We start from the raw sequence: 56,600 nt of genomic DNA, 5'->3' as shown, positions 1-56,600 counted from the left end.
TCCGAGCAGCGCGATGCCCGCAGGGCGGAAGGAGAGCAGGCTGTCCACGGCCCTGCGCTCGCGGCTGGGGCTGCGCCCGCCGGTGTTGAGGATCAGGTCGAAGCCCTCGGCGCTGGCGGCTGCCTCCAGCCCCTCCACGACCTCCGCGAAGAAGGCGTTGTGCAGGTCGGAGACCATCGCGCCGAGCACCGTGGACGTGGCGCTGGCCAGTGACCTCGCCATCGCGTGCGGGGAGTAGCCCAGTTCCTCGGCGGCGAGCAGCACGGCCTGCCGGCGCTGCTCGCTGACCTTGGGTGAACCGCGCATCACCAGTGAGACCAGTGCGCGGGAGACGCCGGCGCGTGCGGCCACGTCCTCCATGGTCGGGCGGCCCATGGAGCCTCCTACTGGATCGGTCCGGGGGAAACCTGGCGGACATCCGGTCTTGACATCCGTGTGACGCACCATACAGGGTTAGAGCGCTCCAACCAATAGAGCGCTCTAACGCAGGACAGTCTCAACCAGGACGGAGACCCGTGCCCATGCGCATCGGAGTTGCCGGTGTCGGACGGATCGGCACCATGCACGCGACGAACCTCGCCTCGCTGCCGCAGGTGGACGAGGTCGTGCTCTTCGACCCGGTGCCGGGCCGCGCCGCCGAGGCCGCCGCGGGCATCGGCGCGGGCACCAGGGCCGTTGACGACCTGGACGCGCTGCTGGCCGCCAGCGAGGGCGTGCTGATCGCGACCCCGACCGACACGCACCCGGCGATGCTGCGGCGCAGCCTGTCGGCGAAGGTCCCGGTGCTGTGCGAGAAGCCCATCGCGGGCGACCTGGAGACGATGACCGCGCTGGTCAGCGAGGTGGAGGCGTCCGGGGTGGAGGTGCTGGTGGGCTTCCAGCGCCGCTTCGACCCGGCCGTGGTCGAGTTGCACCGGCGCATCCGTGCTGGTGAGGTCGGAACCGTGTACCTGGTGCGGGCCCTGGGCAACGACGCCCAGCCGCCGGACTTCGGCTACCTGCCAGCGTCCGGGGGCATCTTCCGCGACCTGTTCGTGCATGACCTGGACGCCGTTCCCTGGCTGGTCGGCGAACCGGTGGTAGAGGTGTACGCCTCGGGCTCCGTGCTGGTGCACGAGGCCTTCGCGGCGGCTGACGACGTGGACAACGCGGTGATCACTTTGCGCTTCGCCGGCGGCTCGCACGCGCTGATCGCCGGTGGACGGCACGACCCGCTCGGCTATGACCACCGCATCGAGGTGTTGGGCAGCAAGGACTCGCTGACCGTCGGCCTCGACCCGCGCACCCCGCTGACCTCGCTGGAGGCCGACGGCCCGAAGGTCGCCGCCGACGCCTACCCCGGGTTCCCGGAGCGGTTCCACAAGGCCTACCTCAACGAGATGGCCGTGTTCGTGGACGTGGTCGCGGGCCGCGCGGCCAACCCCTCGCCGGTGCGCGACAGCCTGGTGAGCCTGCGGCTGGCCGAGGCCTGCGAGTCCTCGCGCCGCTCCGGCAACCCGGTCCGGCTGGCGCAGGAGGTGTCGGCATGACCGTGAAGATCGCCGGAGCACCGATCTCGTGGGGCGTCTGCGAGGTTCCCGGCTGGGGGCGGGTGCTTGACCCGGACACCGTGCTGGGCCAGATGGCCGAACTGGGCCTGCGCGCAACGGAGCTGGGCCCGCCCGGCTACCTGCCCGAGCAGCCCGAGGTGCTGAAGGAAACCCTGGGGCGCAAGGGGCTCACGCTCGTGGGCGGCTTCCTCGCCGTGGTGCTGCACGACTCCGCACGCACGGAGCAGACGCTGTCCGAGGCGGAGCACTCGGCGCGGGTGCTGGCGGCGGGCGGGGCCGAGGTGCTGGTGCTGGCCGCTGCCACCGGGTTGGCGGGCTACGACGAGCGGCCCGCCCTCACCGAGGAGCAGTGGCAGACGCTGATCAGCAACTGCGCGGCGATCCGCGAGATCGCGGCGCGGCACGGGCTGGACACTGTGCTGCACCCGCACGTGGGCACGCACGTGGAGCAGGGCGCCGAGGTCGAGCGCTTCCTCGCCGACTCGGACCTGCCGCTGTGCCTGGACACCGGGCACCTGCTCATCGGCGGCACCGACCCGGTGGAGCTGGCCAAGCGGCACGCCGCACGGATCAGCCACGTGCACCTCAAGGATGTCCGCGCCGACCTGGCCGACCAGGTCCGTGCGGGGCAGCTCGGCTACGCGAACGCCGTGGCCCAGGGCATGTACGTACCCCTGGGCGACGGGGACGTGGAGATCGGCGCCATCGTCCGGTTCCTGCACGAGGCGGGCTACCAGGGGTGGTACGTCCTGGAGCAGGACGCCGCACTGGCCGAGGACAGCACCGACGGGGACGGACAACCCCGCCGGGACTCAGCTCGCAGCATCGAGTATCTCGAATCGGTCGTCGGGACCCTGTGACCCGGCGACCACACTCCAGGCCAGGAGCGTCAACCCAGGAGAGACAATGTTGTCTAGGAAAGCCAAGAGAGTCCTGCGCGGCCTGAGCGCCGCGGCCGGAGTCCTGGTGCTTGCCGCGTGCACGGGCCCGACCGCCGCGGACCCCGCCGGTGGCACGGCGAACGCCACCGGCTCGGCCACCGCCGGCGGGCCGATGCACATCGCGGTGGTCACGCACGGCACCGCGGGCGACGCGTTCTGGAACGTGGTGAAGAACGGCGCCACGGACGCGGGCAAGCAACTCGCCGTGAACGTCGACTACAACTCCGACGGCGATCCTGGGGCGCAGTCGAAGCTGATCGACAACGCGGTGGCGCAGAAGGTGGACGGGCTGGTCGTGTCCATGGCCAACCCCGACGCGCTGAAGAGTTCCGTGCAGCGGGCGGTCAAGGCGGGCATTCCGGTCGTGACGATCAACTCCGGTCAGGCGCAGAGCGCCTCGTACGGCGCGATCGCGCACGTGGGCCAGGACGAGGCGATCGCGGGCCGCCAGGCGGGTGCGCGGCTCAGGTCGGAGGGCCGGACCAAGCTGCTCTGCGTGATCCACGAGGCGGGCAACGTCGGACTCAACCAACGCTGCGACGGGGCCAAGCAGGGTTTCGGCGGCCAGGCGAGCACCCTGCAGGTGGACATCAGCAACCCGACCGACGTGGAGGCGCGGATCAAGGGCGCGCTGCAGACCGACAGCTCCATCGACGCCGTGCTCACGCTCAACCCGCAGGTGGCGCTGAGCGCGGCGAACGCGGTGCGCGACAGCAACGCCAAGGCGGTGGTCAGCACCTTCGACCTCAACGCCGACGTGGTCAACGCGATCAAGGCCGGTCAGGTCGACTTCGCCGTCGACCAGCAGCAGTACGAGCAGGGCTACCTGCCGATCGTGATGCTCAAGCTGTACCACGACAACGCCAACACCGTCGGCGGCGGCCAGCCCGTGCTGACCGGCCCCGGCTTCGTCGACAAGTCCAATGTGGACAAGGTCGCGCAGTACGCGTCCCGAGGTACCCGATGAGTGAGGTGGCCACCGTGTCCGTGGACGAACGGATCGCGAGACCGGGCCTGTTCGGCAGGCTGGCGGTCCGCCCGGAGATCGGCGCGCTGCTCGGCGCGGTCGCGGTCTTCGTCTTCTTCTCACTGGTAGCGCGGCAGTTCGTCAGCCCGGCGGGCATCGCCACCTGGCTGGACGACGCCGCCACGCTGGGCATCGTCGCGGTGGCGGTGGCCCTGCTGATGATCGGCGGCGAGTTCGACCTGTCGGCCGGTGTCATGACGGCCTCCAGCTCGCTGGTCACCGCGATCCTGGCCACCCAGCTCGGGCTCAACGTGTGGCTGGCCGTGCTGTGCTCGCTGGTGTTCGCCCTGGCCGTCGGCGCCTTCAACGGCTGGCTGGTCATGCGCACCAGGCTGCCCAGCTTCATCGTCACCCTGGGCACGTTCTTCGCGTTGCAGGGCCTGAACCTGGGCATCACCCGGCTGGTCACCGGGACCGTGCAGGTCTCCGGCATCCGCTCGGTGCCCGGCTACGCCGAGGTGGGCTACTTCTTCGCCTCCACCTTCTCGCTGGGCGGCACCACCTTCCAGGTCTCCGTGCTGTGGTGGATCGGGGTCGCCGCGGTGGCCTCCTGGCTGCTGGTGCGCACCCGGTTCGGCAACTGGATCTTCGCCGTGGGCGGGTCCGCCCCCAGCTCGCTCGCGGTGGGCGTGCCGGTGGTGCGCACCAAGATCGCGCTGTTCATGACGACCGCGGGCGCGGCCTGGCTGGTCGGTACGATCAACATCCTGCGCTTCACCACGGTGCAGGCCAACCAGGGCATCGGCCTGGAGTTCCAGTACATCATCGCCGCGGTCATCGGCGGTTGCCTGCTCACCGGCGGCTTCGGTTCGGCCGTGGGCGCCGCGATCGGTGCGCTGATCTTCGGCATGGCCAGGCAGGGCATCGTCTACGCGAACTGGAACAGCGACTGGTTCCAGCTCTTCCTCGGCATCATGCTGCTGGCGGCGGTGCTGGTGAACAACAGCTTCCGGCGCCGCGCGGAAAGGGTACGGCGATGACAACGCCACTGCTCGAGGTCACCGAGGTCGGCAAGACCTACGGCAGCGTGATCGCGCTGCGCGAAGTGTCCACTGTGGTCAACGCGGGTGAGGTCACCTGCGTGCTCGGGGACAACGGCGCGGGCAAGTCCACGCTGATCAAGATCCTGGCCGGGCTGCACCAGCACGACGAGGGCGAGTTCCGCATCGAGGGCGAGCCGGTGCGCCTGGGCTCACCCCGCGAGGCCCTGGACCGCGGCATCGCCACGGTGTACCAGGACCTGGCCGTGGTGCCGCTGATGAGCGTGTGGCGCAACTTCTTCCTGGGGTCCGAGCCCACCAAGGGGTTCGGCCCGCTGCGCATGCTGGACCGCAAGCAGGGCAGGGAGGTCACCCGCAAGGCCCTGGCCGAGATGGGCATCGACCTGCGCGACGTGGAGCAGCCCGTGGGCACCCTGTCCGGCGGCGAGCGGCAGTGCGTGGCCATCGCGCGCGCGGTGCACTTCGGCGCCAAGGTGCTGATCCTGGACGAGCCGACCGCCGCACTGGGCGTGAAGCAGGCCGGGGTCGTGCTCAAGTACGTCGCTCAGGCAAGGGATCGCGGGCTCGGCGTCGTGCTGATCACGCACAACCCGCACCACGCCTACCCGGTGGGCAACCGGTTCCTGTTGCTCAAGCGGGGGCGCAGCCTGGGCTGCTTCGAGAAGGCCGACATCTCGCTGGCGGAGCTGACCCGCCAGATGGCCGGTGGGGCCGAACTGGAAGCCCTGGAGCACGAACTGCGCGGTGCCGTGTCGTGACCATTCTGGAAGCGCTCACGATCGGCCGCGTCGGGGTGGACCTGTACCCGGAGCAGAGCGGCGTGCCGCTGGCCGAGGTGCGGACCTTCGCCAAGTCGCTGGGCGGCACCGCGACCAACGTCGCGGTGGCCGCTGCCCGGCTTGGCCGCCGCACCGGCGTGCTGACCAAGGTCGGCCCGGATGGGTTCGGCGACTACGTGCGACAGGCGCTGGCCGGATTCGGCGTGTCCCCGGATCACGTTGGCACTGCTGAGGACCTGCTCACCCCGGTGGTGTTCTGCGAGCTGAACCCGCCCGCTGATCCGCCGCTGCTGTTCTACCGGCTGCCCACCGCGCCGGACCTGACGCTCACCGAGGATGACGTGCCCTGGCAGGTGGTCCGGGACGTGCCGCTGCTGTGGGTGACCGGCACCGGGGTGTGCGTGGAGCCCGCACGTGCCACGCAGCGCAGGATCCTGGAGCACCGGGCGAAGAGCGGGCACACCGTGCTGGACCTGGACTACCGGCCGATGTTCTGGCCGGACGTCGAGACGGCCCGCGCGGAGATCGGCTGGATGCTCGACCACGTCACGGTGGCCGTGGGCAACCGTGCCGAGGCCGAGGTGGCCGTGGGCAGTTCGGACCCGAACGAGGCCGCCGACCGGCTGCTGGCACGCGGTGTGCGGCTGGCGATGGTGAAGATGGGCGCCGACGGCGTGCTTGTCGCCACGCCCGAAGGACGGGAAACCGTGACTCCGCAACGCGTTGAGGTCGTGTGCGGGCTCGGGGCAGGTGACGCCTTCGGTGGTTCGGTGGTGCACGGCCTGCTGTCCGGCTGGGACCCCGTGCGCATCGCGCGGCGGGCCAACGCGGCGGGCGCGATCGTGGCGTCCAGGCTGGCCTGCGCGGACGCGATGCCCGAGCAGAGCGAGATCGAGGAGTTGCTGGACCTTGCTGACCGATGACCAGTGGAGCGGGCTGCTGCACACCAGAGCCACCGATCCCGGTGCTGTGGCCCGTGCCTACGCCGCCCGCAAGCGCCGCGCAAAGCTGTTGTCCGACAAGGGAACGCTCTTCCTCGTCGCCGCCGACCACCCGGCTCGCGGCGCGCTGGCGGTCGGCTCCGATCCGCTGGCCATGGTGGACCGCCGCGACCTGCTGGACCGCCTGTTGATCGCACTGGCCAACCCGGCCGTGGACGGCCTGCTCGGCACCCCGGACATCGTCGAGGAACTGCTGCTGCTGGGGGCACTGGACGACAAGGTGGTCATCGGCTCGATGAACCGCGGCGGCCTGGCCGGTGCCGACTGGGAGATCGACGACCGGTTCACCGGGTACACCGCACAGTCCATCGTGGACAGTGGCCTGGACGGCGGCAAGATGCTGCTGCGCATCGTCAACGCCGACGCCGGGACCATTCCCACCTTGCAGGGCTGTGCCGATGCGGTGTCCGAGCTGGCTGGTCACGGGCTGATGGCGATGGTCGAGCCGCTGCCGTACCACCGGGACAACTCCGGTCGGCTCGTGCTCGAACGGGACACGGCGGCACTGGCGCGGGCGATCACCGTGGCCTCGGCGCTGGGCGTCACCAGCTCGCACACCTGGCTCAAGCTGCCCGCGCCCGCCGACCTGAAGGTGCTGGACGCCACCACCTTGCCCGTGGTCGTGCTGGGTGGTGTGCCCTCCGGCAACCCGGACGAGGACCTCGCCGCGTGGGGCAAGGCGCTCGGCCACGCGGCGGTGCGCGGACTGGTCGTGGGACGTGCCCTGCTCTACCCGCCGCACGGTGACGTGGCCGGTGCGGTCGATGCGGCAGCGAAGGTACTGGAGGTAGGGTCGTGAGTTCTCTCCACCGTCCACTCGGGACGCTCGCTGACGGTGAGGACCCGGTCCTGCTGACCCCGGAGGGAGCCGGGTGGACCTATACGGGCCTGCGCGTCCTCCTGCTGCACCCGGGAACCTCACGGGTGGTCGAGACCGGTGAGTTCGAGGCGTTCGTGCTGCCACTGTCCGGCGGCTGCACCGTGGAGGTCGACGGCCAGCGCTTCTCGCTGACCGGCCGCGACTCCGTGTTCACCCGCGTCACCGACTTCGCCTACGTGCCAAGGGACGCCCAAGTCACTTTGTCGACAAAGGACGGTGTCGAGCTCGCGCTGCCGATGGCCCGCTGCACCAGGAGGCTGGAACCGCGCTACGGCCCGGCCGAGGAGGTGCCGGTCGAGGTGCGCGGCGGCGGCAACGCCACCAGGCAGGTCACCAACTTCGGCGTGCCCGGGGTCTGGGAGCACGCCGACAAGCTCAACGCCTGCGAGCTGATCACCCCGGACGGCAACTGGTCCTCCTACCCGCCGCACAAGCACGACGAGGCGAGCGAGTGCGAGGTCGTCAACGAGGAGATCTACTACTTCCGGATCGCGGGCCGGGACGGGATCACCCCGTCGCAGAACGGTTTCGGCCTGCACCGCACGTACACCGCCGACGGCGAGCTGGACGAGGACGTGGCAGTCCGGGACGGGGACGTGTTCCTGATCCCGCGCGGCTACCACGGTCCCTGCGTTGCCGCACCCGGCTACCCCATGTACTACCTCAACGTGCTCGCCGGTCCCGCCGAGGAGCGCTCCATGGCGTTCTGTGACGACCCCGTGCACAGCTGGGTACGCGGCACCTGGGCGGGACAGCCCACCGATTCCCGTTGCCCGGTCACCAGTTCCGAAGGGCGAGTGCGATGAAAACGGTCCGGTTGACCACTGCGCAGGCGCTCGTCCGCTGGATGATCGCCCAGCGCACCGAGCTGCTCGACGGCTCCGAGGCCCCGTTGTTCCCCGGGGTGTTCGCGATCTTCGGCCACGGCAACGTGCTCGGCATCGGCACCGCGCTGGAGGAGCACCGCGAGCAGATCCCGGTGTGGCGCGGGCACAACGAGCAGGGCATGGCCCTGGCCGCGGTCGGTTTCGCCAAGGCCACCCACCGCAGGCAGGTCGGCGTGGCGACCACCTCGATCGGCCCCGGTGCGCTCAACCTGGTCACCGCGGCCGGTGTGGCGCACGCGAACCGGTTGCCGCTGCTGCTGTTGCCCGGGGACACCTTCGCCAGCCGGGCGCCCGACCCGGTGCTGCAACAGGTCGAGCACTTCGGTGACGCCACCGCGACCGTCAACGACGCGTTCCGCGCGGTCAGCCGCTACTTCGACCGGATCACCGCCCCCGAGCAGCTGCTCGCCACGCTGCCCCAGGTGGCCCGCGTGCTCACCGACCCGGCCGACTGCGGGCCCGTCACGATCGCCCTGCCCCAGGACGTGCAGGCGCAGGCGTTCGACTTCCCCACCGCCCTGTTCGAGCCGGTCCTGCACCGCGTGCAGCGCCCGCGCCCGGACCGGCGCGCGGTCGCCGAGGCCGTGGACCTGCTCCGGTCCGCGCGGCGCCCGCTGCTCGTGCTCGGCGGGGGCGTGCGCTATTCCGGAGCCGGACAGGACGTGATCGCGTTCGCTGAGCGGCACGGCATCCCGATCACCGAGACCACCGCCGGGCGCACGCTCGTGCACCACGAGCACCGGCTGCATGCCGGTCCGCTGGGCATCACCGGCTCCGCCTCCGGCAACGAGCTGGCCGCCGAGGCCGATGTCGTGCTCGCCGTGGGCACGCGCCTACAGGACTTCACCACCGGCTCGTGGACCGTGTTCTCCCCCGAGGTACGGCTGATCACCGTCAACGCCGCCCGGTTCGACGCCGTCAAGCACGGCGCCCACGCCGTTGTCGCCGACGCGCTCGAAGGCGTGCGCGAACTGGGGCATTTGCTGGCGGACTGGGCCGCCGACCCCGCGTGGACCGCCCGTGCCGAGGCCGCCCGGCACACCTGGGACGCGCACATCGACAAGCTCCGGCAACCCACTGCCGGGTTGCCCACCTACGCGCAGGTCGTCGGTGCCGTCAACGAGCAGTCCGGCCCCGAGGACTACGTGCTCACCGCCTCCGGTGGGCTGCCCGGCGAACTCATCGGCGGTTGGCGGGCCACCAGTCCGTCCACAATGGACGTCGAGTACGGGTTCTCCTGCATGGGCTACGAGATCGCCGGTGCCTGGGGTGCCGCCATGGCCCGCCCGCGTGGCGTGGTCACCACCCTGCTCGGCGACGGCTCGTACCTGATGCTCAACTCCGAGCTATTCTCCGCCGCCTTCGCGGGCCACGGGTTCGTCGCCGTCGTGTGCGACAACGACGGGTACGCCGTGATCCACCGCTTGCAGCGCAACCAGGGCGGCGCCGGGTACAACAACATGTACGCCGACTGCCGCACCTCGCACGCCGTCCCGCCCCGCGTGGACTTCGCGGCTCACGCCGCCTCACTCGGCTGCCTCGTGTTCCGCGCCGACGGGCTCGACTCCTTCACCGAGCAGTACGCCCTCGCCCGGCAGGCCGCCGCCACCGGCCGCCCCGCCGTCGTCACCATCTCCACCCACCCCTCCTCCTGGACCGAGGCCGGTGCCTGGTGGGAGGTCGGCGTCCCCGAGACCGCACACCGCGCTGAGGTCACCGCGGCCCGTTCCGCGCTGCTGGAGGGCAAAGCAGGACAGGTCCGGTACACAGGCCGGTGACCCAGGCCGTTGTGCCGTGAAGGTGGCTTTCACTGCGTTCAACGCAGCGAAAGCCACCTTCACGGCGTCGGGACGTGTTCATGACGGTGGCAGGTTTTCGATGCGTCGGCGTTTTCCGCAGGTCGAGTGCGTTTTGGACTTGGGAATGTAATCTCGGCAATCCGGCACGTCGAGGCTGCGATTCACGTGGTAATCAAGGATTCGGCTGGTGAGCCCAGCGGCCCGTTCACAGTTTCACCATCGGCAACGCTGGGAACAACGTGAGTCCGGGCGGCCTTGCACCTGTCATGAGCGAGCTGTTCAGTCCGTTGACACTGCGAGCGGTCACCTTGCGCAACAGGATCGCGGTGAGCCCGATGTGCCAGTACAGCGCCATGGACGGCGTGCCGACCGACTGGCACCTGGTGCACCTGGGGTCACGTGCCGTGGGCGGGGCGGGCCTGGTCATCGCCGAGGCCTCCGCGGTGCAGGCGCACGGCCGGATCTCGCCGAACGACGCGGGCATCTGGTCGGACGAGCACGAGCGGGCGTGGCGGCCCATCACGAGGTTCATCGAGGAGCAGGGCGCCGTGCCGGGCATCCAGCTGGCACACGCCGGGTTCAAGGCCTCCTCGCACCGGCCCTTCGACGGCCGGCATGGCGGCGTGCCGGACGAGCAGGGCGGCTGGACCCCGGTCGGGGTCGGCGACACGCCCTTCACCCCGGAGTTCCGCGTCCCGCGGGCGCTGGACCAGGAGGGCATCCGCGAGGTCGTGGACGCCTTCGCCGAGGCGGCGGCACGGGCCGTGCGCGCGGGCTTCCGACTGGTCGAGGTGCACGCGGCCCACGGCTACCTGCTGCACGAGTTCCTGTCTCCGCTGACCAACCACCGGACCGACGAGTACGGCGGCAGCCTGGAGAACAGGATGCGGTTCGCGGTCGAGGTCACCGAGGCCGTGCGGGCCGCGGTGGGTGAGGACGTCCCGGTCCTGGTCCGCATCTCGGGCACCGACTGGCTGGACGGCGGCTGGACGGTCGAGGACAGCGTCGAGCTGGCCACGCGCCTGAGTGCTGCGGGGGCCGATCTGATCGACGTGTCCTCGGGTGGCGTCACCGCCAGGGCACCGATCCCGGTCGGCCCCGGCTACCAGGTGCCGCTGGCCGACACCGTGCGGCGCAAGGCCGAGGTGCCCACCGGCGCCGTTGGCATGATCACCGAACCGGAGCAGGCCGAGCAGGTGCTCGCCAGTGGCTCAGCGGACCTGGTGCTGCTCGCGAGGGAGCTGCTGCGGGACCCGTACTGGCCGCTGCACGCGGCCGGCAGGCTCGGTGCCGAGGCACCGGTTCCCGACCAGTACCGCAGGGCGTACTGACGCCGTGCGGACGCGTTCAGGGGTGGGACCGCGGTCATCCGCGTCCCCACCCCTGGGCGTTTCGGTTGTCAACGACGGTAGTCGTCGTACTCGTCGTCGTAAGGATCATCCGAGGGCTCATCGTTCTGCTTGCCCACGACCGACTGATCGCCGCCGGACAGCTCGCGCTGCAGTGCGTCGAAGTCGGTGTTGTGGGTGCTGTACTTGAGCTCTCGGGCCACCTTCGTTTGCTTGGCCTTCGCCCGGCCGCGCCCCATGGCTCGACCCCCTCGCACAGGGACGGGGGCGGCCGGGGGAATCGGCGGCCCCACTCGTCACGACAACTGGTTCCTGGTAACTACCGTACCGTGTCGACGGGGTTCGATGCGACGCGGCTCGGTGTGGAGGACGCGACACCCTCCGGGCCGACCCCGCCGACCAGGCTCGTGACAGGATCTCGGGGTGCCTCGTCCGTTCGTCGCCTACCTCCGCGTGTACGAACCGTTGTCGGCGTTCGACGCTGAGTTGGCCGTCCGGATGCGCGCTGCCCTGGACAACGGGCCGCTGGCCCGCTCGGCCGCCGGCGACCGTGAGCGAGAACTGTGGTTGCGATCACAGTTGTCCCGTCCGGCGGGACTGCTGCCCTGCGAACCGGTCGAGACGGCCCCGTTGGACCTGCTCGTGCTGGACCCCGCCGAGGTGCCCACCGGCCCGGCGGCCTCCGCGGGGCCCGGGCCGCTCGTCTGCCCGCTGGACCTGCGGGCCCGCTCGGCCGCAGCCCTGGCGGGCTTCCTGAGCACCTCCTCGGGCGTGCTCAGGGCGGCCGCGCTGGGGATGCCCGCCGACACGGCCAAGGCACGGGCCAACTCGGTCATGGCCGAGGTGGGCGCGAGCGCCGTGCACGTGGTGTCGACCACGTGGACCATCCCGCTGCCCTGGTTCGCCCTGGTCGACGCCGACCACCGGCACGTGGTGCTGGCCCCGCGCGAGGACGCGGAGCGGCAGGTGGCGTGGCGGGTCGCGATGGCCGACGCGCGCCGCAGGGTGGCCAGGGCGCACACGGTGGTCAGGGAGGCGCTCGGCGAGAACGGGCCCGCCAGGGTTCTCAGGGACACCGGGCGCTGGCTGGAGCACTTCCACCCGCACTCGGCCGTCGAACTGGACTACGGCGGGCTGGTGCAGCTGCTCGACGACGAACAGCTGCTGGAGGACAGCTCAGCGGTCGACGTGCAGGCCATCGTGGACGCCCTGGAGCAGGGCGACACCGAGGAGGTGGCCCTGCGCTACGAGCAGCTGAGGGAGTTCTGGGGCGAACTGGCCGCGCACGAGCGGTACGGCTAGGGCTCCAGCGCCCCGTCGCCGCGTGGGGCGCGCTGGGCGGCCAGCAGCTCGTCCACCGAGGCGCTGCCGCGCTGGTAGCGCCCGGCGATCTCCCCGTTGATCCGGTCCACCACGTCCTGCACCTCGCGGCGGCGGGCCGAGACCGAGGCCTCCTCCGCGACGAACGCCTGCCTGGCCTGGTCCAGCTTCTCGTCGCTGAGCGAGCTGACGTCGGACAGGTCCACGTCGGAGACCAGCGCCTCCACGTGCCTGCGGTGCGCCTCGGCTCTGGAGGGCTCCAGGGTCTGGTAGCGGCCCAGCCCGGTCGCCGGGCCCACCGCGTTCTCCGCGAGGATCGCGGCCAGCCGCTCCACCACGGGCGCGGCGGAACCGCCCTCGACCCTGCGCTGCTGCTCGGCCTTCACGATGTCGATCCGGGCGTGCAGCAACCGCCGCAGGTAGGAAAGGTCGGTTTCCTCCTGCGCTGCTTCATCGCGCAGCGCGCGTACCCCATCGAGTGCGAGCTCTTCGATACCGGCGGTGTAGTCCGGAGCGAGAACTCGGTCGATGCGCCGCCGCCCGCCAGGACGGACCTCGATCACACCGACATCCTGAAGCACATCACCGTCATGCGCCAACACCTGAGCACTCGTTTCAACCGGACTGTTGCACTCCGATCAGCTTGCGCACCTCGTCCGGGGACAGCGGCGGCCGCTGGGCGATCCTGGCCAGTCCGCTGGCCCTGGCCACGAGTTGGGCGTTGTCCTTGACCCGCTCACCCCGTGCGTAGGAGATGGTGTCCTCCATGCCGACGCGCAGGTGACCGCCCGCCGAGAGCGAAGCCAACATCACCGGTATGGAGGAGCGGCCGACCCCGGTCGCGGAGAAGGTGGCGCCCTCCGGGATCAGTCGCAGGGCCGCCGCGAGGGTCTCGGTGTCGCCCGCCATGCCGCCCGGCACGCCCATGACCAGGTCCACGTGCACGTGCCCGCCAGCGGGCAGGCCGTGCTTGTCCAGCAGCCGGTGCAGGGAGGTGAGCTGGCCCAGGTCGAAGATCTCGTACTCGGGCACGATGCCGCGTTCCCGCATCCGCTTGTGCAGTTCGACCACGAACTCCCAGCGGTTCATGAACACGTCGTCGCCGAAGTTGACCGTGCCCATCGTGCAGGAGGCCGAGTCCGGCATGGCCTCCAGCACGCGCAGCCGGTGCTCCTCGGGATCGGTCACCGCCCCGCCGCTGGACAGCTGCACGACCAGGTTGGTCTCCGCGCGCAGGGCCGCCACGGTGTCCTTGAGCCTGCCCAGGTCCAGGCTCGGCTTCGTGTCCTCGCCCCGGATGTGCACGTGGATCATCGCCGCGCCCACGCGCTCGCAGTCCTTCGCGGTGCTGACCAGCTCGTCCAGGGTCACCGGCAGGTTGGGCACGTCCGCCTTGGCGTGCTCGGCCCCGGTGGGCGCCACCGTGACGATGGTGCCGTGCGAACCGGGGCGGGGTGTCGACGCTGACATGCCGCTGATCCTGGCACAGGCCCGGTTGGGGCGGACCCCGGAACTCTGCGCGCAAACGTTTGTCCACAGGTGTCGAGTTGTCCACATGCGGATCTTGAGCAAGATCGGGTGTCGGGGTGGGGCGGTAGACTGGACTCGGGGTCGCCCCCCTGGGAGTGGCGGGGGATTGTCTTTTCGTGACTACTAGCGCCCCAGGTTGCGGGCGGCTTCGCGGCCCAGGCCCGGCGTGTCCGGCGGCACGGAGTCGGGGTCCACGGCGGCGGGCACGGCCCGGTCCTCGGCGCCGGCGATCAGCTGGGCGTCCACCGGGACGGACCGCTTGACCAGGGCGAGCGCGATGGGGCCGAGCTCGTGGTGCCGCGCGGCGGTGCCGACCCGGCCGACCACGCGGCCGTCCAGCAGCACGGGGTCGCCGGTGTCCGGCAGGGCGTCGAGCGAGCCGTCCAGGTGCAGCAGCAGCATGCGGCGCGGCGGGCGGCCCACGTTGTGCACCTTGGCCACGGTCTCCTGGCCCCGGTAGCAGCCCTTGTCCAGGTGCACGGCGGTGCCGATCCAGTTCACCTCGTGCGGGATCGTGCGCTCGTCGGTGTCCACCCCGAGCCGGGGCCGCAGGCGCTCGGCCCGCAGCGCCTCGAAGGCCCAGCTCCCGGCGGGGCGCGCACCGGCGGAGGTCAGCCGCTCCCACCAGGCGTCCAGCTCGGCGCGGGGGACCAGCAGGTCAACCCCGGGGTAGGGCATGGGGCGCACGAAGCCGCCGCCGGGCAGGGCGCCGGTCTCGGGCACGAGGCGGGCGGTGTCGGGGCCGATGACCGAGAGCACGGCGAGCTCGGCGGTGGCGTCGCGGGGTTCGACCTTCGACCAGAAGACCATCGACCGGAGGTAGGCCAGCAGCGGCCCAGCGGTGCCGGGCTCCACGTCCAGCCAGGTGGTGCCGTCCAGGTCGGTGAGCACGGCGTGGTGCTCCACCCGGCCCTGCACGTCGAGGACCAGCGCCTCGGTGCTGGCCCCGTCGGGCAGCGCGGTCAGGTGCTGGCTGGTCAGCGAGTGCAGCCAGGTCAGCCGGTCCGCGCCGGGCACGGCGATGACCTCGCGGTGCGAGCGGTCCACCACGGCCACCGAGCGCACGGCGGTGCGCTGCTCGGAGAACGGGTCCCCGTAGTGCCACGGGACCCCGGCGTCGGGCGAGCCCTCCGGGGCGGCGACGGCACCGGGACGCTGGGAAGTCACAGGTTCTCCTCTTCGTTCACGCACACCTGGCAGGTACCGGACAGGGCCAGGTGACTGGCGTCCAACCGGAACCCGGTGTCGGCGGACAGCCGGGCCGACAACCCGTCCAGCAGCGAGCACGGCACCTCGTTCACCCGGCCGCAGCGGTGGCAGACCAGGTGCACGTGCTCATGCTCGTCAACGGAATAGGTGGGCGCGCCATGCCCGAGGTGGGTGTGACGAACCAGGCTCAGCTTCTCCAGCAGCTCCAGGGTCCGGTAGACGGTGGTGATGTTGACCGTCGGCGCGGTGCGCTGCACCTGCTGGCAGATCTGTTCGGGGGTCGCGTGCTCCAGCTCGCGCACCGCGTCCAGCACCAGTTGGCGCTGCGGTGTCATGCGCATCCCACGCTCGTGCAAGGTGCGACGAAGTCGTGCGGCCTGCTGCGGGCTCACGGTCTCCACACCTTGGATGGTAGGCCGCTGCGGTGTGAGTAGGCTCGGTCACATGCGCGTGCTGGCCCTGTTGGATGGAACCACCGTTGATCCTGAGACCCCGCTGGTGCGGGTGGACGACCTCGGGCTGCTCCGCGGTGACGGCGTGTTCGAAACCGTGCTCGTGGTCGACGGGCGGCCGAGGGAACTCGGCCCGCACCTGGACCGGCTCGCCCGCTCGGCGGCCATGCTCGAACTGCCCGAGCCGGACCGCTCGGGCTGGGAGCGCTGCGTGGACGCGGTGATCAACAACTGGACCGGCGACAGGCAGATGGCGCTCAAGCTGGTGCTGACCAGGGGCGCGGAGTACGGGGACGGCACACCAACGGCCTTCGCCATGGGACTGCCCATCGGGGAGAAGGTCCTGCGCCAGCGCGAGCAGGGCATCTCGGCGGTCACCCTGGAGCGCGGCATCGACCCGGGGCTGGCCGAGCGCGCGCCCTGGCTGCTGCTGGGCTCGAAGTCCCTGTCCTACGCGGTCAACATGGCCGCCCTGCGGCACGCGGCCAAGCTCGGCGCCGACGAGGTGATCTTCACGGCCTCCGACGGCACGGTGCTGGAGGGGCCCACCTCCACGGTGATCCTGGTGCGCGGGCGCACCCTGATCACCCCGCCCGCCAACATCGGCATCCTGCCCGGCACCACCCAGGCCGCGCTGTTCCGCGCCGCCGAGCGGTCCGGCTGGTCGATCAAGGTGGAGCCGGTGCGGACCTCGGACCTCACCGACAACGACGGGGTGTTCCTGGTGTCCAGCGTGCGCGCGATCACCCGGGTGAACAGCCTCGACGGCCAGCAGCTGGGCGACTTCAGCGCACTGCACGCCGAGCTGACCGCGCTGTACGAGTCGGAGTACTGAGCGGGTGCGGGGAGGGCGGTTCGGCCCTCCCCGCCACCAGCTACTTCAAACCGCTGTCCACGGCGGTCATCAGGGTGCCGGTGTCACCGGACATCTCCCAGATCATCGCGCCGAGCAGCCCCTTGCTCTTGATGTAGGCCATCTTCTTGCCGATCGCCCAGGCGTCGTCGAAGGACCACCACTGGCCGTCGGCCCCGGTGTAACCGTAGGTGGCCACCGCCTGTTCGTTGTGGTAAACGGTCATTCCCGGTAGTGCCGACAACAGGTTGCTGTAACCGCGTGTGCCCGCCTCCTCGGCGAACTGCCCCGGCGCCGCACCCTTGGCCGCCTGCCACTCCCCGTGCGCCCCGCCATCGGTCACGCTCTGCCAGCCGCGACCGTAGAACGGGATGCCCACGGTTATCTTGCGCGGATTCACCCCCGCACCCAGATATGCCTGCACCGCCCCGTCCACGCTGAAGTGGAACGGGTACGGGTCATTGCTCGCCGGGTACAGGTTGGCCTGGTCACCGGTCCGGTTCGGTTCCCAGGAGTTGTCACTGCCGGAACCGTGGAAGTCATAACCCTGCACGTTGAAGATGTCCAGGGACTTCGCGGTCTGCGGCAGGTCCCAGCCCTCACCGATCTTCGTCGGGTCGGCCGGGGTGAACGCGGTCAGCTGGTAGCGCTTGCCGCCGCCGAGCGCGTCGAGCTGGCTGCGGAACTCCGCGAGCAGCGCGGTCAGGTTCGCCTTGTCGTTCGCGCTGTGGTGGTTGCCGGGATGCCCGTTGGCGTCCCCGGGCCACTCCCAGTCCACGTCGATGCCGTCGAAGATGCCCGCGGCCACACCGGCGCCGCCCGCACCGCCGGTCACCGGCAGGTTGCCCTTGATCCACGTGTCGATGCAGGAGCTGACGAACTTCTTGCGCGAGGCGTCGGTGGCCGCCACGTCGGAGAAGTACTTCGAGTACGTCCAGCCGCCCAGCGAGACCAGCACCTTCAGGTTCGGGTACTTCGCCTTCAGCTTCTTGACCTGGTTGAGGTTGCCGCGCAGCGGGGCCCAGCCGTCGTCGGCCACCCCGTCCACCGACTGGGCCGCGCTCATCGGCCTGCCGTAGTCCGCATCGGCGTCCCCGGCCCCGTCGCCCTGGTTCGGGTCCTCGGGGTCGGACGTGGTGCCCTTGGTGACCCCGGACAGGCAGGTCAGGTTCACCGGGTCGATGTTCTCGAAGGCGTACAACAGGTGCGTCAGCTTGCCCGCGGCCCCGGTGTCCACCAGGTTCTTCACGAAGTACTGCCTGCCGTAGATGCCCCACTGCACGAAGTAGCCGATCTTGGCGTAGCCGTTGCCGATCACGTCGGCGGTGGTGGCGGTGACCGCGCTGCTGGCGGCCGAGGTGTTGTCGTAGCCGTCCCGCGCCCGCACGGTGAAGCTGTACTGGGTGGAGGGGCTCAGCCCGGTCACCGTGGCCGCCGTGCCGGTGACGGTGGTGGCCAGTGCCGTGCCGGTGTACACGTCGTAGGCGACGACCCCGGTGTTGTCGGTGGACGCGGACCAGGTCAGCGACACGCTGGTCGAGTCGGTGCCCTTCACGGCCAGGTTCGACGGCGCGGTCGGCGGCTGCGTGTCCTCCCCGGGATCGTTCGTGGTGACCTGGACGGGAGCGCTGGCCGCCGAGGCGGTGCCGTGCGTGTCCTTGGCCTTCACGGTGAACGTGTACGCGGTCTTCGGCGTCAGACCGGAAACCGTTGCGCTGGTTGAGGTCGTGCTCGTGGCCAGTGCCGTGCCGTTGTAGACCTCATAGCCCGCGACGGGGAGATCGCCGGGAGTGGCGGCATTCCAGGCGAGCGTCACGGACTTGGTGGTCTTCACCGTGGCGCGGGCGTTGGTGGGTGCGGAGGGCGGCGCGTCCGCGCTGCCGTCGCACTTGGCGTCGTTGACCCGGCAGTTGGCCGGGGATCCGTTGCCGGACAAGGTGAACGTCAGACTGTACGGCTCGGTTGTGCCGTGCGCCTTGACGACTGCGTTGTAGTAGGCGGGATTGGCCACCACGTGCGTGCCGGTCTGCGTCACGGTGCCGTTCTGGGCGTTGCCCACCGTGGTGCCGCTGGGCACGTCGAAGGCGATGGACCAGGTCTTCAGGTCGGCGTCCCCGTTGTTGGCGACCACGTACTTGCCGGTGGAGCCGGACTGGGAGTAGACGGCGGTGACGGTCGCGGCGGAGGTCGGCGGTGTGCCGCCACCGGTCCCGTCGCAGTTGGCGCCGTTGAGCGTGCAGTTCACCGGCTGTGCGGCGCCACTGAGCGTGAACGTCAGGCTGTAGGGCTCGGTGGACCCGTTCGCGGGCACGGAGGTGTTGTAGAAGGCCGGGTTCGCGGTCACGTGCGTGCCGCTCTGGCTGACCGTGCCGTTCTGCGCGTTGCCGATGACGACCCCGCTGGGCAGGTCGAAGGCCAGCGCCCAGCCGTTGACCGCGGTGGCCCCCGAGTTGGCGATGACGAACTTGCCGCCGCCCGCGGTGGCGGTGAAGGTGGCGGTGAGGCCGGGTGTCGCCGCGGCGGTCGGCGCGAGCGCGACGAGCAGACCGGCCGGGAGTAGCAGTGCGGCGATCACGCCGAACAGACGTTGTCGGTGCATGGTGCTCCTGCCTGCAGGATGACGGGAGGCGGCCGTAGCAGTCCGAACTTAAGTGGCCTAGACCACAGCGTCAATGGGTCTAGACCATTTGGGCGGTGCCGAACCGGAGCACCGCGCCGGGGCCGGCCTGCCCCAGCCGGGGCAGCGAATTCGGCGCCACCACACCGACAACGGGGTAGCCGCCGGTCACCGGGTGATCGGCCAGGAACAGCACCGGCAGGCCGTTCGCGGGTACCTGCACGGCCCCGGTGACCACACCCTCGCTGGGCAGTTCGAGCCCCTCGCGTGCGGGCACACGGCGCAGCGGCTCACCCTCCAGGCGCAGGCCGATCCGGTTGCTCCGTTCGGACACGGTCCAGCGAGCGCCGTTGAGCCGGGCGAGCGAGTCGGCGTCGAACCAGTCCTCGCGCGGGCCCAGCAGCAGCGGTACGACCAGCTCGCCGGGCAGGGCCGAGGCCGCGAGCACGTCCACCCCGCTGGGCAGGCCCGCGGGCGCACCGAGTGCCAGCGAGTCGTTGGCGCGCAACGGGTTCGGGCCGATGCCGGAGAGCACGTCGGTGGACCGGCTGCCCAGGTGCTCGGGCACGTCCACGCCGCCGGACAGCGCCACGTAGCAGCGGATCCCGCCCTGCGGGCTGCCCAGCGCCAGCACCTGGCCCGCGCCGAGGTGCACCGGGGTGTGCGAGTCCACGCGATGACCGTCAACGGTCACCGGCACGGCCGGTCCGGTGACGGCCACGGTGCAGGAGCAGTCGGCGCGCAGCACAAGACCGCCGAGCAGCGCCTCGATGCCCGCCGCCGACTCCTCGTTGCCCACGAGCCGGTTGGCCAGGGCCAGTGCGGGCTGGTCCAGCGCGCCGGAGGGCGGCACGCCGAGGTGGGCGTGGCCGGGGCGACCGCGGTCCTGGACCAGTGCCTGCGGACCTGTGCGAACGATCGTGCAGCTCCTGCTCACCGGGCCACCTCGAAGTGGACGAGGTCCCCGGGTGCCAGCAGCGCGGGCTCGGTGCGGCGCGGGTCGAACAGGATGGCGGTGGTGCGGCCGATCAACCGCCAGCCGCCGGGGGAGGCGCGCGGGTAGGCGCCGGTGAACTCGCCCGCGACGCCGACCGAACCGGCGGGCACCCGTTCGCGCGGGCGCGCCAGGCGAGGCTGGCGCAGCGGCTCGGGCAGGCCGGTCAGGTAGCCGAAACCGGGGGCGAACCCGCAGAACGCCACGGTGTACTCGGCCCCGCTGTGCAGCTCGACCACCTCGTCCACGGTCAGCCCCGCGGTCTCGGCGACCAGGTCCAGGTCCGGCCCGTCGTAGCGGATCGGCAGCCGGATGGTCCGCGGCGAGCGGTCCGGCGGCCTGCTCAGGTCGGCGGACTCGATCACGGCGCGCGCCGCGGCCAGCCCCGTGGACCCGGGGCGGGCGCTGACCAGCACGGTGCGTGCGGCGGGCACCAGCTCCATGAGGTCCGGTAGCCGCGCGGCGACCAGCGCGGCGTGCAGGGCGCCCACCTGCTCCAGCGAGTCCAGCTCCACCAGGAGCGAGTCCTGGCCGCAGCGCAGCAGGCGCACCCGTCAGCCGACGACGCGCCGCAGGTGGGCCGAGACGTGCGGCTGCAGCGGCTGGCCCTCCATCGCCCGCTCCTCCACGTAGGCCAGGTCCCCGTCGTTGACCAGCCCGTACAGGCGCTGCGCGGCGGTGACCTCCTTGGCCGTGGCGGTGCGCATCACGATGTCGGTGCCCAGCTCCCAGGAGGTCTGGGTGCGCGGCCTGCCGTAGAAGATCTCCACGACCCCGGAGGAGTGCGTCAGCAGCACCTCGATGGTGTCGTCGGCCTGCGGGCGCCAGAACCCGGTCTCCCGTGCGGCGGGCCGGATCACCGCCCCGTCCTCGTCCAGCAGCCAGGACCGCGCCTCGTAGTGCACGAACGGGCGTCCGTCGTGCGCGAAGGTGACCTGCTGGCCGAACCGGAACGGGCCGTCGATCGTCGGGTAGACGATCTCGCCCTCCCCGCGCCACACGCCGATCAGCGGCAGCAGGGCCAGGCAGGCGTCGTGCAGGTTCGGGCCCAGCCGCAGGTTCGCCGTGTCCCCGGGGATCGGCAGGTCCTCGAACTGGGGCAGGTTGCGGTCGCGCGTGGACTCGGCGCGGGCCGCCGCGGCCGCGATCGCCGCGTCCCCGGTGCCGCGCACGGGCTGCTGCTCGCCGGGGGAGTCAGCGTGGTGGGAGTCAGTCATCAGCGCTGGTCGGAGTACAGGCGGTACAGCACGTACACCGTGAACCAGACGATGGCCACGCTGACCAGCACCATCAGGGCCGAGAAGAAGAGTTCCACGCCCAGCAGGATATCCGCCCTGGTCGGTGTCGGCGCCCCGGCGTCACCGGTATCACGACGAGGGCCCCGGTGACGTGCTCGTCACCGGGGCCCTCGGGTGTCGCGTGTGGCTCAGGCCACCGAGATCTGCAGCGAGTGCAGGCCGGGGCCCTCCGGGCTCACCACGGTCTCGCCGTTGCCGCTGCGGTGCAGCGCGCGCACGGTCCAGGTGCCCGGGGCGGCGAAGAACCGGAAGTCGCCGCCTTCGGAGGAGACGACCTCGGCGGTGAACTCCCCGGAGGAGTCCAGCAGCCGCACGTAGGCGCCGCCGACGGGCTCGCCGCCGGAGAGCACGGTACCGGTCAGCACGACCTCACGACCCGCGTCCACGTTCGCGGGCAGCGTGGCGGTCTGCGCGGGGGCTCCGCATCCAGTCATGTCAGTCCTTTCCAGTGCCGAGCTCGACCGGCACGCCGACCAGCGAGCCGTACTCGGTCCACGAACCGTCGTAGTTCTTCACGTCGCCGTGCCCGAGCAGCTCACGCAGCACGAACCAGGTGTGCGAGGAGCGCTCTCCGATGCGGCAGTAGGCGATGGTGGACTTGGACCCGTCCAGGCCCGCGTCCCCGTAGATCTGGGTCAGCTCCTCGTTGGAGCGGAAGGTGCCGTCCTCGTTGGCCGCCTTGCTCCACGGCACGTTGATCGCGCTGGGGATGTGGCCGGGCCGCTGGGCCTGCTCCTGCGGCAGGTGCGCCGGGGCGAGCAGCTTGCCGCTGAACTCGTCGGGGGAGCGCACGTCCACCAGGTTCTTGGTGTTGATCGCGTCGACCACCTCGTCGCGGAAGGCCCTGATGCTCAGGTCCTGCTCCTGCGCGGTGTAGGTGGTGGCCTCGCGCTCGTCCACGTCCTTGGTCAGCGGGCGCCCGTCGAGCTCCCACTTCTTGCGGCCGCCGTCGAGCAGCTGCACGTCCTGGTGGCCGTACAGCTTGAAGTACCAGTACGCGTATGCGGCGAACCAGTTGTTGTTGCCGCCGTAGAGCACGACCCGGTCCGAGTTGGCGATGCCCTTGGCGGACAGCAGCTTCTCGAAGCCCGCGCGGTCCACGAAGTCGCGGCGGACCTGGTCCTGCAGCTCGGTCTTCCAGTCGACGCGCACCGCGCCGGGGATGTGCCCGCCCTCGTAGGCGCTGGTGTCCTCGTCCACCTCCACGAACACCACACCGGGCGTGGTGAGGTTCTGCTCGGCCCACTCGGCCGACACCAGCACGTTGTCGCGACTCATTCCAGCGGCTCCCGTTCCCGTATCTCTCTGTCTACAGTGGACTTCTACTTGCCGGCGGCAGGCGCGAACCGGCGGATGAGCAGGTAGACCTCGCAGCCGAGGCAGAACCCGAACGCGGCGTTGAGGAAGGCGGCGACCAGCGCGAGCGCGGTGGCCACGATGCCGAGCACGGGCAGCCCCGCGAGGTAGCCGAGGGTGCCGACCAGTGCGAAGACGAAGCCGACGCCCTGCGCGAACTGCGGCGGGGCCGCGTCCTCGCGCTCAGCGGTCGGCTTCAGGCGCGGCGCGACCAGGCGCCGGTAGAGCAGCCCGTACGGGGCGTGCTGCAGACCGAGGAACGCGCCGATCGCGAACACGAGGGTCTGCAGTGCCAGCAACGGCCACCAGCCGGTGACCAGGGTGACTGCCAGCACCACCGTGGTGATCCAGGCGCCGAAGCGCGGACCTCGGGGGTCGATCTGGGTAGTGGACATCTGCGACCTCCTGACCTGGGACCTTGCACACAAGGGAGTCCAGCTCGCAGGCGGTGCGGAGGCGTTGGCCGAGGGAACTCGGGCCGACCTCGGGCTACCGCCCGGTCAGGTGGTCCGACACAGGCTGCTGTCCACGCGGCAGAGGTCCACCGCGCGTCGCTTGGTCAGCAGCTTGTTCACGCTGGCGAGGGTACCTGCTGCTCCCTCCACCTGGGAGGGTCGTCCACCTGATGGGACGAACGGCGCGGCAGTGGTCTGCACCGTTCAAGCAGGTAGATGTGGGCGCAACGCCTCGGCCAGGACCTCGCGCTTGGGCACCCCGCCGACCCGCAGCAACTCCGCCCCGTCGGCGCCCAGCGCCAGGGTGGTCGGCGTGCGCAGCACCTTCAGCTGGGCGGCCACCTCGGGCAGGTCGGTCAGGTCCAGCTCGCGGTGGCGCAGGCCCTCGGTGCGCTCGGCCAGGTCGGCCAGCAGCACCCGGGTGTGCCGGCACGGGGCGCAGAACGTGGTCGACAGCTGCACCAGGGTGACCGCCGACCCGGGGTCGATCAGCTCGCGGACCTGCGCGGGCAGGGCGGCCAGCGCGGTGCCGGTCCTGACCCGGCCCTCGCGTGCGCGCAGGGCGAACCCCAGCACCACGGACACGGCCAGCACGCCGACCAGCACCCAGACCCCGGTCATCCCAACCCGCTCCTCCCGCTGCCCAGCTGCACGTTGGTGGCCCGGCCGGTCACGATGAACACGTTGTTCTCCACCGTCACCCTGGTCGGCGTCACCGTGAAGGGCAGCGCCTTGCCCAGGTCCAGCTGCTTGGACAGGGCGCCGGTCACCTGCTGCTGGAGGATCTCCGGCAGCTTCAACGACGCGACCCCGTCCGCCAATTCCAGCTTGGTCGGCTGGACCTGGATCGTCGTGCCGTTGAGCGTGAGCACCCCGTACATGCTGACCTTGACCTGCTTGCCCGCGAAGTTGACGAAGAAGGCCATCTTCACGCCGGTGGTGGTCTGGTTGGGGGTGGGCGTGGGCTTCTCCCCGGCCTGCGCGCCCGGCTCGGCCCCCGGGTCGACCAGGGTGTCCGCCGGGGTGGGCACGATCGTCAGGTTGGAGATGTTGAGCACCTGGCCGACCTCGGTGGAGTTGAAGGCCCGGTTCACGTCCGCCGCGCTGATCCGCACCGAACCCTCCACCCGGTCGATGACCACCGAGTGCGCCGAGCCGGAGACCAGTTCGGACAACGGCACCTTCACGTCGTAGAGGTGCGCGCTGACCTGGAGGTCGCGCATGGTGCCGATGGGGATGCCGCTGGCGCCCACCTCGATGTCCTCGTAGTCCCCGCGCATCGCCTGGAGCACGAAGGGGAAGCCGTGGATGGTCACCGAGGGGTCGTCGGCCAGGGTCAGCTCGGCGCGCATCTTCTTGGACACCTGGTACTCACCGATCGCGGCGAACACGAAGTCGGTCGCCACCAGCAGGCCGACCAACACGATCGCCACGGCGACCGTGATGCGCAGTCCCCGTCGACGCTTGGGCTTGGTGGTGGTCATGCCGCCAGGATGCCCGATCCGGCCACGGGCCCGCACCGCCCCCGCCGATCTGACCCGGGGTGACCGCACGAGTCGGTCCGGTAAACCGGGTGCGGCCCGGACCACGGCGGTGAGGTTCCGGTGCCCTGGCCGTCATGTTCGGCTGGACAGCAGGTGAACGGCCCGCGAACGGCGGTGAGATGAGAGCCAGACCACTGAACACGGCACTTTCCGCGGCGTCCGTGTTAATTCGTGTGACGCTGACGTTTCCGTCGGGGCCATCGCAGGTCACCGGGGGTATCGTCACCGACATCCGCAGGCAACGGGGCCGGGCCGCAGCGCACGAGTGCGCACATCTCCCCTGTCCGTGGCCTGGCCGCGGCGCGAGAGGAGGCGGCACGGCCCATGGGTGTTGATCTGCTGCTGTTGACGGCTGATCCCGATCCGACGTCGGTGCTGCCGGCGCTGTCCCTGCTCCCGCACGCCGTGCGCCCGCTGGCGCCGGAGGTGTCGGCGCTGCTGGAGGCCGGTCCGCACGACGCGGTGCTGGTCGACGCGCGCGGCGACCTGGCCGGTGCCCGCTCCCTGTGCAGGCTGCTCGCCAGCAGCGGGGGCGAGGTCCCAGTGGTCGCCATCGTCACCGAGGGTGGGCTGGTCGCGGTCACCGCCGAGTGGGGCGTGGACGAGATCCTGCTGCCCACCGCCGGCCCCGCCGAGGTGGACGCCCGGCTGCGGCTGGTCAGCTCGCGCCGCGGCACCGACCAGCGCGGCAACGGCGGTGCGCTCCAGCTCGGCGAGCTGGTCATCGACGAGGCCACCTACACCGCCCGCCTGCGCGGCCGCCCGCTCGAACTGACCTACAAGGAGTTCGAGCTGCTCAAGTACCTCGCCCAGCACGCGGGCCGCGTGTTCACCCGCGCCCAGCTGCTCCAGGAGGTGTGGGGCTACGACTTCTTCGGCGGCACCCGCACCGTGGACGTGCACGTGCGGCGGCTGCGCGCCAAGCTCGGCCCCGAGCACGAGCTGATGATCGGCACCGTGCGCAACGTCGGCTACAAGTTCGTGCGCCCGGCCCGCCCCGGCGCCCGCCGCTCCGAGCTGGGCCAGGACGCCCCCGAGTCCACCGACACCACCGACGCCGACGCCTTCGTCCGCGAGATGGCCAAGCACTTCCGCTAACCCGGTTCGCTGTGCCATGAAAGTGCCGTTCCTGGCGTTCAACGCCAGGAACGGCACTTTCATGGCATCTGAGGCGCTGCGGAATGGATCGGGGGGCCGCTAGCGTCGTGACTGTGGTGGACATGCGGTGGCAGGACGAGCGGCTGACGGCGCTGGACGTGGACGAGGTCTTCGGGGTGTTCGAGGCAGCCCGGCTGGCCGACGGCAGAGAGGGAGCGGGCGGTCTGCCCTCCTTCCTGACCGGCCCCGGCCCGCACCTGGTGGCGACCGAGTCCGGACGCACCGTGGGCTACCTGCACCTGGACACCGCGGGCGACTCCTTCGGCAACCAGGTGGCGGAGCTGGTGGTGCACCCGGCCGCACGGCAGCGCGGGCTCGGCTCGGCCATGGTGCGGGCCCTGCTCGACCGGGTCGGTGACGCCAAGCTGCGGGTCTGGGCGCACGGCGACCATCCGGGTGCCGCCGCGCTGGCGGCCAGCCACGGCTTCGAGCGGGTGCGCGAGCTGCTGCGGATGCGCTGGGAGGTCGGCCAGCTGCCCGAACCGGTCTGGCGGCCCGGGGTGACCGTGCGCACCTTCGTGCCCGGGGCGGACGAGGCCGCGGTGATCGAGGTCAACCGGCGCGCGTTCTCCTGGCACCCCGAGCAGGGCGCGCTGACCGTGGCCGACCTGGAGCGCACCGAGGCCGAGCCCTGGTTCGACCCGGCGGGCTTCTTCCTCGCGGTGGACGCCGAGGACAGGGTGCTCGGCTTCCACTGGACGAAGGTGCACCGCGAGCGCGAGCCGCTCGGCGAGGTCTACGTGGTCGGGGTGGACCCCGACGCGCAGGGCGGGGGCCTGGGCAAGGCGCTCACCCTGGTCGGCCTGCACCACCTGCGCGAGGCCGGGCTGCGCCGGGTGATGCTCTACGTTGAGTCCGACAACACCCCCGCGGTGGCGGTGTACACGAAGCTCGGTTTCGGTTTGTGGGACGCGGACGTGCAGTACGCTCGATAGCGAGCGTTACGCTGCGCAGCGTCACGATCCGTCATCTAGATGGCCAAGCAAAGGCTACGAACATCACTCTGACGGGGTATTCGTCGTCACTTCGTGTGTCTTGTTCACCTCCCGTTCATCTCCATACGGCCGCCTGTCCACCCTCCTTGCCTACTGTCTGCAATCGAGCGGCGAGCCCCGCCGTGCAAGCAGTCGAGTCTCCAAACGGAGGATCCGGTGAAGATGAAGCGGCACGGCGCTGCGCTCGGCATCGTGGCGGCAGGTGCTCTCCTGCTCACCGCCTGCGGTAGCGACAACAACACCCAGTCAGGCGGTTCCACGGGCGGCTCGACGACCACGGCCGCGGGCGCCAAGCCGGACTGCGGCGGCAAGAAGTCGCTGAAGTCCAGCGGCTCCACCGCCCAGGCCAACGCGATGAGCCGCTTCGTCTCGAAGTACAACGCCGAGTGCGACGGCTACAACCTGGACTACACCGGCAACGGCTCCGGCGCGGGCATCAACGAGTTCCTCGCCAAGCAGACCGACTTCGCCGGTTCCGACTCGGCCCTGTCGGCCAGCAAGGGCGAGGTCGACAAGGCCAAGACCCGCTGCGACGGCAACCCGGCCTGGAACCTGCCCACGGTGTTCGGCCCCATCGCCATCACCTACAACATCCCCGGCGTCAGCGAGCTGGCCCTGGACGGCCCGACCCTGGCCAAGATCTTCAGCGGCCAGATCACCAACTGGAACGACGCCGCGATCAAGAAGCTGAACCCCAGCGCCTCGCTGCCGGACCTGAAGATCGCCGTGGTCTACCGCTCCGACGAGTCGGGCACCACGGACAACTTCCAGCAGTACCTGACCGCGGCCGGCGGCGGCGCGTGGACCAAGGGTGCTGGCAAGGTCTTCGCCGGTGGCGTGGGTTCCGGTGGCAGCAAGAACGACGGCGTGGCCACCATCCTCAAGCAGACCTCGGGCGGCATCGCCTACGTCGAGTGGTCCTTCGCACTCAACTCGAAGCTGGCCACCGCGAGCATCGCCACCACCGAGGGCGGCACCCCGGTGAAGGTCAGCGCGGAGACCGTGGGCAAGGCCATCGACGCGGCCAAGTTCAAGAACGAGTCCGGCAACGACCTGGCCCTGGACCTGAGCTCCATCCACGGCTCCAAGGTCGCCGGCGCCTACCCGATCGTGCTGGCCACCTACGAGGTCGTCTGCTCCAAGTACAGCGACGCCGACACCGGCAAGGCCGTCAAGGCGTTCCTGACGGTGGCGATCAACGACGGGCAGACCGGCCTGGACGCCAACGGCTACGTGCCGCTGCCCAGCAAGCTGAAGGACAAGCTGTCGGCTGCGGTCAAGGCCATCAGCTGACCCGCTGACACCGATGAGCGAGCTTGCGAGCGAATCAATGGGCACAGTGACAGTGCCCGCGCGAAGCGCTGCGCCGAGCGTCAGCGAGGCGCGGCGTTGAGCGACGACCCTCGAGCGACGGCGACCCGCCCTGCTCGTCCAGGAAACCTGGACGAGCAGGGCGGTAGCCGCATGATTGGTGCCATGACCGAGGACAGTGGTCAATCGGGAGGCCGGGCGGGCGTTCGCCGCCCCGGTGACTCCATCTTCCGCGCGCTCACCACGGGATCCGGCCTCGCGATCGTCATCGCGATCGGCCTGATCGGGATCTTCCTGCTGATCAAGGCAGTGCCTTCGCTCGTTGCCGACAAGGCCAACTTCCTGTTCAGCCCCGACTTCATCACCACCGACCCGACCAACCTGAAGTTCGGCATCCGCGACCTGTTCGTGGTCACCGTGCTCAGCTCCCTGGTGGCGCTGGTCATCGCCATGCCCATCGCCCTGGGTATCGCCCTGTTCCTGACCCATTACGCCCCTGCTCGCCTGAGCAGACCCTTCGCCTACATCGTCGACCTGCTCGCGGCGGTGCCCTCCATCGTGTTCGGCCTCTGGGGCGCCCAGGTGCTCGGCCCGACACTGGAACCCTTCGAGACCTGGCTGAACAAGGTCTTCGGCTGGTTCCCGCTGTTCGCCAACGGCAACATCCCGCTCGCCGGTGCGGGCACGATCTTCACCGTCGGCGTGGTGCTGGCCGTCATGCTGCTGCCGATCATCACCTCGGTCACCAGGGAGGTGTTCCGGCAGACCCCGGTCATGCAGATCGAGGGTGCGCTGGCCCTGGGCGCCACCAAGTGGGAGATGCTCCGCACCACCGTGCTGCCCTTCGGCCGCAGCGGCTACATCGCGGCCTCGATGCTCGGCCTTGGCCGCGCGCTCGGTGAGACCGTGGCCGTGCTGATCATCCTGCACGCCTCCCCCAAGCCGTCCGGGTTCAGCCTGTTCGACGGCGGCTACACGTTCGCCTCCAAGATCGCCTCGGCGGCCTCGGAGTTCAGCCAGCCGCTGCCGACCGGTGCCTACATCGCCGCCGGCCTCGTGCTGTTCGTGCTGACGTTCATCGTCAACGCGGCCGCCCGCTCGGTGGCAGGCGGGAAGGTGCACAAGTGACCACCACCGAGTCCACGCTGGACCGGCCGGCCAGCCCGCCGGCCTTCCAGCCCGTCAGCGGGGCCCGCAAGACCAAGAACCTGGTGGCGACCGTCCTGGTCGGCCTGGCCTTCCTGGTCGCGGTCGTGCCGCTGGTGTGGCTGCTGATCACGGTTGTCGCCAAGGGCTTCACGGCGCTGCTCAGCGCCGACTGGTGGACCCACTCGCTCAAGGGCGTGCTGCCCGAGGAGTTCACCGGCGGCGTCTACCACGCGATCATCGGCACCCTGTTGCAGACGCTGGTCTGCGCGCTCATCGCGGTGCCGGTGGGCGTGCTCGCCGCGATCTACCTGGTCGAGTACGGCCGTGGCAGGCTGGCCAGGACGACCACGTTCATGGTGGACATCCTCTCCGGTGTGCCCTCGATCGTGGCCGCGCTGTTCGTGTTCGCGCTGTGGATCGGCACCTTCGGCCTCGGCCAGAGCGCGTTCGCCGTGTCACTGTCCCTGGTGCTGCTGATGCTGCCGGTCGTGGTCCGCTCCACCGAGGAGATGCTGCGCCTGGTGCCCCAGGAGCTGCGCGAGGCCAGCTACGCGCTGGGTGTGCCCAAGTGGAAGACCATCGTCAAGATCGTGCTGCCGACCGCGCTGTCCGGCGTGGTCACCGGCGTGATGCTGGCGATGGCCCGCGTGATGGGTGAGACGGCCCCGGTGCTGGTGCTGGTCGGCTACTCGAAGTCGATCAACTTCAACATCTTCGACGGCAACATGACCTCGCTGCCGCTGTTGATCTACACCGAGCTGACCAACCCGCTGCCCGCAGGTCAGCTGCGGGTCTGGGGCGCCGCGCTGACCCTGATCATCCTGATCATGCTGTTCAACCTCGTGGCCACCGTCGTTTCGCGGTTCTCGGCCATCAAGACGAAGTGAGCTAACGCCATGGCCAAGCGCATCGACGTCAAGGACCTCAACATCTTCTACGGCAAGTTCCACGCCGTGGACGGGGTCACGCTGGCGGTGCCGCCGCGCAGCGTGACCGCCTTCATCGGACCGTCGGGTTGCGGCAAGTCCACCGTGCTGCGCTCGCTCAACCGCATGCACGAGGTGACCCCCGGCGCCCGCGTCGAGGGCAAGGTGCTGCTCGACGGCGAGGACATCTACGCCTCCTCCGTGGACCCGGTGGAGGTCCGCAGGACCATCGGCATGGTGTTCCAGCGGCCCAACCCGTTCCCCACGATGTCCATCCGGGACAACGTGGTCGCCGGGCTGAAGCTGGCCGGGGTGAGCAACCGCAAGCAGCTCAACGAGGTGGCCGAGCGCTCGCTGCGCGGGGCCAACCTGTGGGCCGAGGTCAAGGACCGCCTCGACAAGCCCGGCGGCAGCCTCTCCGGCGGTCAGCAACAGCGACTGTGCATCGCCCGTGCCATCGCCGTGCAGCCCGACGTGCTGCTGATGGACGAGCCCTGCTCGGCCCTGGACCCGATCTCCACGCTGGCCATCGAGGACCTGATCGGCGAGCTGAAGAAGGACTTCACGATCGTCATCGTCACCCACAACATGCAGCAGGCCGCGCGGGTGAGCGACCAGACGGCGTTCTTCAACCTCGCCGGGGTCGGCCAGCCGGGCAAGCTGGTCGAGATCGACGACACCGAGAAGATCTTCTCCAACCCCAACCAGCAGGCCACCGAGGACTACATCTCCGGCCGCTTCGGCTGATCAGCAGGACAACGACGGAGGCTGCCCGCTCACCCGAGCAGGCAGCCTTTCTCGTGCGCCCAGCAGCACGATCCGTTGCCGCACGGGCACTCCGGTGAGCGGGTGGTCCAGCCGCTCACGGACGAGCTCGTGGTTCGGCTCGCCAGCCCAGTCCAGGTAGCACGCCTCCGGAGTCGCGATCACCAGTGGCTGCACCGGGAACAGGCAGATCCGCCGCAGCAGCGCGCTGGCCGTCGCGGGTGAGGTGCGGCCACAACCCCGGTGCGCCAACGCATCCAGTTCGGCCGGGGTCGGCGGGTCCGCGTCGTTGCCGGTCCACCTGCCCTCGCTGGCGAACTGCCAGGAGGTGTAGGAGACGTTCGCCAGGTGCACGGAAGCCCCGGGCACGTGCAACTCGACGTGCCTGCGGTACATCCTGGCCCGCAGGCACGGGTAGCCGTCCAGGCCGTCCTCGGTCTCCAACGGCAGCAACTCCTGGACCAGCGGGCGCAGCGCCTGCGGGGCCAGGTGCAGCACGAGCTGATCGGGCAGCGGCCTGGACATCCGGAAAACCTTGTCCGTCAAGGGATTCGCGGCCAGGTGCACCGCCCTGCTTGCCGCACGCAGCACTGCGGCCTCCAGCTCCTGCTGGTCCACAGTGGACGCATCGGGCAGGATCGCCCGCCGGATGTGTTCGGGCAGCGGCCCATCGCCGTCGAGGGCGTCGAGCACCTGGGCGCGGTCCTCCCTGGTGAGCAGCGTGGTGCCGTGGCAGATCGCGGGCAGCACGGCCGAATCGGTCTCCCCGGTGTACTGGCTGCGCAGGTCGGCGAGCCTGCGGATCAGCGAGGTGCTGTTCGGCATGATCACCCCTTTCGAGTGAACTTCGTTCGGTAGCACCAGCTAACCGCCACTCGTCTCGCGCGGGCAGTCCCGCTGCACGCGCTGTGCGGCCTGTTCCCGGTGCGGGGGTCCCACTTGCCTCCCACTTCGCGCGGCGGTCTTCCCCGACCCCGAGTTCCGGGAGCACCATCGGTCCATGGCCAACGACGCACTGCTCGCCGACGCCGAGCTGAGCAACGTCGCGCTGGCGCGTTCGGTGGTGGCGGCCGGTGCGCGCGAGGGCATCCACCTCGGCACCACCGCCACCACCGTGGCCCGGATGCTGACCGGCGCGCAGCCGCGCTGGCCGGTGACCAGGCTGGTGGCCGCCGTGCTGAGCAAGCGCCTGGGCTACTCCATCGGAGTGAGCGACTGCGGCTTCACGGACCGGTCGGAGCCGGACACGACCGATTACTTCGAGTGCTCCCGGACCGTTGGTGGCACGATCGGACTCGTGGCTGAACTCTCGGGCAAGGACATGGCGCGGCGCAACTTCCTCATGGGCTCCGCGTTCACCGCTGCCGCGTTCGCTCAACCAGCACTGATGGCCCTGACCGTGCCACCCGTGGCCAGTGCCGCGTCCACTGGCGGAGGGCGGATCACCGCCTCCGAGGTGCAGGTGGCCCTGGAGACGGTGCGGCACTATGAGGGCCAGCACCGCCGATACGGCGGGGCTGCGGTGCACCAGCAGCTCGTCCAGTTCCTGAACGCACAGGCCGTGCGCGCCCAGGAGGCCAGCTACACCGAAGCTGTTGGCCGCCAATTGCTCTCAGCGTTGTCGCAGGGCACCGTCCTGGCTGCGCTGACCGCTGTCGAATGCGGCCGTCACGCCCTCGCACAGCGCTACTACACGCAGGCGCTCAACCTCGCCATGCACGCAGCCGATCGGCCGTTCGCGGCCAACGTGCTCTCGGAGATGAGCCGCGTCGCGATCGACATCGCCCACGCCTCGGGTAGTGAGGCCGACACGATCCACAACGGTCAGCACGCCGCAGCGCTGGCACGGTCCGCGCTGGAGGTGGCCGGCCCCACGGCGACCCCAGCGCTGATCAGCTACCTGCACGCGATCGAGGCCCGTGGCTTTGCCGCGCTCGGGGATGCCCGTGCCACCTCCGAGGCCGTCGCCAACGCCCAGCGGGCCTTCGACAGGGTGCACGGCGAGGAACCGGAGTGGTTCAGTTTCTACGGCGAGGCGGACATCAGGTCCGACATCGGCCAGTGCCTGCGCGACACCGGTCGTCCGAACCAGGGCGTTGCCCTGTTGGAGCGCTCACTGACCGCGCTGCCCGCAGGCAGGGTCACCGCCCGCGCGAAGACCAAGGTGCACATCGCCGCCGCCTACCTCGAACTGCGCGAGTTCGAGCAGGCCGCGAAGGTCGCCGACGAGGCCGTGGCCGAGATCGGATCCCTTGCCTCCCAACGCAGCCGTGACCGCGTGCGCGCTCTCCAACACCGGGTTCGCCGTCACGGCAAGGAGAACCGGCTCACCGAGCTGGACCGCAAGCTCACCGAGTTCCTCGCCGACAAGCACTGAGCCCCCGGCCGGGTGGCCGGGGGCTCAAGGCGTTGTGCCGCCTCAGAGGTCGGTCGCGTCCGAGCTGTAGCCGGGCATCTTGCCGGTGACCACGAAGACCGTGCGCTTGGCCACGGACACGGCGTGGTCGCCGAAGCGTTCGTAGAACCGGCCCAGCAGGGTGATGTCCACCGCGGCGGGCACGCCGTGCTCCCAGTCCTTGGCCATGATCACCGAGAACAGGTGCCGGTGCAGGTCGTCCATGGCGTCGTCCTCGTCGTCGAGGACACGGGCCAGGTCGATGTCCTGGGTGCGGATCACCTGCTCGGCCTTGCGGGCCAGGTCGACGGCGATCCGGCCCATCTCGGCGAAGTAGCCGCGGACCGCCTCGGGCAGCACCGGCTGCGGGTGCCTGCGCCGCGCGGCCTTGGCCACGTGCAGGGCCAGGTCGCCCATCCGCTCGATGCTCTCCGCGGCGTGGATCACCGACAGCACGGTGCGCAGATCGGTGGCCACCGGCGCCTGAAGCGCCAGCAGGGAGTAGGCGTCCTCCTCGGTGCGAGCCCGCGCGTCGTCGATCTTCGCGTCATCGCTGATCACGCGTTCGGCCACCGCGAGATCGGTGTCCAGCAACGCCTTGGTGGCCAGCTCCATAGCGTCGCCGACCATCCCGCACATGCTCGCCAGCTGCTCCGCGAGCTCGCCGAGCTGGTCATGGTATGCCTCGCGCATGACGACACCCTACGGGTAGCTGGTCGCGGAACCTGCATCGCAGGATGAACCGGGCATGAACCCGGGGTGACCAACCGGGGCCGGTAATCGCATGATCACTGGCAGGAGGCGTCGGCACCGCTCACGGTGGACACGGCGGCGGCCTGCGGCTGCCCGAGGCTCTGCGGGGTGGTGCCCTCCTTGGGTGCCACCACGCTGCCGTTGAACTCGGGACCGATCACCAGCGCCAGCGCACCCGCCATGGACGGGTCCAGCTGAACCTTCGCACTGGGCACCGCGGCGGCCAGCGTGCGCGCCTGCGCCTCGCGGCCCGCCGAGTACCTGATCACAGTCTGGTCCACCTTGTCCGGGGAGGCGTCCACCCACACCGGCTGGAAGCCCTGCTGCTTGAGCGCGTCCGCCGTGTTGGAGGCGATCTTCGCCTTGGTGTTGCCCCCGTTGAGGACCTGGATCTTCATCGTCTTCGGGTCCACCAGCGGGCCACTGCCCAGCTGGGTGGCCGAGGTCGCGCCGTCGGGCAGCGGGTCCCCGTTGATCACCGCGGTGAACAGGGCCTTGGTCGCGGCCGATGCGGCCGAGGCGGGCGCGCTGGTGAACAGCACCTGTTCCGGGGACACGCCCTGTAGGGACTGGCCCAGCGTCAGCAACTGGTCCACGCCCACGTTCTCCCCGCTGGCCGACCGGGTCACGCTGGAGATCACGTTGTTCAGCTTGGTCGGGTCCAGCAGCACCTGGTTGTGCAGTGCCGTGCGCAGCAGCGCGGCCATGAACCGCTGCTGGCGCTGGATCTGCCCAGCCTCGGGCGAGGCGTCCCCGGCGACGTTGCGGGCCTTCACGAACTTGACGGCCACGTCCCCGGTCACGCCCTGGGGCCCCGCCTTGGGCAGCAGTGGACCCAGCACCCCGTCGGTGACCGGCGCCTTGGCGCACAGCTCCACCGAGCCGATGGCGTCCACCATGTTCTTGAAGCCCTCGGAGTCCAGGGTCATGAAGTGGTTGACCAGCAGCCCGGACTCCTGCTGCACCAGCTTGGTCACGCACTGCGGACCGGCCGCGGCGTAGGCGGCGGCGAGCTTGCCCGAACCGCACGCGGGATCAGGGACTTCCGTGCTGCCCGGAATCGACACGAAGACAATCCGCTTGCGGTTCGCGGGCACGTGCGCGACCAGCACCGTGTCCGAACCGACCAGCAGGAAGTTGTCGTCCCCGTGCTGCTTGTCCGCGGCGACGATCGCCGACGAACCGGTGTCCAGCGCGTCGACCGGCTTGATCTGGCCGTCCCAGTGCTTGATCGCACCCCAGGCGATGCCGCAGGCGATCAGCACGATGGCCGCCGCCACGATCGCCGCGATCTTGATCGCCAGGCCGATCATGCGGCGCTTGTGCCGCCTGCGCTCGATCTCCTCGGGCTCGAGGTCGAACTCCGGGTCCTCCTCCTGGTCCACCGGCTCCGGTGGGGCCTCGGGCGGTCCCTGCTCGGTGTCGATCCACGGCATGTACTTCTTCTGCCGGGTCTTGCGCTGACGCTCCTCGGCGGCCATCTCGTCGTGCACCGCCGAGAACCTGGCCAGGGTCTGGTCCACCTTGCGCCTGCGCTGGACCTCCTCGCCGATCGGCTCCATCTCGGTGGTCAGCGCGGCGGGCTCGATCTCGTGCCTGCGCTCGGGGCGCGGCGCGGCCTCCTGCTCCGGCGCGTCCTGCTCGAGGCCCGGCTGCTCCACGTCCTCGCCCTGCGGGGTGGGCTGCTCGGTCTCGGCGGCCAGGCGCATCCGCACGCTGTCGGGCACCGGCCTTGGCGGCACCGGTGGGCGGCCGTTGGGCACCGGTCGTGAGCCGGTGGCTTCGCCTGGCCTGGGGGCGGGCCTGCGGATACTTGCCTCGCCGGGGCGTGGCGGCATGGCCCGGCGGCCAGTGCTCTCACCAGGCGGCTGCGGGCGGCCGTTGGGCACGGGGCGCGAGCCGGTGGCCTCACCCGGGGGCGGCATGGGGGGACGGGCGTTGGGCGCAGCGGCGGCCTCGCGCCTGGCCCGGCGGCCGGTGGGCTGCGGGTTGACCGGGGGTAACGGCCGCTGGCCGGTGGGCGGCGCGGGACGCTGCGCCCTCGGCGAGGCCACGGGCTGCTGCGGTGCGGCCGGGGGTGGTTGCGGGGCCCGGCGCTGCGGTGCGGCCTCGGGCGGGGCCTGCGAGACCGGCGGCTGCGCCACGGGGGGCTGTGGCGCGGGAGGAACCGGTCGCGGCAGGTTCGGGCGCGAGCCCGTGTGCCGTTGGACCAGGTCGGAGACGCTCAGTCCCCCGGACGCCTCCATCGACCGGCGACGGCGGCCCGTGGGGCGGTCCCCACCCTGCCGCTCGCGGTCGTAGTCGGGGGCTTCTGCGGGACCCTCGGGGCCGCTACCGCCACGGCGGTGGTTGTCGGGCACCCGTACTCCCTTCCTCACCCTCGGCTCCTACGGCACGTTCATCACGACTTGACGTCGTTGTGGACACAGAGGTTGCACATCCGCTGTGTCACCCAGCGCACGCGATAGTACGGATGACCGCCGGTTCTAGCGACAGGCAGGCGGAATTCTGCCACCGTTAGTACGCGGATCCCTCGCCGCACCTAGGCCGAACGGGCTGACCAGCAGCCCAGTGGTGGGATTCAGCAGTAACCGTTGACGCGGCCGTCCACGATCGCCCTGCGCCGCCCGGCGGGACCGGCCAGGCGCACCTTGCCCCCGTCACGGTAGGCGACGGCGTTGCGGCCGGACTGCTTGGCCGAGTAGAGCAGGCTGTCCGCCCGCAGCAGCTGCTGCTCGGCGCCGCCGGTGCCACCACCGGAGGGCTCGTGCGCCACGCCCGCGCTGACCGTGACCCGCAGGCCCTCGGCGATCACCGACCAGTCGTGCCGCTCCACCCGCGACCGGGCCGCCTCGGTGACGGCCACCGCCTCGGCGAATTCGGAGTCGGGCAGCACCAGCACGAACTCCTCGCCGCCGTAGCGCGCGCAGAAGGCCTTCTCCGGCAGTCCGTCCTGCAGCAGTTCGACCACCTGTTGCAGCACCCGGTCCCCGACCAGGTGACCGTAGGTGTCGTTGACCTGCTTGAACCAGTCCAGGTCCACCAGGGACACCGCCAGCCCGTGCGGGGTACCGCCCTGCTCGCTGAGCAGCGCGACCAGCCGTTGGTCCAGGTAGCGGCGGTTGTAGCTGGTGGTGAGGCTGTCCCGGATGCTCTGCTCGTGCGCCTCGGCGTGCTCCCTGCGCAGCCGGTCGACCTCCCTGCGTAGCTGCTCGGGCACCGGCGGGGTGCGGCCGTTGTCCCGGTAGACCATGTCCAGTGCGGAGCGCAGGTGGTCGTACGCCTCACGCCACTGGCCGCGCGAGGCCAGCAGCCCCGCCAGCTTCTCGTGCAGGTTGACCAGGCCGTTCTCGGCCGATGTGATCATCGGTGACGGTGCCGCATCCCGGTCAACGCCGTCGATGCTCGACTTCGCAAGCACGTCTTCGGCTCCGATGCCTGACCCCGCAAGCAGTTCTTCGGTCACTGCGCCGTCACCTCCTCACGTTGGTGGTGTCGTCTGCTCAGACGCGCGGCTTGAGTGAACGGGAGGTGTGGGTGCCGGTTTTCGCTCAACCGGCTGACCGTTACGTGGTCCGAACTAGTGACTCTGCGTGACCCGAATGGGCGTCAAGATCTCTTCGTGTGACAGGTTTCACTGGTTCTGGCAAGGGGTGAAACCGTAGGCGGTTCCCTGGCGCACCACGATGCGCTGTGACCCGATCTGGCTGCCCAGCGTGCTCGTGCCCCGTTTGATGCTCAGTGTGACGGCCACCACGTACACCGTGCCCTCCGGTGCGCTGCGCGAGCCCGCGGGGCGCCAGGCCGGGTCGGGGCGCAGGGTGGACAGCGTGGGCTGCTCCACGATCGTGACCCCGTTCAGCCCGCACAGCCGGTCGGCGAACTCCCGCACCTGGGTCCGGCGCAGGTAGTCCTGCTCCGCGGCGACCCCGTCGGCCGCCGCCGCGTTGAGCTGGTCGAAGTAGCCGGTCACCAGCTGGCGGTCCGCGGGGCTCACCCCGATGGCCTGCGCCGTGCCCGCGATCCGCTCCGGCTGGCCCGCCAGCACGAAGCAGCCGGCCAGCACCAGCCCGGCCGCCACCACGGCACCCGCGCGCGCGTCTGGCACCGGCTCAGCCGCCCGAGTGCATCATCTCGGCGCCCACCGGCACGCTGGCGTCCTCGGGGTCGTCCAGCCACCCGTCGGGCAGCACCACCTTCGCCGCGGAACCCTGGCGGCCCCTGGGGCCCTCCGCCTCGGCGGGGAACGGCGCCGCGTGGTCCAGTTGCCCGATCAGCTCGTCCAGCTCCGCGAGGCTGGACACCATGGCGAACCCGCGCCGCAGGGTCGAGCCCACCGGGAAGCCGTGCAGGTACCAGGCCATGTGCTTGCGCAGGTCGCGCACGCCCTTGTCCTCGCCGTAGTGGGCGACCAGCAGCTCCGCGTGCCTGCGCAGCACCCCGGCCACCCCGCCCAGCGAGGGCCCCGCCGGCAGCGGCAGGCCCGCGAAGGCCGCCTGCAACTCGCCGAACAGCCACGGCCTGCCCAGGCAGCCCCTGCCGACCACCACCCCGTCGCAGCCGGTGGCCGCCACCATGTCCAGTGCGTCCTGCGCCTTGAAGATGTCGCCGTTGCCGAGCACCGGGATGGTCCGCACGGCCTCCTTCAGCCGGGCGATCGCCGACCAGTCCGCACGGCCCGAGTAGCGCTGCGCCGCGGTACGCGCGTGCAGGGCCACCGCCGAGGCGCCCTCGGCCTCCGCGATCCGGCCCGCGTCCAGGTAGGTCAGGTGCTCCTCGTCGATGCCGACCCGGAACTTCACCGTCACCGGGATACCCGCCGGTTCCGCCGCCCGCACCGCAGCCCGCACGATCTCGCCGAACAGCCTGCGCTTGAACGGCAGGGCCGCGCCGCCGCCCTTGCGCGTCACCTTGGGCACCGGGCAGCCGAAGTTCATGTCCACGTGGTCGGCCAGGTCCTCGTCCACGATCATCTGGACGGCCTTGCCCATGGTCAGCGGGTCCACCCCGTACAGCTGCATCGAGCGCGGCTGCTCCTCGGCGGCGAAGGTGATCATGTGCATGGTGGTCGCGTCCCGCTCGACCAGCGCCCGCGTGGTGATCATCTCGCAGACGTAGAGGCCCGCGCCGTACTCGCGGCAGAGCTGCCGGAACGCCGTGTTGGTGATGCCCGCCATCGGCGCGAGCACGACCGGTGGATCGACCTTGTAGGGGCCGATCTTCAGGAACGGGGTTGCGGCAGCCACGCCCCTAGGCTAATCAGCGGTGACGGCACCACCAAGTGGATCGCCCGCCGGGAGGTTCACTTCTCCCAGACGGTGACCTCGTCCCCGGCGGCGGTGACGTCGATACGGAACACGCGTCCCTGTGCGGTTCGACCGCGGACGTGATTGCTCTTGAGCAGGCCGCTGATGTACGACTTGGTGCCTTCGGCGAGGGTCGTGGCGCAAGCGTTCCTGTCCGGTGTCCCGCTGCTCTTCCAGACGCTCAGCTTCCCCGCGTCGTGGTAGCTCTCCAGCACCCCGCCGCTGCCGCCCGTGATGTACGTGTCGCCGGTCTGGATGGGTGGGCTCAGGTCGAGGTTGAACCGGCCGAACCCGAGGGAGCCCGTCCAGTAGACGGTCGCGGCCGGGCCAGGGCCTGACCTGTCCTCCGGCGCGGTCGACCGGCCGAGTTCGCCCCACCCCGATTTCTTCGCTGGCTCCTCGCTCATTGCGTCCCCCTCGGTGTCAAAGCTGGGGGAGCACTCTTGGGCTGGTCCGGTGCTACCCGCGCGCCGCGACTCGATCGCGGCCGCGTCGTCTCAGGCTCGGCTGAGGAGCCCTTGCGCGCTCAACCACACCGTGCGGCCCCACCGTGCGTCGGCCAGCGGGTTGTGCGGCTCGGTGTTCGGCGGCAGGTCGATGCCGGTGGCGTCGGCCAGCGCGTGCAGGTCGCGGCAGGCGGGCGGCCAGTCCGCGGGCACGGCGCCGAGCAGACCGCGCAGCAACTGGTAGTCCCAGTCCGCGAAGCGCTCGTGCAGCCGTGCGGCGCCAGCCGAACCGGCCATCGCCGCGATGTTGGCCACCGAGGGGAACCACGCCCAGAACTTCGGCGCGGGCCCCACGAACTCGATCACCGCCTGGGCCAGCCGCGCACGCGACAACCGCAGCGGGGCGTTCGCCAGCTTGGGCAACACGTGCTCACACACGAAAGCGCTGGCCTGGTCCAATGAACAGTCCTTGTTCACCGCGGAGAACTCGCGCTGCCCCGTCTCGTCGACCAGGGCCACCCACAGCAGTTCGGAGCGCGGCGCCCACGGCAGGTCTGTGAACTCGGTGTCGAGGAAGTACCGCACGCCCGGCATGTGGACCAAATGGCTCTGCGGCACATGGTTGATCAAACCACAGCGGGGAGGTGGCGCCGGGGGCGGCTGTTCGGCCGCACCCGGCGGATCGCTCAGAAGCCGACGGTGATGCAGGCCAGCCGGGCGCCCGCGGTGCCCGCGTGGCCCGGATCGGTGTGCGTGTGCTCGGCGTGGATGACCACGGCGCCCGCGTGCCGGTCGGTGAACTGCCAGTTCACCGTCGTGCTGGAGCGCGCGTTGCCGTGCTCGTCGGTGGTGAAGTCCAGCCAGATCTCGTTCTGCGCGTTGGCGTAGGCTGGGTCGACCGAGGGCTGCACCGGGTCCGGCTTGTTCTGGTAGTGCGGGCCGGCCACGTCGCCGGTGGCGCCGCAGCTCTTCTGGTGCGCGTGCGCCCCGTACATGTGGTTGAGCAGCAGGCCGTGCACGCGCAGGATCACCGTGGTCTTCCCGTCCCAGGTGGGCAGGGAGTAGACCGTGGCGTCCGAACCCACCTGGACGAGCTTGGGGTCGTAGGTCACCGCTTCGGCACCCGCGTGGTAGTTCTCGAACTCCGCGGAGGCGTACGCCGGGTGGGCAGGGGGCCCGGGACAGGCCAGCGCGGTGCCCGCGGTTGCCAGCAGGGTGGCGGTGGTGGCAAGGAGAACAGCAATGGTTTTGCGTGCCATGGGTCTTCTATAGCGTGACTCGGAGGTCACGGCCAGGGCGAAGCCTTGTCCGTTTGCCCCCAGGTGATTGCGGGTGCACGCTTTCCGTCCGTGGAGGATGGTCCAGTGATCGAGGAATCCGAGCAGCAGCGCCTGGCCCGCAACCTGTCTGAGCTGCTCCAGGAACTGCGGGTGGCACAGAACGGCGTGCAGGTGCTCTTCGGCTTCCTGCTCGCGTTGACTTTCACAGAGCTGTACGCACGTGCGGACAGTTTTGTACATCTCGTGCACATGACCACGGTCCTGCTGTCCGGTGGGGCGGTGGGCTTCCTGATCGCGCCCGCCGCCTGGCACCGGCTGCTGTTCCGGCACGGCAAGCGCGAGCTGATCATCCGGCTCGCCTCGCGGTTCGCCGTCACGGGGCTCGCGCTGCTTGCCGGATCGATGACCGGCACCGTGTTGATGATCGGCTACGTGGTGTTCGGCGGCCTGGTCGGTGGCCTGCTCAGCGGCGCGGTCGGCCTGTTCTTCCTGTTGCTGTGGTTCGTCATTCCCCTGCTGGTCCGGATATCGTGACGGCCACCGGCAGGTGGTCGGAGGCCGTGGTCGCCGCCACGTGCACCGCCGAGGCGCTCAGCCCCGGGCTGAGGAACACCTGGTCCAGTTGCTGCTTCGGCTCCTCCGCGGGCCAGGTCGGCAGCGGCCGTGCCGCGGCCAGGCCGTCGCGCAGCAGCGCCTTGACGGGCGCCAGCGCGGGATCGCCCGGCTCCACGTTGAAGTCCCCCGTCAGCACGAACGATCGTGCTTTTTGTTCGGCCAGTTCGGCGGCCAGTTGGCGCACCTGATCCGCGGAGATCACGCCGTCAGCGGTCTGTAGGTGGGTCACCACCAGTGTCAGTTCCGTGCCGCCGGGCAGGCGCAGCACTCCGGACAGCACGCCGGTCGGTGGCGACACGTCCCCGCTCAGCCTGCGGAAGCTGACCTGTTCCAGCGGTTGCCTGCTCAGGATCGCCTCGCCGAACAGCTGATCGCTGGACGGGCCGAAGTAGGCGTGCATGTGCAGTCTCGTCTGCAACGCGCGCAGGCTGTCCTGTGCGCCGGTGACCAGCATGCCGCGATCGACTTCCTGCAACTGCACGACATCCGGGCGCTCCGCCCCGATCACCTCGGCGATCCGGTCCACGTCGAACCGGCCGTACGCCGAGATCCCTGAACGGATGTTGTAGGTGACCAGTCGCAGCGGCAGGTGGATCGCCTGCGCGCCAGGAGGTTCCGGCGCTGTCGCGCCAGCGATCGTCGTGCAGGACAGCGCAACTGCCGTACCCGCGACGAGTCCTGGCTTCAGCAAAGTCCACTGTGGATGTATGCCGCGTGTGCACAACGCCAGTGCCGCGGCTGCCAGCAGGGTGATGGCGGGCAGCCACACGAACGAGAACGAGTCGAAGGCGGTGTTGTAGACCGCGCACAGCAGGAACAGGGTCGTCGTACCGAGGTAGGCCGAAACAGCACGAACGTTCGTGCTCCGTTCCCGCGCCCCGGCCGCGAGCCGCACCGCGGTGGGCAGGGCGACTGCGAGCAGCGCGATCCACAGCGGACTGACCGCCTCGGCCAGCGCGGTGCTCGCCAGCAGCGTCACGACCACGAGGGCGCGAGGTGCGGCGTTGATCACCGCCGCGACCACCCCGGCGGCCGAGCCCACGCCGACGAGTGCCGCGCCCCACCACGGTGGCGGCCAGTCCGGTGTCGCCCAGGTGCGGCCGATCGAGGTCGTGACCTGCGCCGCCAGCAGCGTGGCCGGGCCGAGCCCGAACCAGAGCGCCGCTCCGCCACCAGTGGCCGGGGCGAGCACCGTGCCGATGAGCAGGGCCGCGGCGACCGCGAGCAGCGCCAGCCACGGGATCGGCCCGGGTATCCACAGCAGGTCGACCGTGCCTGTGGACAACTGGAGCGCCGTGGTCGCCGCCAGCCCCGCCGCGAACCCGATCGCCACCGAGGCCTGGTGCCAGCCCCGTCCCGCCACGCTGACCAGCCAGCCGAACACCGCCAGCGCGGCCACGCAGGACGCGTAGAGCTGGCCGTCCCCGGTGACGCCCGCCTGGAGGACCAGCCGCGCGAGCACGGCCACGGCCGCCGTCACCGTGGGCAGCCAGCGCCGCGCCGCCAGCGGGACGAGCAGGCCCGCGGGCAGCACCCAGGCCAGGGCGAACAGCACGAAGGCCCAGTCCGGAGTGGTGCCCGCGGAGCCGAAGATGGTGGTCAGCGAGGGCAGCCAGACCCGCAGCACGTCGATGAGCAGCACGGTGCCGCCGAAGGCCGCCAGCAGGACGGGGACCCGGACGCGGTCGACCACGGCCCACCTCCGATCACGTCGACACCGACGAACCGGAAGTGAAAGTAGTTCATGTTTAGTGGCTGCGCCAGCACCACCCACTCATGAACGTCCCCCGCCACTCCCTGGGGGGCGTCCCCAAGCCCAGTCTACCGCCCGCGCGCCCTGGTCGATCTTGCTAGAGATCCACATGTGGACAACTCGCTGCCTGTGGACAACTGGCATCAGCCCAGGTCACGGGCTAGCAGGTCCTCCTCCGTCTCACGGCGGACCAGCAGCCGGGCAACTCCGTCGCAGACCGACACCACGGGCGGGCGGCCGACCATGTTGTAGTTCGAGGCGAGCGAGTGGTGGTACGCCCCGGTGCACGGCACCGCGAGCAGGTCACCGGCGTGCACGTCCTCGGGCAGCGGCACATCCTGCGCCAGCACGTCCCCGGCCTCGCAGTGCCTGCCGACCACGGTCACCGCCCGCATGCCCTTGGCGGCCCGCCTGCCGACCAGCCGCACGGCGTACCTGGCGCCGTACAGGGAGGGCCGGGGGTTGTCGCTCATGCCGCCGTCCACGGCGACGAACGTGCGTGACGGCCCGTGCTTCACGGTGACCACCCGGTACAGCGTGACCCCGGCGGGCGCGACCACCGACCGGCCGGGCTCGATGGTCAGCCGCGGCACCGGGATCCGGTGCGCCGCGCACTCGTAGTTGACCGCGCACCGGATCCGCTGGGCGAACCCGGCGAGGTCGAAGTCCGGGTCACCGGGCAGGTAGGGCACGGCATGACCGCCGCCGAGGTCGAGCTGCGGCAGCACCAGCCCGTGCTCGGCGTGCAGCCGCGCCATCAGGCCGACCATGCGCCGCGCGGCCTCCTCGAAGCTGGTCACCCGCGAGACCTGCGAGCCGATGTGGCAGTGCAGGCCGACCAGCTTCAGGCTCGGCTGCGCGAGCACCCGGCGTACTGCCTCCTCGGCGGCACCACTGGCCAGCGAGAACCCGAACTTCTGGTCCTCCACACCGGTCGCGATCGCCTTGTGCGTGTGACCGTCCACACCGGGCGTCACGCGCACGAGCACCTGCTGCGGGTACCTCGCGAGCGCGCCGAGCTGCTCGATCTCGTCCAGCGAGTCCAGCACCACCCGGCCGACCCCGTACCCGATGGCGGCCTTCAGGTCCTCCGGGGTCTTCGCGTTGCCGTGCAACAGGATCCGCTCCGCGGGGAAGCCGATCGAACGCGCGACGGCGAGTTCGCCCGCCGAGCAGACGTCCAGCGACAGGCCCTCCTCGGCGATCCAGCGCAGCACGCCGCGGCAGGTCATCGACTTGCCCGCGTACGCGATCTCCACCTCGTGCAGCGCCCTGCGGTACTCCTGGCAGCGCCGCCGCACCTCGGCCTCGTCGAGCAGGTAGGCGGGCGTGCCGAACCGGGCCGCCAGCTGGGACAGCGGCAGTCCGCCGAACATCAGGTCACCGTCGTGGCCGTGCCGCACGCTGCGCGGCCAGATCCCCGCCTCCAGCTTGCCGCGCAACGAATCACCCAGGGTAGGTAGTAGTTCGGCCAGAGTCACCGTGTCCTCCCGGTGTAGGGCGGCGCGCCTTGCGCCGTACCGGTCCAGGACACCCCCGGTGCGCCGGGCGTGCGTCCCCTGTGGACGTCTTCATGACGCCTGTGACATCCATGTTTCCGCGATGCTGACGCCCGAGTGGCGGGCACCACACGCGGTTCAGTGCGGGAACTGCTCGTTGGCGTAGGCCAGCATGTACGGCAGGGCGGCCCGCGCCGTGCGCCAGGTGTGGTTCAGGTTCGGCTCGAAGCGCATGAACACCTGCTGGCCGCGTTGTTCCAGCGCGCGCTTGATCCGGCGCGCGGTTGTCATGTCCGTCTGCGCGTTCTCACCGGCACTGAGCATGACGGCCACCGGCGCGGTGAACCGCATCGTCGGGATGTAGTCGCGAGGGGTGTTCGCGCGCAGCAGGTCCGGGTGCCCGCTCAGCAGCGCGGTCGCGTCCCCCGGCGTGTCGTACGGCAGGCTCACCAGTAGGGTCCCGTACCGGTCCAGGTTGCGCAGCCCCGAGTTCAGCGCGCAGAACCCGCCGCCGGACATGCCGCCGAGCGCCCGGTGCGCGCGATCCGGAATGGTCCGGAACCGCGAGTCGATCGCCGCCGTCACGGTCCGGGTCAGGTACGTCTCCAACTGCGGACCGCGCGGCACGTTCAGGCACTCCCAGTCCGCTGTGGCCACCCCGGCCTGCATGTCGGGGGCGACGACGATCATCGGCTGCACCAGGCCGCCGCGGACCAACTCCTGCATGGTCGCCAGCGCGTCCCCCGAGGTGAACCAGTCGTCGGAGCTCCCGGCCGGGTAGCCGTGCACCAGGTACACCACCGGGTACCGCTTGGTGCGGTTCTCCGGGGCGTCGTAGCCGCGCGGCAGCATCACGTTCGTCATGCCCGTGGGCACACCGTTGCCCGGATCCGGCAACGCGATCTTGCGCACCTGCACGTCCTGCACCGGACCGGGCGCGGGCGCCCCGTGCTGCGCGGCGGAGCCGGGCGCGGGCGCGGTGGCCTCCGGGCCCGTCATGGACGCCAGCGCCGCGCCGAACTGGGCGGCCCACCCCGAGCCGCGCTGCATCAGCACGGCCAGGTCGTACGGGGTGCGCACGTAGCCGACGTAGCTGTTGAGCCAGGTCATGCCGCTCAGGCCGAGCATGGTCGCGACGACCACCAGCTTGGTGGCCAGCGACTGCTCGCGCGCACGGGGGCGGAACAGCAGGTAGCCGACGACCAGCGTGATCAGCAGTAGCGAACGCCAGATCCACGGCGACTCCAGCGCCCCGCGCACCACGGCGTGCTGCACCACCTCGTCCGGCAGTGTCGGCCCGGAGTCCGCCAGCATCGTCGCCACCAGAACGACACTGCCCCAGCAGCGGCCAGCTCGCCATGAGGATGGCTCGATCCCCGAGGTACTGGTGATTGAACTCACCTCATAGCGGGGTGACAAACGCCGCTGGAGAAAACTGTGCGGTTCGCTGACAAAACCGGTCGCAGGCGCGCTGAGCTTGCCACGGCCGAGTGGGCACCGATGAACTCCGGCGGCGGGGACCGAGCCCGATGAGAGTCTTGAATGCGGATCTGGGCCAAGCGCGGACTGCGGGCAGCCCTGTTCACCGGGGGCATGATGACCTTGGGGGCGGGCATCGCATGCGCCTCGCCGCAGGGCAATGCGGTCACCGTGCCGGTGCGGTTGTGCGACAACACCATCGGAACGCCGATCGGCCAGTTCACCCTGCCGTGCTTCGACCAGACCATCGGCGTGGACGACGGGCTGATCCCGGCCCCGCTGCGCGGACCCAACGCGGGGCTGAACGTGGTCGCACCCATTGACCTGTCCGGCAACGCCTTCGCCGCAGGCGGGCAGGCCGTCTCACACAGCACCTCCAACCGCCAAAACGAGGCGTCGCGTTCGGGTAGCGCCGGTTCAATGAACGTGCTGACCCCGTTGCAGTTCAACGGAAACGCCTTCGGGGTCGCCGGGTACGCGATCGCCAACAACGACTCCACCACGACCATCAAGGCCAACCGCCCGGTCGACGCGGGCAACGGCAACGCCGTCGTCGGCGACCTCGTGGTGCCCATGCAGCTCACCGGCAACGGGGTCGGCTTCGGCGGCGGTGCGGGAGAAACCCACAACACCTCGGTGCTCAGCGCCGAGTCCACCGGCGAGGTGCACGCCGACGGGCAGCACAAGAGCCTGAGCGGCAACGTGTTCGATCTGCCGCTGGCCCTGCCGGTGGAGGTCAACGGCAACGCGGGCGGGCTGTTCTCCGGTTCTGCCGAGACACACGGCGACTCGGGCGGCAGGACGCGGCGAGGGCAACGTCCGCAGCACGGTCACCGCGGGCGGCTACAACGGCACGCGCGGCTTCGACTCCACAGGTGCGGGCAACATGGTCAACACTCCGATCGTGCTGCCCACCCAGGTGGTCGGCAACGCGTTCACCATGCTCGGCCAGCCGCCGGGCGCGGTCACAGCACCACCAGGTCTGCCGCTGGCGGTGACATCACCTCCAACGGGGACAACGGGACCTTCGCGGGCAACGTCGGCCAGATCCCGATCGCCCCGATCACCCAGGTGTTCGGCAACGCCGCCGTGGCAGGCGGGACCGCCAACTCCGACACGTCCAACAAGGTGGACGACCGTGCCGGTGGTGACGTGCGGACCAGTGGGCGGCACACCATCGGCTCCGGCAACCTCGGCGGCATCCCCGTGGCCACGCTGATCGGCTTCTTCGGCAACTCCTTCGTCGGGGCCGGGCAGGCCGGTGCCTTCGCGCCCAGCGAGGTCACCCAGCGCGTGGGCGGCGATCAGCGCACCCACGGCGGCGCCGTGCTCGCCGAGCCGATCGGCATCACCGACCTCGTCAGCGGCAATTCCATCGTCGGCGCCGGAACCTCCAGCGCCATGGCCGATTCCGTCAACCACCAGACCGTCGGCGGCGACAACAAGATGGTCGTGTCCGGGGTCGACATCCCCGACGTGCCGCTCTCCCCGCTGTAGGCCGTGGACTGTCAGCGCCCGTCGACCAGCGGGAGCACAGCCGAGTCGCCACTGGTGACGCCGTTCGAGTTGAACCGGGTGAACGCGCTTCCCGAGGGAGGAGGATCGCCCGGATAGTCGCCTGTCAGGCAATGTGCAATTGCTTGTTGAATGACTTCCAACAGTTTCGTGCATGGCCTGGTCGGCCCAGCAATACTGCCGAGCCGACCAGACTGATTCCGGACTAGCGGCCAAACAGGACCTAGCCGCGCAGCGGTCCCTCGATGACGGTTCCGTCCGTCAGGGTTGCCCGGACGTGGTTGGTGGTAGCTTGGTTGCTGTCCTCGGCGTGCTTGGTCTTCGCGATGAACGTGCCTTCCTTCACGACGGCGGCAGTTTCCGAACCGTCCGGTGCCACCAGCTTCACCGCGGTCACGCCGTCGCTGGCGATCCCGAACTGGATGCTCTCGGTGCTGTTGTTCAAGGCGTCGAAGTAGTCGAACGGCCGCGAGGCGGTGAGCTTCCGATACGTGTGGCGCTGACCGGTTGAACCGTCGAAGTGGCTGTCGGCAGCCATGATTCCGGTGGCCTTGCCGTTGTCGATGAGGCAGACCACTGCGGCCTTTGCGTTGCGGATGACCAGAATGCCGTGTGGCGTGTCCACATCCATCTTGGCGGCCGGCCGCCAACTGCCCGGCTCAGGCACGTCCACACCACGGGCGATGGTCGCCTGCACGCAGTCCCGCGCCAGCTTTGCGTCGATCGGATCAGATTGCCCCTGGGACGCGGCCCGTGCCTCGTTGGCGACGGTGTCGTCCTTCGATGGCGTCACCCCGAACGCCACCGCGCCGCCGACAGCGAACACGCTGGCCACGGCCGCGATGGTCACCGGCAAGGTGATCTTCTTCGTCATCATGCGCCCATCTCACGACATCAGCCGTTCATCGGCGTTAAGCGTGCCGCTTATCCAGCGCTTATCCCGACACCGCGCACTGCCCGTTCTCCCAGCCAGCCACCGTCCCTACCTCGGACCCCCCTGGGGCACGCATGGCGGGAGTGACCAGTTTGAGTAGTTAAACTCAGGACGCCGGGGCAGGGGGCCAGCCATGCTGCTCGGGTGCAGGAGACGAAGACGGGGCGCGCCGTGCTGGTGGTGCTCGGCTGGCACGTCGCGATCGCAGCGGGACTGCTGATCTGGATCAGCAGCCAGCACTCGATGACCGGCAGTCACGGGTTCGCGATCTCGACGCAGGCGCTGCTCTGGCTGGCCGCGATCGTGTACGGAATCCCGGCGTGGCTGATGTCGCTGGTGCTCGGCAGCGTCGGCGTGCTGCTGCTGAACCGCCGATTGGGGTATCGCCCCATCCCGGTGGGAACGCTCGCGGCCCTGATCGGTGTGCTGACCGTGATCGCGGGCACGTATGCGCTGATTGTGCTCAGAAACTAGCGAACGTCCGACGCTCTACAAGAAGATGGTGAAGACCCTGCGGGTTGCCTGGTCCAGCGCCCGGCGCACGGGCTGACGAGCTCAAACTGTAGTTGTTTGTCACAGTCGTTTTTCGTCGTTTACCGACCCTCCACGGCCCATAGACGGCCTGGGCGGCGGCGCCTCACGCCAATACTGGCGGGGGTCTGACGGGCAAGTCGACCGGGCGGGAGTGGTTGTGGTCCTGCTGCTCCGGTCCGGTCGAGTGCTGCGGTCGTTGCGGTCACAACTGCGGTCAATCCTTGCAACTCGGCGGGATCGATGACCTCTTCGTCCGAATTTCAGGCAGACGGGTTCTGTGATCAAGTAATGGTTCATCGACGCCCAACGGCCCTAGTGAGGTCAGCATGGGTGAGATTCGCATCAGTTCGGTCTGCCGGGTTTGTGGTGGCTCCAGATCCGCTGGGCAGGCTTCCGGCAAGAGGCCGACGACCCTTGTGCGGCGTGTCCGCTGCTTCCACTGTGCTCGCGGCTGGCGCCGTTCCCACGTGAGCGGGGCTGAATCAGCCGAGAAAATGTCCAAACTGGACTGAACACGGACCTTCGGTCGCGTGGCGGGGAAACGCGTACCCGATTCGAACTCTCTTGCCAGGCGCAGAAGCGGAGCCTTGGCTACCAACCATTCCGCTCCTGCGCTGGGAGCGCACTGGCCGGACTTCGATCCGGACGGAAAGCTCATCACCATGTCCGGCAACGTGATCCGAGCGCAAGGGTAAGGGGAAGATCCTCAACCGGGGCAAGACGGAGAACGCGGCCCGGCCGATCCCGTTGGCCGGTTGGTGCGTGTCCATGCTGTCCGAGCGGTACTCGTTGGTGGAGAGCCGGGCAGGGCCCATCTTCCCCAGCTCGACCGGCACGATCCGGGAGGTGTCGAACGTGCGCAATCGTGCGTGGAAGCCTTTGCTGAGCGTGCGGGCTACGGCTCGGTGACCTTCCGGACTTTCCGCAAGACGGTGGCGACCCTGCTGGACGAAGCGGGTCTGACCGCCCGGCAGATCGCGGACACCGTCGGGCATGCCCGACCGTCGATGACGCAGCACGTCTCCGCGGGGCGCGGGGCTGTCCCCCGTGCACGGGCGGACGCGCTCGACGCAGCGCTGTCCGGCTGATGGCTTGCTAAGTCGTTGCTAAGGATTGTGTGGCGCAAGTGCGTGGCGCGCCCCTGACGGACGCACCCCGCAGAGCGCTGACCAGCATGTTTGGTGGGCCGCCTGGGGCTCGAACCCAGAACCTACGGATTAAAAGTCCGCAGCTCTACCAATTGAGCTAACGGCCCGTGCGACACACGATAGCGGTAGCCCGAGAGGGCCCGTCGCCGAACCACCGAACCGGGCCCGGTCACGACCGCCAGCCACGGCTGCTCAACAGGGAGTAGCAGGCCAGGTGCAGAGCGAGGCGCTGGTCGGGGGAGTCGAGGTCGACGCCGCGGGCACGGATGCGCTCGATGCGGCCGAGCACGGTGTTGCGGTGCACGCCGAGGCGGGCGGCGGCCTGGCCGGTGGACCCGGCGCAGTCCAGCAGGGCGGCGAGGGCGGTGATCAGCACCTCGGCGTCGGGCGCGCCGAGCAGGTTCTCCAGCGCGACCTGGGCGGCGGCGGCGATCTCGGTCACGGGCAGGCACGCGAGCACGGCGCGGGGGCCGAGCTCGCCGAACAGTTCGACCGCGCCGCCGCCGATCCGGCTGGCGACGGCGGAGGCGAGCTGGGCCTCGGCGACGGACCGCCGCAGGCCGTTGACGCCCTCGCCGGCGACGCCGACGCCCGCGGTGAGTTCGAGGGGCACGCGGACTGGGTTGAGGAAGTCGCGCACCTGCGCGGCGACCTCCTCGGGCTCGGCCTCGGGGTCGGTCCACCAGGCGGCCCAGCCGTCCTCCACCGGCACGAGCGGCAGGTGGGCGAAGGTCTCCCGCCAGGCGACGATCACGGCGGGGGTGGTGGAGTCCTCGGCCTGGACACTGCGCTCGGCGACGCGCAGCACGACGGCGACGTGCCGTCCGTCGAGCCGCCAACCGGCGTCGCGGGCGGGGTCGGTGACGTCCTCGCCGCGCAGCAGGGTCTGCAACAGCAGGCGTTCCGAGGCGGCCTGGTGCGCGATGGCCAGCCAGGACCGCCCGACGGAGGCGGCCAGCGGGGCGCGGGCCAGCCGCAGGATCAGCTCCACGGTCTCGACCCAGGACGGCGACCAGGCGGCGAGCTGCGCGACGAGTTCGGCCCACGGCCTGCCGTCCGGTCCGGGCACGGGGACCCGCACCCGGTGCCCACCGTCGGGACGGCCTGCCGCCGAGCGCCCGGCGATCACGTACCCGTCGTCGGCGACCAGCGCGGCCGTCACGCCGGGCACCTCTGAGTTGATCACGCCCAGGATGTCGCGCACGGTGCTGCGCTCGCCGAACAGCACGGCGCACCGGGCGGTGAGCCGGGCGCGGGCGGCTTCGGTGTCGGCCACGGCAGCGGACAGTTCGAGCGCGTGCGTGGCCGGGTCCTCGACGACGAACAGCGGCACGCGCAACCGCTCGGCGAGCTGCGCGGTGGAACTGGTCACGGCGATCTCGGCGGGCGCGATGACGCAGGAGGCGTTGCGCTCCCAAGCCAGTCGCAGCGCGGACTCCACAGCCCAGGCCCCCAGCGCGGCGGAACCGTGCAGTACCAAGGCCGCGTGCGGCTCGCACTGCCGTATCTGGTCCAATTCGGACACCAGGGCCACACGGGACACCTGCCGGTCGAGGTGGTCCGCGGCGAACGCCCTCGCCGAGCTCAACGGTCCGAAGTGGACCAACTCGGCGACGCTGAGCGGTTCGGGCGTTCGGTTGCGGCTCAACGCTGTGCCTCCTCACGCGGGTGCCGTACCGGGAAGCCGAAGGCCCTCGGCCCGGCCAGGGTCAGCCCGGCTTTGCTGTGCCAGCGCGCGTCCGCGGGCACCACGAGCACGTCGACGTGGTCCCCGACGGCCACGGTCTCCACGCCGACCACCCGCAGGTCGTGCCGGTCGATCAGGCACAGCACGTCGGGCACGGCCGCGGCCACCACCCCGTCGATCACGGCGACCAGCAGCTCGCTCTGACCCTCCAGGCGGATCATCCTGCCGGTGTCGGCGTACTCCTGCACCACGACGCTGGTCGGCACGGCGGGGTAGTGGCGTGGTCCGATGGTGCGCGTGGCGTGGCCGAGCTCGACGATCCGCCCGCTGCCGACCACGCGGGCCCCCACGGCGCGGGCCAGCCCGTCCAGCAGCGCCCCGCGTTCGGTGGCGGAGGTGAGGTGCCTGCCCACCTCCAGCACCCGGCTGGTCGCGTGCGGGATCGCGGCGGTGCGCAACCGGCTCACGGTCGCGGGGTACATGGCGCACAGCATCCAGCCGCCCGCGGCCTGCATCGTCGCGCGCAGCAACAGGTCGGAGCGGTGCAGTCCGCTGTCCAGCACGAGCACGTCCCCGGCCAGGCTCACGGCGGACAGCGGTCCGATCGGCATGCCGTCCAGCGCGTAGGTGGTCTGTGAGATCAGGGGCAGCACGCGGCCCATGCCGTCGCAGTTGACCAGCGGCAGGTCCAGCACGGCAGCCGCGGCCACGGCGAACACGGCGTTGGGGCCCGCCGCGTTGAGCGCGACCAGTGCGTCGAGCTTGCGACCGAGCCTGTCCTCCAGCGCTCGTACCGCCAGCACCGCCTCGTCCCCGGACGGCGGCAGCTCCACCATGGGCGCGAACCCGCCCATCACCCCGATCGCGGCGCACAGCGCGTCGTCGGGCATTGAGTCCAGTTCGACCAGGCGGACGGATCCCCTGTTCCGCAACAGCTCGGCCACGATCTCGCAGTAGCCGTCGAAGCTGGCGTCGCCCGCGGCCGAGCACAGCAACGAGCTGCCCGCCACCAGGGCGGGCAGGTCCTCGACGGTGATCTCGTTCACCCGGGTGTGCCCGACGTCGCCCACACGTGCAGACGGTAGACGTCACTCCACAGGAATCCCAGTGGCGTGGCCACTGATCGGATGATCCGGCCACTGTCCGGCGGTGCGCCGTTGGCGGCCACCATGGTCAGTGCTCGTTGCTCCACAAGGGACTGCTGGCGGTGCAGGTCCTCGGTGCTGCCCACCGTGACGACCAGGTCCAGCCAGGCACTCGGTTCGGTCCACGCGCTGCCCGCCGCGGACACGTCGCAGTCACTGTCCACAGTGGTCAATCCGAGCCTGGTGCGGGTGGCGAGCCGTTCGGCCAGTTCCCTGCCGCCAGGGGAGATCGCCGCGATCACGCCGGCGTTGCCGGGGCTCTGCTCGGCCAGCAGCGCGGCCGTGCGCTCGGCGGTGTCGGTGGTGCGCACTGTCAGTGCGGCCTGAGGTGCGGCCAACCGCACGCCGAGTTCCCCGCGCAGGTCCGATTCCACGTGTGGCAGGCCGTCGCGGACCTGTCCGATCGACACCGTGTCCGTGTCGATGAGCAGCACTGCGGTGTCGTGCATGCCGGAAATCCTTGCCGCACCGAGCAGAGCGGTCGAGGCGAAGGCGTTGAGCCCGAGCACGGGCAGGGTGCGCATCCGCCGGGGTGAGATCCGGCCGCCGTCGCCGGTGGCGAACCAGCAGGACACCGAATTACCCAGTGAACCTGTGACACGCTCACATTTGGTCACCAGTTCCTCGGCCACGTCCAGCAGCGAGGCGTTGACCACGGTCGTGGCCTCTCGTTGCAGCACGCCCATGCCGCCGACCTCGTGCGACAGGCACAGCCTCAGGTCGGGGAACTCCTCGGTGAGCCGTGCGGCCACCGTGTCCTCGTGGGTGAGGCGGCTGGGCGCCCCGGTCGCGGTGACCGCGAGCGTGGTGGCGCCCGCGGCCCTGGCCTCGGCGGCCTGCTTGATCGCCGCGTCCAGGTCCACCGGAGCGAGCTCGGTGCCGAACAGGTCGTGACCGCCGGTGGCGATGCCGAAGTGCGCCACCAGCGACTTGATCAGCGGTGAGGGGTGGCCGACCGTGTACGGGCTGCGGGGCAACAGCCGCAGCGCGCCGACGCGGCGGGCGGGCGGTGCGTCCGTGCGCTGTGCGCCCGCCGCCCTGCGCAGGGAGGACTCGAAGGCGCCGGACAGGTCCCAGGTGACGGAGTCCACAGTGGAGTCCGCGTGGTCGGCGAGCTCGCGCAGCAGGAAGACCAGGTGCTTGCCAGTGGACGGGCTCCTGGGCACGCTGGCGGTGGCGAGCAGTCGCCCGTCGTGCACGAGCGCGCCGTGGGCCCGAGAGACATCGAGCCGGACCCCGATGCGCATCCCGTCTCCCAGTGCCTGGTCAGCGGCCTGCACCGCCAACCCAATGATCAATACACGGGATCGGGCACGGTGTCGACTTGCCATTCGGGTTGTTCTGCCCGATCGGCGTGAGGGTAGACCGTCGCGGCGTGTTCGGGGGTGACCACGCCGTCCCGGATGTCCGCGAGTACGGCCAGCCCGTCCCGCTCGGCCGGGTCCCCGTAGCCGCCGCCACCTCCGGTCATGCAGCGCACCACGTCGCCCGCGTGCAGCCGCAACCCGTTGACCTTGAGCACGCGTCGCTCGTCCGGCCGCCCCGGGTTGACCACCACCTCGGGCGGCTGCGCCCCGCCACCGCCGAACAGGCCCCAGGCCGGGGTGACCGACCGTTCGAACCACAGCGAGAGCGTGCAGTCGTGCAGCGCCACGTACTCGCGGATCACCCCGTTGCCCCCGCGCCATCGGCCTGGGCCGCCGGAGTCGGGGCGCATCCCGTAGTGCGTGATCCGCAGCGGGAACCGGGTCTCCAGCACCTCGATGGGCATGTCCTTGAGCGAGCCGTTCACGTTGTTGATCAGTGCGCTCTCCCCGTCGCTGCCCTGCCACGCGCCCCAGCCGCCGAGCGTGGCCTCCAGGCTCACGTACTCGCGGCCGGTCCTCGGATCGGTGCCCGAGCACTGGACGATCATCGAGTCCCCGTGGCTGGCGGCGGCCACCCGCTCGGGCAGCACCGGGGCCAGCGCCATGGCGACCAGGTCGATCAGCAGGCCCAGGTGGGAGAAGTACCACTGGCACGCCGCGGGTGGGCGGGCGCCGAACACCGAGCCCTCCCGCACCCGCACCGACATGGGCCGGAACGAGCCGCCGTTGCCCGGCACGTCCGGGCTGACCAGCAGCTTGTAGCCGACCCGGCAGGCCGAGACGGCCTGTGCCGCACCGCAGTTGATCGGCCCCTCGGTCTGGTCGGCGGACTCGGTGAGGTCGAACTCCATGTGGTCCCCGGACACGGTGATGGTCAGCCGCACCGGGATGGGCGTGGCGAGGTCGATGCCGTCGTTGTCCAGGCAGCCCTCGGCCCGGTACACCCCGTCCGGGATGGCCGCGACCACCGCGCGCTCCAGCCGCTCGGTCTGCGCGAAGATCTCCTCCCGCGCGGCCCGCACCGCGGCGAGCCCGAACCGGTCCACGATCTCGGCGAGCCGCTGCTGCCCCGTGTTGATGGTGGCGATCATCGCGTGCAGGTCGCCGCTGGTGGGGTAGGGAAAACGAACGTTCGTGCTAATTGTGTCCAGCACGCCGGGCACCGGCTGACCGGCCGCGACCAGCTTCTGCGGTCCCAGGCGCAGGCCCTCCTGGAAGATCGTCACCGAGTCCATGGACCCACCGGGATCCTTGGAGCCCACGTCGATCCAGTGCGCCCTGGTGGCGGTGAACCCGGCCAGCTCCTGCTCCGCGAACACCGGCCCGAAGATCGTGACGTCGTTGAGGTGCGTGCCGCCGAGGTAGGAGTCGTTGAGGATCCACACGTCTCCCGGCTGCCAGGCCTCCCGGCCGAAGCGCTGCTCGGTGGCCAGGGTGCAGGCCTCCAGGTTGCCCAGGAAGATCGGCAGCCCGGCGGACTGGCCGAGCACCCGGTGCCGCTCGTCGAGCAGGGCGACCACGCAGTCGCCGCACTCGTAGATGACGGGGGTGTACGCCGAGCGGATCAGCGTGGCGTTCATGTCCTCGGCCGCCGCGGC

56 protein-coding genes and 1 tRNA gene (2 of these 57 running past the window's edge) are annotated in these 56,600 nt (G+C 70.5%); 23 read left to right on the top strand and 34 right to left on the bottom strand.

Annotated features, from left to right (window positions below; all coding sequences use genetic code 11):
- A protein-coding gene (locus KALB_RS42000; protein ID WP_025361681.1) for a LacI family DNA-binding transcriptional regulator crosses the window boundary here: on the bottom strand, positions 1–375 show its 5' end (the start). Its footprint begins 624 nt before the window's first position; the window shows 375 of its 999 coding nt (coding positions 1–375); it begins with the start codon at positions 373–375; its stop codon lies off the left edge, out of view.
- A gap of 146 nt (positions 376–521) precedes the next feature.
- Here KALB_RS42000 and KALB_RS41995 point away from each other — a divergent pair, with 146 nt between their 5' ends.
- The 10 genes from KALB_RS41995 to KALB_RS41950 all read left to right on the top strand — a co-directional run bounded on the left by KALB_RS41995 (position 522) and on the right by KALB_RS41950 (position 11,196).
- Positions 522–1,529: a Gfo/Idh/MocA family protein gene (locus tag KALB_RS41995; protein WP_025361680.1), complete on the top strand. Its 1,008-nt coding sequence runs from the start codon at positions 522–524 to the stop codon at positions 1,527–1,529.
- A complete protein-coding gene (locus KALB_RS41990) occupies positions 1,526–2,410 on the top strand; it encodes a TIM barrel protein (RefSeq protein ID WP_025361679.1) in 885 nt (294 codons plus the stop codon). The genes KALB_RS41995 and KALB_RS41990 overlap by 4 nt, the downstream gene beginning before the upstream one ends.
- Before the next feature lie 46 nt (positions 2,411–2,456).
- On the top strand, positions 2,457–3,458 hold the full coding sequence (locus KALB_RS41985; RefSeq protein WP_025361678.1) for a sugar ABC transporter substrate-binding protein: 1,002 nt from the start codon (positions 2,457–2,459) through the stop codon (positions 3,456–3,458).
- Positions 3,455–4,498: an ABC transporter permease gene (locus tag KALB_RS41980; RefSeq protein ID WP_025361677.1), complete on the top strand. Its 1,044-nt coding sequence runs from the start codon at positions 3,455–3,457 to the stop codon at positions 4,496–4,498. The genes KALB_RS41985 and KALB_RS41980 overlap by 4 nt, the downstream gene beginning before the upstream one ends.
- Positions 4,495–5,277 (top strand): ATP-binding cassette domain-containing protein, encoded by a 783-nt coding sequence (locus KALB_RS41975; protein WP_025361676.1) that lies wholly within the window; start codon positions 4,495–4,497, stop codon positions 5,275–5,277. The genes KALB_RS41980 and KALB_RS41975 overlap by 4 nt, the downstream gene beginning before the upstream one ends.
- A complete protein-coding gene (gene iolC, locus KALB_RS41970) occupies positions 5,274–6,221 on the top strand; it encodes a 5-dehydro-2-deoxygluconokinase (RefSeq protein WP_025361675.1) in 948 nt (315 codons plus the stop codon). The genes KALB_RS41975 and iolC overlap by 4 nt, the downstream gene beginning before the upstream one ends.
- Positions 6,208–7,098 (top strand): Cgl0159 family (beta/alpha)8-fold protein, encoded by an 891-nt coding sequence (locus tag KALB_RS41965; protein ID WP_025361674.1) that lies wholly within the window; start codon positions 6,208–6,210, stop codon positions 7,096–7,098. The genes iolC and KALB_RS41965 overlap by 14 nt, the downstream gene beginning before the upstream one ends.
- Positions 7,095–7,985, top strand: coding sequence for a 5-deoxy-glucuronate isomerase (gene iolB, locus KALB_RS41960; protein WP_025361673.1), 891 nt, complete (start codon positions 7,095–7,097; stop codon positions 7,983–7,985). The genes KALB_RS41965 and iolB overlap by 4 nt, the downstream gene beginning before the upstream one ends.
- Entirely contained in the window at positions 7,982–9,844 is a 1,863-nt protein-coding gene (gene iolD, locus KALB_RS41955) for a 3D-(3,5/4)-trihydroxycyclohexane-1,2-dione acylhydrolase (decyclizing) (protein ID WP_025361672.1), read from the top strand. Before iolB ends, iolD begins: the two co-directional genes overlap by 4 nt.
- Positions 9,845–10,131: 287 nt before the next feature.
- A complete protein-coding gene (locus KALB_RS41950) occupies positions 10,132–11,196 on the top strand; it encodes an NADH:flavin oxidoreductase/NADH oxidase (protein WP_025361671.1) in 1,065 nt (354 codons plus the stop codon).
- A 68-nt stretch (positions 11,197–11,264) separates the two neighbouring features.
- Here the strand turns inward: KALB_RS41950 and KALB_RS41945 are convergent, their stop codons facing one another.
- Positions 11,265–11,453: a DUF3073 domain-containing protein gene (locus KALB_RS41945; protein ID WP_025361670.1), complete on the bottom strand. Its 189-nt coding sequence runs from the start codon at positions 11,451–11,453 to the stop codon at positions 11,265–11,267.
- A 184-nt stretch (positions 11,454–11,637) separates the two neighbouring features.
- On the opposite strand from KALB_RS41945, the gene KALB_RS41940 reads away from it, so the two are divergent.
- The gene (locus tag KALB_RS41940; protein ID WP_025361669.1) at positions 11,638–12,516 is read left to right on the top strand and encodes a DUF8083 family protein; all 879 of its coding nucleotides are present in this window, start codon (positions 11,638–11,640) and stop codon (positions 12,514–12,516) included.
- On the opposite strand, the gene KALB_RS41935 is transcribed toward KALB_RS41940, so the two are convergent.
- The 4 genes from KALB_RS41935 to KALB_RS41920 all read right to left on the bottom strand — a co-directional run bounded on the left by KALB_RS41935 (position 12,513) and on the right by KALB_RS41920 (position 15,614).
- Entirely contained in the window at positions 12,513–13,097 is a 585-nt protein-coding gene (locus KALB_RS41935) for an RsiG family protein (protein WP_025361668.1), read from the bottom strand. The genes KALB_RS41940 and KALB_RS41935 overlap by 4 nt on opposite strands.
- A 52-nt stretch (positions 13,098–13,149) precedes the next feature.
- Complete coding sequence (locus tag KALB_RS41930; RefSeq protein WP_025361667.1) at positions 13,150–14,004, bottom strand: beta-keto acid cleavage family enzyme; 855 nt, start codon at positions 14,002–14,004, stop codon at positions 13,150–13,152.
- Between the two features lie 183 nt (positions 14,005–14,187).
- A complete protein-coding gene (ygfZ, locus tag KALB_RS41925) occupies positions 14,188–15,231 on the bottom strand; it encodes a CAF17-like 4Fe-4S cluster assembly/insertion protein YgfZ (RefSeq protein WP_025361666.1) in 1,044 nt (347 codons plus the stop codon).
- Positions 15,228–15,614 carry a Fur family transcriptional regulator gene (locus KALB_RS41920; RefSeq protein ID WP_042221395.1) on the bottom strand — a complete coding sequence of 129 codons (387 nt, stop codon included), beginning with the start codon at positions 15,612–15,614 and terminating at the stop codon, positions 15,228–15,230. Before KALB_RS41920 ends, ygfZ begins: the two co-directional genes overlap by 4 nt.
- A 103-nt stretch (positions 15,615–15,717) precedes the next feature.
- Here KALB_RS41920 and KALB_RS41915 point away from each other — a divergent pair, with 103 nt between their 5' ends.
- On the top strand, positions 15,718–16,560 hold the full coding sequence (locus tag KALB_RS41915) for an aminodeoxychorismate lyase (protein WP_025361664.1): 843 nt from the start codon (positions 15,718–15,720) through the stop codon (positions 16,558–16,560).
- Positions 16,561–16,600: 40 nt separating this feature from the next.
- Here KALB_RS41915 and KALB_RS41910 read toward each other — a convergent pair whose 3' ends face one another.
- The 10 genes from KALB_RS41910 to KALB_RS41870 all read right to left on the bottom strand — a co-directional run bounded on the left by KALB_RS41910 (position 16,601) and on the right by KALB_RS41870 (position 24,782).
- Positions 16,601–19,177 carry a glycosyl hydrolase family 18 protein gene (locus tag KALB_RS41910; protein WP_025361663.1) on the bottom strand — a complete coding sequence of 859 codons (2,577 nt, stop codon included), beginning with the start codon at positions 19,175–19,177 and terminating at the stop codon, positions 16,601–16,603.
- Between the two features lie 79 nt (positions 19,178–19,256).
- Complete coding sequence (locus tag KALB_RS41905; RefSeq protein WP_025361662.1) at positions 19,257–20,132, bottom strand: 5-oxoprolinase subunit C family protein; 876 nt, start codon at positions 20,130–20,132, stop codon at positions 19,257–19,259.
- On the bottom strand, positions 20,129–20,740 hold the full coding sequence (gene pxpB / locus KALB_RS41900) for a 5-oxoprolinase subunit PxpB (RefSeq protein ID WP_025361661.1): 612 nt from the start codon (positions 20,738–20,740) through the stop codon (positions 20,129–20,131). The genes KALB_RS41905 and pxpB overlap by 4 nt, the downstream gene beginning before the upstream one ends.
- 3 nt (positions 20,741–20,743) lie before the next feature.
- Positions 20,744–21,406 carry a heme-binding beta-barrel domain-containing protein gene (locus KALB_RS41895; RefSeq protein ID WP_025361660.1) on the bottom strand — a complete coding sequence of 221 codons (663 nt, stop codon included), beginning with the start codon at positions 21,404–21,406 and terminating at the stop codon, positions 20,744–20,746.
- Between the two features lie 209 nt (positions 21,407–21,615).
- Entirely contained in the window at positions 21,616–21,921 is a 306-nt protein-coding gene (locus KALB_RS41890; protein ID WP_025361659.1) for a DUF1416 domain-containing protein, read from the bottom strand.
- Position 21,922: 1 nt separating this feature from the next.
- On the bottom strand, positions 21,923–22,765 hold the full coding sequence (locus tag KALB_RS41885) for a sulfurtransferase (protein WP_025361658.1): 843 nt from the start codon (positions 22,763–22,765) through the stop codon (positions 21,923–21,925).
- A 44-nt stretch (positions 22,766–22,809) separates the two neighbouring features.
- Entirely contained in the window at positions 22,810–23,238 is a 429-nt protein-coding gene (locus tag KALB_RS41880; RefSeq protein WP_025361657.1) for a DUF4395 domain-containing protein, read from the bottom strand.
- Between the two features lie 105 nt (positions 23,239–23,343).
- Complete coding sequence (locus tag KALB_RS50380) at positions 23,344–23,418, bottom strand: putative leader peptide (protein WP_420811844.1); 75 nt, start codon at positions 23,416–23,418, stop codon at positions 23,344–23,346.
- 84 nt (positions 23,419–23,502) lie between these two features.
- Entirely contained in the window at positions 23,503–23,919 is a 417-nt protein-coding gene (locus tag KALB_RS41875; RefSeq protein ID WP_025361656.1) for a TlpA family protein disulfide reductase, read from the bottom strand.
- Positions 23,916–24,782: an LmeA family phospholipid-binding protein gene (locus KALB_RS41870; RefSeq protein ID WP_025361655.1), complete on the bottom strand. Its 867-nt coding sequence runs from the start codon at positions 24,780–24,782 to the stop codon at positions 23,916–23,918. The genes KALB_RS41875 and KALB_RS41870 overlap by 4 nt, the downstream gene beginning before the upstream one ends.
- Before the next feature lie 384 nt (positions 24,783–25,166).
- Between KALB_RS41870 and KALB_RS41865 the strand changes: the two genes are divergently transcribed.
- The 6 genes from KALB_RS41865 to pstB all read left to right on the top strand — a co-directional run bounded on the left by KALB_RS41865 (position 25,167) and on the right by pstB (position 31,128).
- Positions 25,167–25,940, top strand: a complete 774-nt coding sequence (locus KALB_RS41865; RefSeq protein ID WP_025361654.1) for a winged helix-turn-helix transcriptional regulator — start codon at positions 25,167–25,169, stop codon at positions 25,938–25,940.
- A gap of 122 nt (positions 25,941–26,062) precedes the next feature.
- Entirely contained in the window at positions 26,063–26,935 is an 873-nt protein-coding gene (gene mshD, locus KALB_RS41860) for a mycothiol synthase (protein ID WP_030111400.1), read from the top strand.
- A gap of 216 nt (positions 26,936–27,151) precedes the next feature.
- Positions 27,152–28,288, top strand: a complete 1,137-nt coding sequence (gene pstS, locus KALB_RS41855) for a phosphate ABC transporter substrate-binding protein PstS (protein ID WP_025361652.1) — start codon at positions 27,152–27,154, stop codon at positions 28,286–28,288.
- Positions 28,289–28,471: 183 nt separating this feature from the next.
- Positions 28,472–29,434: a phosphate ABC transporter permease subunit PstC gene (gene pstC, locus KALB_RS41850; RefSeq protein ID WP_025361651.1), complete on the top strand. Its 963-nt coding sequence runs from the start codon at positions 28,472–28,474 to the stop codon at positions 29,432–29,434.
- Entirely contained in the window at positions 29,431–30,342 is a 912-nt protein-coding gene (gene pstA / locus KALB_RS41845; RefSeq protein WP_025361650.1) for a phosphate ABC transporter permease PstA, read from the top strand. Before pstC ends, pstA begins: the two co-directional genes overlap by 4 nt.
- A 9-nt stretch (positions 30,343–30,351) precedes the next feature.
- Positions 30,352–31,128, top strand: a complete 777-nt coding sequence (gene pstB / locus KALB_RS41840) for a phosphate ABC transporter ATP-binding protein PstB (RefSeq protein ID WP_025361649.1) — start codon at positions 30,352–30,354, stop codon at positions 31,126–31,128.
- On the opposite strand, the gene KALB_RS41835 is transcribed toward pstB, so the two are convergent.
- A complete protein-coding gene (locus KALB_RS41835) occupies positions 31,129–31,971 on the bottom strand; it encodes a hypothetical protein (RefSeq protein ID WP_148309869.1) in 843 nt (280 codons plus the stop codon).
- 175 nt (positions 31,972–32,146) lie between these two features.
- Here KALB_RS41835 and KALB_RS41830 point away from each other — a divergent pair, with 175 nt between their 5' ends.
- A complete protein-coding gene (locus KALB_RS41830) occupies positions 32,147–33,523 on the top strand; it encodes an NsdA family TPR-like regulatory protein (protein WP_025361647.1) in 1,377 nt (458 codons plus the stop codon).
- A 42-nt stretch (positions 33,524–33,565) separates the two neighbouring features.
- Here the strand turns inward: KALB_RS41830 and phoU are convergent, their stop codons facing one another.
- From phoU to KALB_RS41790, 8 genes are all read right to left on the bottom strand, one after another.
- Positions 33,566–34,234: a phosphate signaling complex protein PhoU gene (gene phoU, locus KALB_RS41825; protein ID WP_025361646.1), complete on the bottom strand. Its 669-nt coding sequence runs from the start codon at positions 34,232–34,234 to the stop codon at positions 33,566–33,568.
- 95 nt (positions 34,235–34,329) lie between these two features.
- A complete protein-coding gene (locus tag KALB_RS41820) occupies positions 34,330–36,654 on the bottom strand; it encodes an LCP family protein (RefSeq protein WP_158510903.1) in 2,325 nt (774 codons plus the stop codon).
- A gap of 221 nt (positions 36,655–36,875) precedes the next feature.
- On the bottom strand, positions 36,876–37,661 hold the full coding sequence (locus tag KALB_RS41815; RefSeq protein WP_051913187.1) for a GGDEF domain-containing protein: 786 nt from the start codon (positions 37,659–37,661) through the stop codon (positions 36,876–36,878).
- Between the two features lie 267 nt (positions 37,662–37,928).
- Positions 37,929–38,402 carry a hypothetical protein gene (locus tag KALB_RS41810; protein WP_025361643.1) on the bottom strand — a complete coding sequence of 158 codons (474 nt, stop codon included), beginning with the start codon at positions 38,400–38,402 and terminating at the stop codon, positions 37,929–37,931.
- 4 nt (positions 38,403–38,406) lie between these two features.
- Positions 38,407–39,540 carry a tRNA dihydrouridine synthase DusB gene (gene dusB, locus KALB_RS41805; RefSeq protein WP_025361642.1) on the bottom strand — a complete coding sequence of 378 codons (1,134 nt, stop codon included), beginning with the start codon at positions 39,538–39,540 and terminating at the stop codon, positions 38,407–38,409.
- A gap of 56 nt (positions 39,541–39,596) precedes the next feature.
- A complete protein-coding gene (locus KALB_RS41800; RefSeq protein ID WP_025361641.1) occupies positions 39,597–40,007 on the bottom strand; it encodes a hypothetical protein in 411 nt (136 codons plus the stop codon).
- 90 nt (positions 40,008–40,097) lie between these two features.
- Entirely contained in the window at positions 40,098–40,664 is a 567-nt protein-coding gene (locus tag KALB_RS41795; protein WP_148309867.1) for a hypothetical protein, read from the bottom strand.
- A 68-nt stretch (positions 40,665–40,732) separates the two neighbouring features.
- Positions 40,733–41,305: a superoxide dismutase family protein gene (locus tag KALB_RS41790; protein WP_025361639.1), complete on the bottom strand. Its 573-nt coding sequence runs from the start codon at positions 41,303–41,305 to the stop codon at positions 40,733–40,735.
- A gap of 105 nt (positions 41,306–41,410) precedes the next feature.
- Between KALB_RS41790 and KALB_RS41785 the strand changes: the two genes are divergently transcribed.
- On the top strand, positions 41,411–41,860 hold the full coding sequence (locus tag KALB_RS41785; protein ID WP_025361638.1) for a DUF6328 family protein: 450 nt from the start codon (positions 41,411–41,413) through the stop codon (positions 41,858–41,860).
- On the opposite strand, the gene KALB_RS41780 is transcribed toward KALB_RS41785, so the two are convergent.
- From KALB_RS41780 to KALB_RS41770, 3 genes are all read right to left on the bottom strand, one after another.
- Positions 41,832–43,634, bottom strand: a complete 1,803-nt coding sequence (locus KALB_RS41780) for an endonuclease/exonuclease/phosphatase family protein (protein ID WP_025361637.1) — start codon at positions 43,632–43,634, stop codon at positions 41,832–41,834. The two genes, KALB_RS41785 and KALB_RS41780, sit on opposite strands and share 29 nt — an antisense overlap.
- Before the next feature lie 203 nt (positions 43,635–43,837).
- Entirely contained in the window at positions 43,838–45,175 is a 1,338-nt protein-coding gene (lysA, locus tag KALB_RS41775; protein WP_025361636.1) for a diaminopimelate decarboxylase, read from the bottom strand.
- Between the two features lie 156 nt (positions 45,176–45,331).
- Positions 45,332–46,507 (bottom strand): alpha/beta hydrolase, encoded by a 1,176-nt coding sequence (locus KALB_RS41770; protein ID WP_025361635.1) that lies wholly within the window; start codon positions 46,505–46,507, stop codon positions 45,332–45,334.
- A 228-nt stretch (positions 46,508–46,735) separates the two neighbouring features.
- On the opposite strand from KALB_RS41770, the gene KALB_RS41765 reads away from it, so the two are divergent.
- Positions 46,736–48,169 (top strand): hypothetical protein, encoded by a 1,434-nt coding sequence (locus tag KALB_RS41765; RefSeq protein ID WP_025361634.1) that lies wholly within the window; start codon positions 46,736–46,738, stop codon positions 48,167–48,169.
- Positions 48,170–48,410: 241 nt separating this feature from the next.
- On the opposite strand, the gene KALB_RS41760 is transcribed toward KALB_RS41765, so the two are convergent.
- Positions 48,411–49,064 carry a hypothetical protein gene (locus KALB_RS41760; protein ID WP_081789763.1) on the bottom strand — a complete coding sequence of 218 codons (654 nt, stop codon included), beginning with the start codon at positions 49,062–49,064 and terminating at the stop codon, positions 48,411–48,413.
- 201 nt (positions 49,065–49,265) lie between these two features.
- Between KALB_RS41760 and KALB_RS41755 the strand changes: the two genes are divergently transcribed.
- On the top strand, positions 49,266–49,595 hold the full coding sequence (locus tag KALB_RS41755) for a hypothetical protein (protein WP_025361633.1): 330 nt from the start codon (positions 49,266–49,268) through the stop codon (positions 49,593–49,595).
- A 929-nt stretch (positions 49,596–50,524) separates the two neighbouring features.
- Positions 50,525–50,743 carry a tyrosine-type recombinase/integrase gene (locus KALB_RS44715; protein WP_025361632.1) on the top strand — a complete coding sequence of 73 codons (219 nt, stop codon included), beginning with the start codon at positions 50,525–50,527 and terminating at the stop codon, positions 50,741–50,743.
- Positions 50,744–50,834: 91 nt separating this feature from the next.
- Here the strand turns inward: KALB_RS44715 and KALB_RS41745 are convergent.
- From KALB_RS41745 to KALB_RS41725, 5 genes are all read right to left on the bottom strand, one after another.
- Positions 50,835–50,910 (bottom strand) — tRNA-Lys (locus KALB_RS41745).
- Between the two features lie 62 nt (positions 50,911–50,972).
- A complete protein-coding gene (locus tag KALB_RS41740) occupies positions 50,973–52,451 on the bottom strand; it encodes a PucR family transcriptional regulator (protein ID WP_025361631.1) in 1,479 nt (492 codons plus the stop codon).
- Positions 52,448–53,560, bottom strand: a complete 1,113-nt coding sequence (locus KALB_RS41735; protein WP_025361630.1) for a DUF917 domain-containing protein — start codon at positions 53,558–53,560, stop codon at positions 52,448–52,450. The genes KALB_RS41740 and KALB_RS41735 overlap by 4 nt, the downstream gene beginning before the upstream one ends.
- Positions 53,533–54,882, bottom strand: coding sequence for a hydantoinase/oxoprolinase family protein (locus tag KALB_RS41730; RefSeq protein WP_148309865.1), 1,350 nt, complete (start codon positions 54,880–54,882; stop codon positions 53,533–53,535). The genes KALB_RS41735 and KALB_RS41730 overlap by 28 nt, the downstream gene beginning before the upstream one ends.
- 47 nt (positions 54,883–54,929) lie before the next feature.
- Positions 54,930–56,600, bottom strand: the 3' portion of a protein-coding gene (locus KALB_RS41725; protein WP_025361628.1) for a hydantoinase B/oxoprolinase family protein. It continues 45 nt past the right edge of the window; only the last 1,671 of its 1,716 coding nucleotides appear in the window; its start codon lies beyond the right edge, outside the window; it ends in the stop codon at positions 54,930–54,932.

The sequence above is a fragment of the Kutzneria viridogrisea DSM 43870 genome (assembly GCF_000525635.1).
Taxonomy (GTDB): domain Bacteria; phylum Actinomycetota; class Actinomycetes; order Mycobacteriales; family Pseudonocardiaceae; genus Kutzneria; species Kutzneria viridogrisea.
Note: the sequence above shows the minus strand (reverse complement) of the source record. Positions and strands in the feature narration are given on the sequence as shown.

Bases quoted from the DNA above. Each gene is read 5' to 3' on its own strand.
- mshD (WP_030111400.1), top strand. From the start codon at position 26,063: ATGCGGTGGCAGGACGAGCGGCTGACGGCGCTGGACGTGGACGAGGTC.
- KALB_RS41985 (WP_025361678.1), top strand. From the start codon at position 2,457: ATGTTGTCTAGGAAAGCCAAGAGAGTCCTGCGCGGCCTGAGCGCCGCG.
- KALB_RS41870 (WP_025361655.1), bottom strand. From the start codon at position 24,782: ATGACCACCACCAAGCCCAAGCGTCGACGGGGACTGCGCATCACGGTC.
- KALB_RS41890 (WP_025361659.1), bottom strand. From the start codon at position 21,921: ATGACTGGATGCGGAGCCCCCGCGCAGACCGCCACGCTGCCCGCGAAC.
- KALB_RS41815 (WP_051913187.1), bottom strand. From the start codon at position 37,661: ATGATCACATCGGCCGAGAACGGCCTGGTCAACCTGCACGAGAAGCTG.
- KALB_RS41910 (WP_025361663.1), bottom strand. From the start codon at position 19,177: ATGCACCGACAACGTCTGTTCGGCGTGATCGCCGCACTGCTACTCCCG.
- KALB_RS41865 (WP_025361654.1), top strand. From the start codon at position 25,167: ATGGGTGTTGATCTGCTGCTGTTGACGGCTGATCCCGATCCGACGTCG.
- KALB_RS41885 (WP_025361658.1), bottom strand. From the start codon at position 22,765: ATGAGTCGCGACAACGTGCTGGTGTCGGCCGAGTGGGCCGAGCAGAAC.
- KALB_RS41800 (WP_025361641.1), bottom strand. From the start codon at position 40,007: ATGAGCGAGGAGCCAGCGAAGAAATCGGGGTGGGGCGAACTCGGCCGG.
- KALB_RS41895 (WP_025361660.1), bottom strand. From the start codon at position 21,406: ATGACTGACTCCCACCACGCTGACTCCCCCGGCGAGCAGCAGCCCGTG.
- KALB_RS41835 (WP_148309869.1), bottom strand. From the start codon at position 31,971: ATGCCGAACAGCACCTCGCTGATCCGCAGGCTCGCCGACCTGCGCAGC.
- KALB_RS41880 (WP_025361657.1), bottom strand. From the start codon at position 23,238: ATGTCCACTACCCAGATCGACCCCCGAGGTCCGCGCTTCGGCGCCTGG.
- pstC (WP_025361651.1), top strand. From the start codon at position 28,472: ATGACCGAGGACAGTGGTCAATCGGGAGGCCGGGCGGGCGTTCGCCGC.
- KALB_RS41760 (WP_081789763.1), bottom strand. From the start codon at position 49,064: ATGATGACGAAGAAGATCACCTTGCCGGTGACCATCGCGGCCGTGGCC.
- KALB_RS41790 (WP_025361639.1), bottom strand. From the start codon at position 41,305: ATGGCACGCAAAACCATTGCTGTTCTCCTTGCCACCACCGCCACCCTG.
- iolD (WP_025361672.1), top strand. From the start codon at position 7,982: ATGAAAACGGTCCGGTTGACCACTGCGCAGGCGCTCGTCCGCTGGATG.
- KALB_RS41915 (WP_025361664.1), top strand. From the start codon at position 15,718: ATGCGCGTGCTGGCCCTGTTGGATGGAACCACCGTTGATCCTGAGACC.
- KALB_RS41945 (WP_025361670.1), bottom strand. From the start codon at position 11,453: ATGGGGCGCGGCCGGGCGAAGGCCAAGCAAACGAAGGTGGCCCGAGAG.
- KALB_RS41995 (WP_025361680.1), top strand. From the start codon at position 522: ATGCGCATCGGAGTTGCCGGTGTCGGACGGATCGGCACCATGCACGCG.
- KALB_RS41875 (WP_025361656.1), bottom strand. From the start codon at position 23,919: ATGACCGGGGTCTGGGTGCTGGTCGGCGTGCTGGCCGTGTCCGTGGTG.
- KALB_RS41770 (WP_025361635.1), bottom strand. From the start codon at position 46,507: ATGCTGGCGGACTCCGGGCCGACACTGCCGGACGAGGTGGTGCAGCAC.
- KALB_RS41975 (WP_025361676.1), top strand. From the start codon at position 4,495: ATGACAACGCCACTGCTCGAGGTCACCGAGGTCGGCAAGACCTACGGC.
- KALB_RS41730 (WP_148309865.1), bottom strand. From the start codon at position 54,882: ATGCGCATCGGGGTCCGGCTCGATGTCTCTCGGGCCCACGGCGCGCTC.
- KALB_RS41920 (WP_042221395.1), bottom strand. From the start codon at position 15,614: ATGCGCATGACACCGCAGCGCCAACTGGTGCTGGACGCGGTGCGCGAG.
- KALB_RS41980 (WP_025361677.1), top strand. From the start codon at position 3,455: ATGAGTGAGGTGGCCACCGTGTCCGTGGACGAACGGATCGCGAGACCG.
- KALB_RS41950 (WP_025361671.1), top strand. From the start codon at position 10,132: ATGAGCGAGCTGTTCAGTCCGTTGACACTGCGAGCGGTCACCTTGCGC.
- KALB_RS41765 (WP_025361634.1), top strand. From the start codon at position 46,736: ATGCGGATCTGGGCCAAGCGCGGACTGCGGGCAGCCCTGTTCACCGGG.
- KALB_RS41930 (WP_025361667.1), bottom strand. From the start codon at position 14,004: ATGTCAGCGTCGACACCCCGCCCCGGTTCGCACGGCACCATCGTCACG.
- KALB_RS41990 (WP_025361679.1), top strand. From the start codon at position 1,526: ATGACCGTGAAGATCGCCGGAGCACCGATCTCGTGGGGCGTCTGCGAG.
- KALB_RS41830 (WP_025361647.1), top strand. From the start codon at position 32,147: ATGGCCAACGACGCACTGCTCGCCGACGCCGAGCTGAGCAACGTCGCG.
- phoU (WP_025361646.1), bottom strand. From the start codon at position 34,234: ATGCGCGAGGCATACCATGACCAGCTCGGCGAGCTCGCGGAGCAGCTG.
- pstB (WP_025361649.1), top strand. From the start codon at position 30,352: ATGGCCAAGCGCATCGACGTCAAGGACCTCAACATCTTCTACGGCAAG.